Origin of the sequence: Nocardia sp. NPDC059229 (assembly GCF_042754165.1) — a bacterium.
In the GTDB taxonomy this organism is placed as follows: domain Bacteria; phylum Actinomycetota; class Actinomycetes; order Mycobacteriales; family Mycobacteriaceae; genus Nocardia.
Genome location: NZ_JBHZAK010000022.1, coordinates 1 through 57,671 on the forward strand (window position 1 = coordinate 1; position 57,671 = coordinate 57,671).

General features: G+C 65.7%; 47 protein-coding genes (1 of these 47 running past the window's edge). 9 read left to right on the forward strand and 38 right to left on the reverse strand.

The annotated features are described in order from the left end of the window. On the reverse strand, nucleotides 1–334 hold a 334-nt coding region (locus ACFXHE_RS35640; RefSeq protein WP_379389065.1), incomplete at its 3' end, for an alcohol dehydrogenase catalytic domain-containing protein. Between the two features lie 278 nt (nucleotides 335–612). On the opposite strand from ACFXHE_RS35640, the gene ACFXHE_RS35645 reads away from it, so the two are divergent. After that, complete coding sequence (locus ACFXHE_RS35645; RefSeq protein WP_379389066.1) at nucleotides 613–1,191, forward strand: recombinase family protein; 579 nt, start codon at nucleotides 613–615, stop codon at nucleotides 1,189–1,191. Between the two features lie 27 nt (nucleotides 1,192–1,218). On the opposite strand, the gene ACFXHE_RS35650 is transcribed toward ACFXHE_RS35645, so the two are convergent. Beyond that, nucleotides 1,219–1,836, reverse strand: a complete 618-nt coding sequence (locus tag ACFXHE_RS35650; RefSeq protein ID WP_379389067.1) for a hypothetical protein — start codon at nucleotides 1,834–1,836, stop codon at nucleotides 1,219–1,221. Nucleotides 1,837–1,844: 8 nt separating this feature from the next. Then, nucleotides 1,845–2,102 carry a hypothetical protein gene (locus ACFXHE_RS35655; RefSeq protein ID WP_379389068.1) on the reverse strand — a complete coding sequence of 86 codons (258 nt, stop codon included), beginning with the start codon at nucleotides 2,100–2,102 and terminating at the stop codon, nucleotides 1,845–1,847. Between the two features lie 487 nt (nucleotides 2,103–2,589). On the opposite strand from ACFXHE_RS35655, the gene ACFXHE_RS35660 reads away from it, so the two are divergent. Further along, a complete protein-coding gene (locus ACFXHE_RS35660) occupies nucleotides 2,590–2,805 on the forward strand; it encodes a hypothetical protein (protein WP_379389069.1) in 216 nt (71 codons plus the stop codon). Nucleotides 2,806–2,986: 181 nt separating this feature from the next. Here the strand turns inward: ACFXHE_RS35660 and ACFXHE_RS35665 are convergent, their stop codons facing one another. Then, on the reverse strand, nucleotides 2,987–4,294 hold the full coding sequence (locus tag ACFXHE_RS35665) for a hypothetical protein (protein ID WP_379389070.1): 1,308 nt from the start codon (nucleotides 4,292–4,294) through the stop codon (nucleotides 2,987–2,989). A 509-nt stretch (nucleotides 4,295–4,803) separates the two neighbouring features. Between ACFXHE_RS35665 and ACFXHE_RS35670 the strand changes: the two genes are divergently transcribed. Next, nucleotides 4,804–6,123, forward strand: coding sequence for an MFS transporter (locus ACFXHE_RS35670; protein WP_379389071.1), 1,320 nt, complete (start codon nucleotides 4,804–4,806; stop codon nucleotides 6,121–6,123). A 577-nt stretch (nucleotides 6,124–6,700) separates the two neighbouring features. Here ACFXHE_RS35670 and ACFXHE_RS35675 read toward each other — a convergent pair. From ACFXHE_RS35675 to ACFXHE_RS35685, 3 genes are all read right to left on the reverse strand, one after another. Continuing rightward, nucleotides 6,701–7,759: a hypothetical protein gene (locus ACFXHE_RS35675; RefSeq protein WP_379389072.1), complete on the reverse strand. Its 1,059-nt coding sequence runs from the start codon at nucleotides 7,757–7,759 to the stop codon at nucleotides 6,701–6,703. 116 nt (nucleotides 7,760–7,875) lie between these two features. Continuing rightward, a complete protein-coding gene (locus tag ACFXHE_RS35680) occupies nucleotides 7,876–8,028 on the reverse strand; it encodes a hypothetical protein (RefSeq protein WP_379389073.1) in 153 nt (50 codons plus the stop codon). A gap of 161 nt (nucleotides 8,029–8,189) precedes the next feature. Beyond that, nucleotides 8,190–8,528 (reverse strand): Lsr2 family protein, encoded by a 339-nt coding sequence (locus ACFXHE_RS35685; protein ID WP_379389074.1) that lies wholly within the window; start codon nucleotides 8,526–8,528, stop codon nucleotides 8,190–8,192. Between the two features lie 257 nt (nucleotides 8,529–8,785). Between ACFXHE_RS35685 and ACFXHE_RS35690 the strand changes: the two genes are divergently transcribed. Continuing rightward, nucleotides 8,786–11,728, forward strand: coding sequence for a Tn3 family transposase (locus ACFXHE_RS35690; RefSeq protein ID WP_379389075.1), 2,943 nt, complete (start codon nucleotides 8,786–8,788; stop codon nucleotides 11,726–11,728). A gap of 125 nt (nucleotides 11,729–11,853) precedes the next feature. Here the strand turns inward: ACFXHE_RS35690 and ACFXHE_RS35695 are convergent, their stop codons facing one another. The 6 genes from ACFXHE_RS35695 to ACFXHE_RS35720 form a co-directional block, all read right to left on the reverse strand. After that, on the reverse strand, nucleotides 11,854–12,336 hold the full coding sequence (locus ACFXHE_RS35695; protein WP_379389076.1) for a hypothetical protein: 483 nt from the start codon (nucleotides 12,334–12,336) through the stop codon (nucleotides 11,854–11,856). 125 nt (nucleotides 12,337–12,461) lie between these two features. After that, the gene (locus ACFXHE_RS35700) at nucleotides 12,462–13,241 is read right to left on the reverse strand and encodes an ATP-binding cassette domain-containing protein (RefSeq protein WP_379389077.1); all 780 of its coding nucleotides are present in this window, start codon (nucleotides 13,239–13,241) and stop codon (nucleotides 12,462–12,464) included. Further along, nucleotides 13,238–14,287 (reverse strand): ABC transporter permease, encoded by a 1,050-nt coding sequence (locus tag ACFXHE_RS35705; RefSeq protein WP_379389078.1) that lies wholly within the window; start codon nucleotides 14,285–14,287, stop codon nucleotides 13,238–13,240. The genes ACFXHE_RS35700 and ACFXHE_RS35705 overlap by 4 nt, the downstream gene beginning before the upstream one ends. A gap of 19 nt (nucleotides 14,288–14,306) precedes the next feature. Then, nucleotides 14,307–15,383 (reverse strand): substrate-binding domain-containing protein, encoded by a 1,077-nt coding sequence (locus ACFXHE_RS35710; protein WP_379389079.1) that lies wholly within the window; start codon nucleotides 15,381–15,383, stop codon nucleotides 14,307–14,309. Beyond that, complete coding sequence (locus tag ACFXHE_RS35715) at nucleotides 15,299–15,700, reverse strand: hypothetical protein (RefSeq protein ID WP_379389080.1); 402 nt, start codon at nucleotides 15,698–15,700, stop codon at nucleotides 15,299–15,301. Before ACFXHE_RS35715 ends, ACFXHE_RS35710 begins: the two co-directional genes overlap by 85 nt. Before the next feature lie 18 nt (nucleotides 15,701–15,718). Further along, nucleotides 15,719–16,705: a substrate-binding domain-containing protein gene (locus tag ACFXHE_RS35720; protein ID WP_379389081.1), complete on the reverse strand. Its 987-nt coding sequence runs from the start codon at nucleotides 16,703–16,705 to the stop codon at nucleotides 15,719–15,721. A 505-nt stretch (nucleotides 16,706–17,210) separates the two neighbouring features. Here ACFXHE_RS35720 and ACFXHE_RS35725 point away from each other — a divergent pair. Next, nucleotides 17,211–17,828: a recombinase family protein gene (locus ACFXHE_RS35725; protein ID WP_379389082.1), complete on the forward strand. Its 618-nt coding sequence runs from the start codon at nucleotides 17,211–17,213 to the stop codon at nucleotides 17,826–17,828. 137 nt (nucleotides 17,829–17,965) lie between these two features. Here the strand turns inward: ACFXHE_RS35725 and ACFXHE_RS35730 are convergent, their stop codons facing one another. Further along, nucleotides 17,966–18,517 (reverse strand): hypothetical protein, encoded by a 552-nt coding sequence (locus ACFXHE_RS35730; RefSeq protein WP_379389083.1) that lies wholly within the window; start codon nucleotides 18,515–18,517, stop codon nucleotides 17,966–17,968. A gap of 139 nt (nucleotides 18,518–18,656) precedes the next feature. Beyond that, the gene (locus tag ACFXHE_RS35735) at nucleotides 18,657–19,388 is read right to left on the reverse strand and encodes a MerR family transcriptional regulator (RefSeq protein ID WP_379389084.1); all 732 of its coding nucleotides are present in this window, start codon (nucleotides 19,386–19,388) and stop codon (nucleotides 18,657–18,659) included. Between the two features lie 204 nt (nucleotides 19,389–19,592). Here ACFXHE_RS35735 and ACFXHE_RS35740 point away from each other — a divergent pair, with 204 nt between their 5' ends. Then, nucleotides 19,593–19,952 carry a DUF1707 domain-containing protein gene (locus ACFXHE_RS35740; RefSeq protein WP_379389085.1) on the forward strand — a complete coding sequence of 120 codons (360 nt, stop codon included), beginning with the start codon at nucleotides 19,593–19,595 and terminating at the stop codon, nucleotides 19,950–19,952. Nucleotides 19,953–19,959: 7 nt separating this feature from the next. Here ACFXHE_RS35740 and ACFXHE_RS35745 read toward each other — a convergent pair whose 3' ends face one another. Further along, nucleotides 19,960–22,146, reverse strand: coding sequence for a tetratricopeptide repeat protein (locus ACFXHE_RS35745; RefSeq protein WP_379389086.1), 2,187 nt, complete (start codon nucleotides 22,144–22,146; stop codon nucleotides 19,960–19,962). A 364-nt stretch (nucleotides 22,147–22,510) separates the two neighbouring features. After that, the gene (locus ACFXHE_RS35750) at nucleotides 22,511–24,109 is read right to left on the reverse strand and encodes an amino acid permease (protein WP_379389087.1); all 1,599 of its coding nucleotides are present in this window, start codon (nucleotides 24,107–24,109) and stop codon (nucleotides 22,511–22,513) included. A gap of 197 nt (nucleotides 24,110–24,306) precedes the next feature. On the opposite strand from ACFXHE_RS35750, the gene ACFXHE_RS35755 reads away from it, so the two are divergent. Then, nucleotides 24,307–25,341, forward strand: coding sequence for an SPFH domain-containing protein (locus ACFXHE_RS35755; protein ID WP_379389088.1), 1,035 nt, complete (start codon nucleotides 24,307–24,309; stop codon nucleotides 25,339–25,341). A 97-nt stretch (nucleotides 25,342–25,438) separates the two neighbouring features. Here the strand turns inward: ACFXHE_RS35755 and ACFXHE_RS35760 are convergent, their stop codons facing one another. The 16 genes from ACFXHE_RS35760 to eccA all read right to left on the reverse strand — a co-directional run bounded on the left by ACFXHE_RS35760 (nucleotide 25,439) and on the right by eccA (nucleotide 49,888). Continuing rightward, nucleotides 25,439–30,265, reverse strand: a complete 4,827-nt coding sequence (locus tag ACFXHE_RS35760; protein ID WP_379389089.1) for an NAD-glutamate dehydrogenase — start codon at nucleotides 30,263–30,265, stop codon at nucleotides 25,439–25,441. A 151-nt stretch (nucleotides 30,266–30,416) separates the two neighbouring features. Beyond that, the gene (locus tag ACFXHE_RS35765; RefSeq protein WP_379389090.1) at nucleotides 30,417–31,007 is read right to left on the reverse strand and encodes a hypothetical protein; all 591 of its coding nucleotides are present in this window, start codon (nucleotides 31,005–31,007) and stop codon (nucleotides 30,417–30,419) included. 110 nt (nucleotides 31,008–31,117) lie between these two features. After that, entirely contained in the window at nucleotides 31,118–32,149 is a 1,032-nt protein-coding gene (locus ACFXHE_RS35770) for a hypothetical protein (RefSeq protein WP_379389091.1), read from the reverse strand. 79 nt (nucleotides 32,150–32,228) lie between these two features. Continuing rightward, on the reverse strand, nucleotides 32,229–32,579 hold the full coding sequence (locus ACFXHE_RS35775) for a helix-turn-helix domain-containing protein (protein ID WP_379389092.1): 351 nt from the start codon (nucleotides 32,577–32,579) through the stop codon (nucleotides 32,229–32,231). Between the two features lie 23 nt (nucleotides 32,580–32,602). Beyond that, entirely contained in the window at nucleotides 32,603–34,315 is a 1,713-nt protein-coding gene (gene eccE, locus ACFXHE_RS35780) for a type VII secretion protein EccE (RefSeq protein ID WP_379389093.1), read from the reverse strand. Beyond that, complete coding sequence (mycP, locus tag ACFXHE_RS35785; protein ID WP_379389094.1) at nucleotides 34,312–35,670, reverse strand: type VII secretion-associated serine protease mycosin; 1,359 nt, start codon at nucleotides 35,668–35,670, stop codon at nucleotides 34,312–34,314. The genes eccE and mycP overlap by 4 nt, the downstream gene beginning before the upstream one ends. Further along, complete coding sequence (gene eccD, locus ACFXHE_RS35790) at nucleotides 35,670–37,193, reverse strand: type VII secretion integral membrane protein EccD (RefSeq protein ID WP_379389095.1); 1,524 nt, start codon at nucleotides 37,191–37,193, stop codon at nucleotides 35,670–35,672. The genes mycP and eccD overlap by 1 nt, the downstream gene beginning before the upstream one ends. Then, nucleotides 37,190–39,004 (reverse strand): AAA family ATPase, encoded by a 1,815-nt coding sequence (locus ACFXHE_RS35795; protein ID WP_379389096.1) that lies wholly within the window; start codon nucleotides 39,002–39,004, stop codon nucleotides 37,190–37,192. The genes eccD and ACFXHE_RS35795 overlap by 4 nt, the downstream gene beginning before the upstream one ends. A 35-nt stretch (nucleotides 39,005–39,039) precedes the next feature. Further along, a complete protein-coding gene (locus ACFXHE_RS35800; protein WP_379389097.1) occupies nucleotides 39,040–39,867 on the reverse strand; it encodes an ESX secretion-associated protein EspG in 828 nt (275 codons plus the stop codon). Nucleotides 39,868–39,927: 60 nt separating this feature from the next. Further along, nucleotides 39,928–40,224, reverse strand: coding sequence for a WXG100 family type VII secretion target (locus ACFXHE_RS35805; RefSeq protein ID WP_379389098.1), 297 nt, complete (start codon nucleotides 40,222–40,224; stop codon nucleotides 39,928–39,930). Nucleotides 40,225–40,244: 20 nt separating this feature from the next. Then, nucleotides 40,245–40,583 carry a WXG100 family type VII secretion target gene (locus ACFXHE_RS35810; protein WP_379389099.1) on the reverse strand — a complete coding sequence of 113 codons (339 nt, stop codon included), beginning with the start codon at nucleotides 40,581–40,583 and terminating at the stop codon, nucleotides 40,245–40,247. 72 nt (nucleotides 40,584–40,655) lie between these two features. Next, complete coding sequence (locus tag ACFXHE_RS35815) at nucleotides 40,656–42,053, reverse strand: PPE domain-containing protein (RefSeq protein ID WP_379389100.1); 1,398 nt, start codon at nucleotides 42,051–42,053, stop codon at nucleotides 40,656–40,658. Between the two features lie 44 nt (nucleotides 42,054–42,097). Continuing rightward, nucleotides 42,098–42,391, reverse strand: a complete 294-nt coding sequence (locus ACFXHE_RS35820; RefSeq protein WP_379389101.1) for a hypothetical protein — start codon at nucleotides 42,389–42,391, stop codon at nucleotides 42,098–42,100. A gap of 161 nt (nucleotides 42,392–42,552) precedes the next feature. Then, complete coding sequence (eccCa, locus tag ACFXHE_RS35825; protein ID WP_379389102.1) at nucleotides 42,553–46,548, reverse strand: type VII secretion protein EccCa; 3,996 nt, start codon at nucleotides 46,546–46,548, stop codon at nucleotides 42,553–42,555. Next, nucleotides 46,545–48,101, reverse strand: coding sequence for a type VII secretion protein EccB (gene eccB / locus ACFXHE_RS35830; protein WP_379389103.1), 1,557 nt, complete (start codon nucleotides 48,099–48,101; stop codon nucleotides 46,545–46,547). Before eccB ends, eccCa begins: the two co-directional genes overlap by 4 nt. Nucleotides 48,102–48,127: 26 nt before the next feature. Beyond that, nucleotides 48,128–49,888 (reverse strand): type VII secretion AAA-ATPase EccA, encoded by a 1,761-nt coding sequence (gene eccA / locus ACFXHE_RS35835; protein ID WP_379389104.1) that lies wholly within the window; start codon nucleotides 49,886–49,888, stop codon nucleotides 48,128–48,130. A 152-nt stretch (nucleotides 49,889–50,040) separates the two neighbouring features. On the opposite strand from eccA, the gene ACFXHE_RS35840 reads away from it, so the two are divergent. Next, nucleotides 50,041–50,529 (forward strand): hypothetical protein, encoded by a 489-nt coding sequence (locus ACFXHE_RS35840; protein WP_379389105.1) that lies wholly within the window; start codon nucleotides 50,041–50,043, stop codon nucleotides 50,527–50,529. 220 nt (nucleotides 50,530–50,749) lie between these two features. On the opposite strand, the gene ACFXHE_RS35845 is transcribed toward ACFXHE_RS35840, so the two are convergent. From ACFXHE_RS35845 to ACFXHE_RS35855, 3 genes are all read right to left on the reverse strand, one after another. After that, entirely contained in the window at nucleotides 50,750–51,352 is a 603-nt protein-coding gene (locus ACFXHE_RS35845) for a hypothetical protein (RefSeq protein ID WP_379389106.1), read from the reverse strand. 360 nt (nucleotides 51,353–51,712) lie between these two features. Then, complete coding sequence (locus ACFXHE_RS35850) at nucleotides 51,713–52,129, reverse strand: hypothetical protein (protein WP_379389107.1); 417 nt, start codon at nucleotides 52,127–52,129, stop codon at nucleotides 51,713–51,715. 12 nt (nucleotides 52,130–52,141) lie between these two features. After that, on the reverse strand, nucleotides 52,142–53,065 hold the full coding sequence (locus ACFXHE_RS35855) for a C40 family peptidase (protein WP_379389108.1): 924 nt from the start codon (nucleotides 53,063–53,065) through the stop codon (nucleotides 52,142–52,144). 200 nt (nucleotides 53,066–53,265) lie between these two features. Between ACFXHE_RS35855 and ACFXHE_RS35860 the strand changes: the two genes are divergently transcribed. Then, on the forward strand, nucleotides 53,266–54,180 hold the full coding sequence (locus tag ACFXHE_RS35860; protein WP_379389109.1) for a hypothetical protein: 915 nt from the start codon (nucleotides 53,266–53,268) through the stop codon (nucleotides 54,178–54,180). A gap of 219 nt (nucleotides 54,181–54,399) precedes the next feature. On the opposite strand, the gene ACFXHE_RS35865 is transcribed toward ACFXHE_RS35860, so the two are convergent. Next, complete coding sequence (locus ACFXHE_RS35865; protein ID WP_379389110.1) at nucleotides 54,400–56,286, reverse strand: type VII secretion target; 1,887 nt, start codon at nucleotides 56,284–56,286, stop codon at nucleotides 54,400–54,402. Between the two features lie 134 nt (nucleotides 56,287–56,420). After that, on the reverse strand, nucleotides 56,421–57,671 hold the end of the coding sequence (locus tag ACFXHE_RS35870) for a hypothetical protein (protein ID WP_379389111.1). It continues 1,335 nt past the right edge of the window; only the last 1,251 of its 2,586 coding nucleotides appear in the window; its start codon lies off the right edge, out of view; it ends in the stop codon at nucleotides 56,421–56,423.

Genomic DNA, 57,671 nt, shown 5'->3' on the forward strand with positions numbered 1-57,671 from the left:
ATCCGGCCACCCCGGTGATCGGCTTGTTGCGCCGACAGTACTCACACCGGCCGCACGTCTGCAGAATCCAGGTCGTCGCGACCCGGTCACCGACCACTCGCGAGTGCACGCCCTCGCCCACCGCGACGATCTCGCCGACCGTCTCGTGCCCGACCACCCCGGGCACGCCCGTCGGGATCACTCCGGTGGTGGACCAGATATCGGTGTAGCAGATACCGCTGGCCCGCACCCGGATCAGTACCTCGCCGGGACCCGGTTCCGGCCTGGGCAGTTCACGCACTTCCCACATCGCATCGACCGCCGGTACGTAGGCGGCCCGCATCGTCGCTGTCATTTCCGTCATGGTCGTGAATGCTGTCCGACGGTGCTGGCACTGCACTGTCAACCACTGCCAGCGGGCCACTCGCGGTGACCCAGCGCCGTTCAATCGCTGGCTATCCCGACACAATACTCACTATTGGCACCCGTGCGGCATCGTGGATCGGAAACGATCGTTCACGAGACGCCTTGGCCTTCAGGGGATTCCCACAGGTCGAATGCCACCGAATCTGTAACGGTTGCCGTGTACGCGCCAACGTCAACCTGTCGGGGGTTCGCAATACACTCCGCGCCATGCGAATCGGCTACGGGCGGGTCTCCACCCGCGACCAGCACCCCGAAGCCCAGCACGACGCGCTCACCGCTGCCGGCTGTGAGGAGATCTTCATCGACAAGGCCTCCGGCAAGCTCGCCTCCCGCCCCGAGCTAAGCAAGGCGCTACTGGTCGCCAACCGACCCAAAGACCAACTGGTGGTGACCAAACTCGACCGGCTCGGCCGCTCCCTCGAGCACCTGATCGAACTGTCCAAGACGTTGCAGGGCTGCGGCGTGGACCTGGTCGTCCTCGATCAGGGCATCGACACCTCCACTGCCGTGGGTCGAATGTTCTTCCAAATCCTCGGCGCAATAGCCGAATTCGAGCACGCTCTGATGTCCGAACGCACCCGCGACGGGCTGGCCGCAGCCCGCGCCCGCGGACGTACCGGTGGCCAGAAGCCCAAGCTCGGACCGCGGCAGGTGGCGCTGGCACGGCAGATGTACGACGAACTCGACGAACACGGCAAGCGCCGCTACACCGTCGCCCAAATCGCCGCCGAGTTCGGCGTCACCCGACCCACTATCTACCGGCACCTCGACAAGCTAACCTCATAACCTCGCCGCACCGCAGCTGACCGGGCACTACGAGAACTTCGTTGGATTTTCGGCGATTACTACCGGAACCCCGTATCGAACCAGCTCCTCCACCGCGGCAGGCACCACTTCCGGGTTCTCGACGAGCTCGCGGTAGGCGTCATAGGCCAGCAGAACGAACAAGGAGTTGGCCATCTGGTCCGCCGTCGTCTCGAACCCCGCAGCCAACAAAGTGATTCCGAAAGTGACCAGTTCGTCGTCGGTGAGCCGACCGTGCTCGTCGTGTGCTTGTACCAGGACGCCGAAGAGATCATCGACAGGTCGGCGCCGACGCTCCGCGATCAAGCCACGCACATACTCGGCGAGATTTGCCATCGCGGCAAGGCCTTCTTCCGGTGTCACCGAAGTGATCCCGAGCAGCTGGCTGGCCCAGCCTTGGAACTCCATGCGATCGGATTCGGAGACACCGAGCAACTCACCGACGACAGCGGCCGGGAACCTGGAGGTCAGCTCGGCGACCAGATCGGCCGACCGATCACCCGATTCGAGGTGATCCAGTAAGTCGGCCAACGCTTCTCGGGCACCAGCCCGTAATCGCTCGATCCGCCGGACCGTGAACTCTCGGGTGACGATCCCGCGTATGCGTGTGTGGTCGGGAGGATCCATGCTGACGATCATCGAGTTCGGCGGCGGCACGGCGGTGATGCGAGGAGCGCCGGCTGACACGCCGCGGCCCGGCTGAATCGGTTGTCCGACATGATCGCTCGAACGTCCACATAACGGGTCACCAGCCATGCCGTTCCGTGCGGCAGGCGCACACGTGCGACAGGTGATTCCGCGCGCAGCCACGCGCATTCCGGCTCCAGGTCCAAGCCGGCGCGCAGCGCGAAAGGAAACGACAGCACGGCATTGCCCTCGTCGATCGCGGTCATCGGAAATCACCGCCCGGGAACACGATTCGGCCGGTAGCCCACTCGACAATCGTGATGGCCTCCGACGGACAACTCGCAGCAACCATTGCCAAGAATTCGTTCGCCGGCTGCGGTTCATCAACCGCCTGCGCACGGTGCTCGATAAGAGCGAATGCGCGGGGGCGCGCTGCCGACGCACAGACCTGACCCCAGACGCGAACCTCGATCGACTCGAACTTGCCAGTCTGCAATCTCGGACGATAGCCCTTCCAGGATTTGAAACTTTGGCATTCGAATCCGGCAGGTGTGAATCCGAAGAACCAGCGGCACATCGCCGCCCGAGCGTACGCGCAGCGGTGAAGGCTTCCCACCAGTGGTAACCATGTGATCCGCGCGGCCTGGACCGCCACATGATGAAAATTGCAGCCCATCAGCTGCTTTGACGGTTGCGTCTTCTATTGGTTTCGGGGCGAGAGAACGTGGTGATCGCTCATGATCTTCGGGTCGTGTGCGGTCGGTTCTGCGGTGGCGCCGCGACTTCGAGGCCGGTGGTGTGGCCTCGTTGCGGTCCAAGGGCCCGCCGTCGCTGCCGCTGCCGTCGAATGACCAGTTCGCGGTGCTGGAACAGGAATTGGCCGAAGGCGCCCTCGCGCAGGGCTGGCCCGATCAACGCTGGACCCTGTCGTGGATCGCGACGGTGATCGGGCGACGCCCCGGGGAGTGAGGAGGTTAAATTTCAAGCTGAGTCAACCGGGCAGGACGGCGATCACGAACAGCGGCATCCGAGGGTGTGCTCAGTCATCGCTGGACCACCGATGTGGACCAGCCACCCGAAAATCCCTTGCGACCGAACAAGAACACTGTACTGACAGACCATGAGCAATCGGACCTCGCGCCTTTTGCCGTCAATATTTCTCTTTTCTTCCGACCACGACTGCCATGCCTTTGTATCCCTTACGCGCCTGGACCTGATCTCCGCGCCCAACCAAACGATACATGCATGAACCATACTCGTCGTACTTCTGCCGTATCTGTTCCATATTAAAATTGATCGCAGGAAAAAATGTATCTTCGCCCGCAAAATATCCGCGAGAGCCGATCATATGAGCAACAATGAAGAGCCCGTTCGGTCTAACCGAGCTCATCAGCGATGCCGTGGCCTTGTCGAACTGGCCCTCTTCGTCGGTAATAGAATCGGCGCCGAAGAATGAAAGTACTGCGTCATAGCTGTTTGATTCGAGCTCGTATATGCTTCCACTTTTTACCAACGAAGTATTCAGAATCTTTTGTAAATCCGCAGATTGCCCCAAGCTGCGGATATAATCCTCGAACCTTCTCCAGGTGGACAGCAGTTCACTGTCGTGTCCAGTCAGAACCTGTCGCAGATAGTTCAGATTCCCGGGCGCAATATCGATCAACTCCAGAGTTCCTTTGCTGGAGATGAAAGGGCTCAGCATCAGCGCGGGATACAGGTTCGGGCCGGCGCAGACATCCGCCACGGAATGCTTGCTACCAGGCTCGATATCCAGTTCTTTCAGAGCCGACATGACGAATTCTATTATCTGGCGATCCTCCGATAGGATCTCGCGACCGTAATTGCGTTCGACGTACTCCTTGGCGTCGAAATCGTCCCAGTGGCTATATCCATCCCGTTGATATTCGAAGAAGATGTGCTCGATATTCTGAATCATTGAAAGGTTCCCGGTCTCACGAATGATCTCGAGGGCATCTGTCTCCGGCGTCATAAAGCAATCCGGCAGGATTGTCAGTATTCTGTCCGTATACAGTTTCTCCGCAGTGCCGTACACGCAAGGCACGTCGGGATTGCCGAAGAATCCGAGCCTCAGTAAATACCATGTTGCGACTAGCAATGAACAAGGATACCTTCCCCGTGTCCTATGGTATCCGATTATCTTGCGCTTCAGCTTGGAGTCGCCTATTAGATCGACTACGAGCGGGCAGAAAGGTGAGAGGGTCGATTCTAGAACCACAACATCAGGTAACGCATTATGCCGGGAGAGACGACTCAGAAACTCTTCCATGTCGAATCGTCCGACCGGTAATCCGGTACTATAGTCGTCGACGAGTACGATTCTCACTGAATCGGTATCGGCTGGTAGCTTATGCAATTCTTCAATGCTCTGCTTGTGCTGTGCGGAGAATTGCTGATCGGTGTATATATGAGCATATTCGATGCCCAGCCCGCCATCCATCGAGACTCTTCGCCTGTTCTGCACAGTACTCCTTCTGGAGATCTTCAATTAGTGGCATTGCAGGAGGGTGCCGATCCGAACAGTTCGGAGTATGCATTGGCAAGCTTTGCATTCAGGAAATCCTGTCGAGAACCAATACACGGGGTCGGGGCAAACACGAGCCGTCGAATTGTCTCTCCATGGACCGCAGGTGCGCCTCCCGTCAACGAGCCTCCGGACACATTAAGCGCAAGGGAATCGAATTGCAATTATCGGTATTCCCAATGCTGAGGAGAATGCTTATACGAAGGTCAGCGGATTAGTCTCGAAACATTTAACCGCCGCGTGGATTTCAACCGTCGGCGCTGCAGGGCGGGCAGCTCGCTCAGGAATTCAGCTGCCGAGTTCTATGGACGTGACCGATCTTTGTTCCCAACCATGAAAAGTGGCTCTGGAGAGCCTATATTGCCCCTAATGAAGAGGTCATACAGCGAGGTCGAGCCGGCGGCACGGCCCGACGGAGTACCCCAATGAGTGTGCTCGCCTGGGACAACTATCGACATGTCTTCGCTCCGGCAGGAGCGCGAGCCTTGGCTGCGGCCGGAATGATGTCGCGAGCCAGCGTTTCCACCGTCGGATTGGGCATACTGCAGTTGATTTCGGCCACACACGGCGGATATGGGCTCGCAGGCGTCGTCTGCGGGACGTACATGGTCTGCGCAGCCCTAGGCGGGTTGTTCTGGGCCAGAGCTACCGACTTCCGAGGGCAACGCTGGGTGCTCCATCGGACCGCAGTGTTTCTTGCAGTCGGAGCGTTCGGCGACCTGCTGTTCGCGGCTTCAGACGCCTCCTGGCTGAATCTGTTGACAGCGGCGGCAATAACCGGGGCTGGTATTCCTCCCGCGGGCGCAATGATTCGAGCGCGATGGACCGTGGTACACGCGGATACACCGACTATGGGAGTCGCCTATTCAATGGAGTCCTCACTGGAAGAAGTCCTGTTCATGGTCGGACCCCCGGTCATGGGATTCCTCGATATGGTGAATTCTTATATCGGGCTGCCTCTCGTGGTGTCGATAACCCTGACCGGCATGCTGTGGTTGGCCGCTCAACCCGGTACCGAGCCCCCCATCGATATCTTTGCTCCTCGGCAGCAAGATTTGTTGATCAGAGTTCGTGGAATGCCGGTACTTTTCGCGGCATCCTTCAGCTTCGGTGGGATGCTGGGCGCCCTCGACATCGCGGTTATCGCATTCGCAGCCAATGAAGGGCACGAGCAAGTCGGTTTGATCGGATTGGCGCTTTGGGCCGCAACAAGCGCAATCGGTGGCATGATCTTCGGGGCAATGCGGCAAACTGTAGCCACCGACAGACGGTTCGTCATCGTCGTCACGATTGTATGGGTGGCAGTCCTTCCGCTGGCAGTTGTCCGAAATTTGGGACAGCTGACTGTTCTGCTAGCTATAGGCGGGACCTTCATGGCACCCGCGATGGCTGTCGTGACCGGACTGGCTGAACAGATCAGCCCCAGGAAGTCGCTGACGTTGGCCTTGGCGTGGATCTCCACCGGTACCGGTCTGGGTGCTGCGGCGGGAACGATGATTCAAGGCTGGGTGGGTGGTAGAGGTTTCCTTGTGCCGGTCGGGTTTGCCTCCGTCGCCGCAGCGGTCGCTTGGAGAGGGGCATCGTCATTGCGCTACTCCCGGCCACCAGAACTGCCTTCTACGCCGTGGTCCGGGAAGGCCGCTGGACCCCGAAGTCTGCCGGGCTCGTCGGCAATGAACCGATACCCGACTAGCGCGCGAAACGGAGCGCCCAAGCGCGGACGGCATCGGCTTGATCGCTTGTAAGGGTGCACGGGTTCTGGCCTGCTGGCGACGTACTCTTCGGCGGGAGCTTCTCCTGAAGGGTTGTCCGGCGAGAACTCGCCCCACCTACGAATAGTGCCGTCTGGATAGTAGCGCTCGCGCTCATCACCGATCAGATAGGCGTCCAAACTCTCAGCGAGGCAAGAAACGATCGTCGCCCCACCGAAGGCTCGAACGACAATTCTGCCCTCCCTCCAGTATAGAGAGCCAGGAGACTCGGCGGCCGGGTACGCCAGGGCGTAACATTCGTCGTCGTGCCTGGTCATATTCGGCCAAGCATCGGCGACGCCGCGCCATTCCTCTTCAGTGATCGGACGTTCCGCGCTCCGCCACCAGTCGGTAGTGCGAGTGATGTGCATGTCATAACCCATGGAACGATCTCATTCCTGGACTTCCAGAGACAGCTGTCAGCTGTTTTCCCATCGGTGGGATGGGCACCCGGCCGGGCATTTCATATCGCAGCCCCAGAAAAGTCCTCCGCCGGCAGCAATCCCTCCACCGACTGCATCCAAGGCCAGAATGAGCCCACCATTTCGTCAAGTGACAAGGTGGTGGGTTGTCAGTAGCCTGCCGGCAGTCGGTTTGGATCCGCTTGCTGAACCCTTTCGGCCAGGTTGGACCCATCCATTTTGACGTAGTACGCGTGGGTGGGGTCGTGCATTACATAGTTCATGCTCGCGACTATGTTAGCCACCGGATCGTTGATATCGGCGATCGATGCCCCCTTCGGCAGGTTCGCCAAGAAAACACTCGGAATCGTTTGGGTAAGTCCTTGCGAAGGATGCCCGGCCCTAGCGTTGCTGTCGTAGGTGTTCACGCTGTCGGGGTCGCCACCAGATTCTCTGGTTATGAGTGTTATATAACCGTTTGTCCAATTCTGGCGGGCGATGGGATCCGTAATGCCCAGATAGTCGAGCGCCTTGCCGATCTCTATCGCCAGTTCAGCTTTACTCAGCGTGATGTGTCTCCCCTTGCGCCCCGACCTATCATATTCCTCATCCTTATATGTGCCCGATCCTCCCGGATTGACGGGTGCATACGCTACGGACTGGTTGTCAGCATCGCCGGAATAGGACGGAGAATTGTAGCCGCTCGGGATGAAGGGCGAAGGGCCGTCCATGGCGGGTGTTTTATTCTTAACGGCATCAGAATTCGCGTTGAGCTGCCCATAGGCTTGATCGAAATCATTTTGAGCCTTATTCACGATACCTTCGAGAGCCGCGTGCGCACGGACTTGATGGGATACCGACGGGTTTTCATCGGGCACTGCGGCCAGAGTATCCTTGACATCTTTGATATATCCCGAAGTCTGCATTGTGAAGTTGTTCGCGACAGTGGCCGACTTCGCCGTGACATCGGCGACGCTCGCGTCGAGCGAACTCAGGTCGGTTTCGAGCTTGTCAGCCTGTGCCGCACTCAGCGAGTAGTTGGTTTGAAGTTCACCGGAACCTGGCATGACGGCGGCGGGTGGCGCATTCAAACTCGTGGCTGCCGGGGCTACGGCATTACCGCCGCCGACTACCGCAAGCACCGTCCGGAAGAATTCCTGAGTGCGGGAGATGGCAGGATTCAGAATCGGTGCGTTTTTCTTCTGATCAAGGGTGAATGGTGTTGTCATTGCTCACGTTCCGTCGCACTCTAGCCCGGTCAATAGAGGCCCGGATAATGGGTGAGCGCGAAACGTAGCAACCGGCTAGGTTTCGCGCTCACCGTACATCCGACTAGTAAGTACTTCTACGCATCGACGAACGAATTGAATGCATAGATACCGTTGTCACCGTCGAGTTCGCGCCGCAGGGCGGATCGCAATGCCGGCGTGGCCGAGTCGAGTACATCCGCGAGTTCCATCGTCGACAGCTCGGACAACGAGAGGGTACTACGGCTCATGGGGCCTCCTCCTTGATCTCGGGTCAGCTTCGGTGTGCGCTGACTCTGATATATCCCAGTATGGGCGACACCGCGAACGGAGCCCTCCCGTTCATGGGAAGGTAGGGGATCCCACCGTGCTATGAGCGCTCGGATCTCGGGCGGATACCGCACACAGCTCGTCAGATTTGCTCGTGCTGCGTATAGTAGGCGGTGATTATCTCCGAGAGGATTCGGCCGCGGTTCTGCACGTCGTAGCCGTTCTCGCGAGCCCATTGGCGGATGACCGCATTCTGGCGAGTATCCGCTGGTTTGGATTTGGTGCTCTTGCGGCGCGGGGAATGTCCAACCTTGCGGGCGCATGTCGTCCATCGAGAAAGCGCAACGCGCAGATCGTTGGCGTTCGGGGCGGAAAGATCGAGTTCGTAGGACACTCCGTCGAGCCCGAATGATATGGTCTCTGCCGCTTCGGACTCGCCGTCGAGATCATCGACGAAGTTGACGACCACCTTGCGTACCATGTGTGGGATTTCCTTTCGGTTCCGGCGGAGGTGATCAAGCAGTCTGCCAAGACATTCGACCGGCGAATGAACCGTATTCCCAATCATGGGAGTCAAGGGATGACCGCGGCATCCGATGCGGGCTATACGGGGTGCCGGTAAGGATCGTGTCACCAGCCGCAAGGTCGACTCCTTCACCTCCGACGCCCTGGTAAGGATCGTGTTACGTGCCGCAAACCGCCCGTGGCGGTGGTGTTCTCGGTGTAGCTTGCGCGTCTGTGGCGCGTGAGCTGGACCAAGACGAGCTGATCGATCATTGGACGCTTGTCGGGGATGAGCCCGAGCTGATCGGCGGCAAGCGCGGCGCGACTCGGCTGGGGTTTGCGATTCTGCTGCGGTTCTATACCGAGCGGGGACGGTTCCCGCGCGGGCGGGCCGAGATTCCTGACGAGGCAATCGGTTACGTGGCACGCCAGGTCGGTGTTGAGCGGACCGAGATCGCGTTCTACGACTGGTCGGGTCGCACGATCGAGTATCACCGCGCGCAGATCCGCAAGGCAATCGGGTTCCGGGAGTGCACCGTCGCCGACGCCGACGAGCTCACCTGGTGGCTGGTCGATCACGTGACACAGATCGAGCGCGGCGGCGAACGGGTCCGCGAGCACCTACTCGCCGAGTGCCGCCGCCGGAAGGTAGAACCCCCGACCGCCGGCCGGATCGAGCGTATCGTCCGCTCGGCGTTGAGCCGCGGCGAGGATGTCTTGTTCGACCGGGTGTTGTCCCGGTTGTCGACCGGGGTCATGGCGAAGCTGGCAGCGCTACTCGCTCCGGTTGATGAGGAGTTCGGGGAGCTGGAGGACGGCTCGGCGGTGTTGGCGTCGATCCGCTCGGATCCGGGCAATGTCAGCCTGAACACGAGGCTCACCGAGATCGCAAAGTTGGAAGCAGTCCGCGCGATCGGAGTGCCGACCGAGGTGTTCACCGACATCGCGCCGAAGATCGTGACCGGGTGGCGTGCACGGGCGGCGGTGGAATCGCCCTCGCACCTTCGGGACCACCCGCTACGGGTGCAGCTGACCCTGCTGGCGGCGTTGTTGCACTGCCGGTGCCGGGAGATCACCGACACCTTGGTGGAGTTGCTGAACTCGACGGTGCACCGGATCAGCGCCCGGGCGGAGGTACGGGTCACCAACGAGCTGATCAAGGAGTTCAAACGAGTCACCGGCAAGGAGAACCTGCTGTTCCGCGTCGCGGAGGCCACGGTCGACGCCGGAGACCAGCTGGTACGCGACACCGTCTACCCGGTGGCATCGCAATCCACGCTGCGGGACCTGGTGGCCGAGTTCAAATCGTCGGGGCCGACCTATCAACGCACCGTGAAGGCCACCCTGCGGTCCTCCTACACCAACCACTACCGGGCCGGGCTGATCAAACTGCTGTCGGTGCTGCAATTTCGCTCGAACAACACGACACACCGCCCGGTACTCGACGCCCTCGCGCTGATCTCGGAGTATGCGGGTGCGAACCTGCGTTACTACCCCTCCGAAGAGACGATCCCTGTGCATCGCGGGTTGGTTGGAGACTGGGGCGAGCTGGTGCACCAGAACGATCAGCGCGGGCAGCGGCGGGTGGTGCGGATGGTGTACGAGATCTGCACCTTCCAGGCACTACGGGATCAGCTGCGCTGCAAGGAAATCTGGGTCGTCGGCGCGGATCGCTGGCGCAACCCGGCAGAAGACCTGCCGGGGGACTTCGAGGAACGCCGCGCCGAGCATTACGGAGCCCTGCGCAAACCCCTGGACCCGACCGAGTTCATCGAGACAATGCGGGAGGAGATGCGCACCGAGCTCGACGCCCTGCACGCCGCTCTGCAGGATTGTCCCTGGTTGGAGATCAAGGAACGGCGACAGGGTGCGATCAAACTGTCACCGCTGCCGCCGGTCGCCGAACCCCGCAACCTGCGCAAGCTCAAAGCCCAGGTCCAGACCCGATGGGGCGTAGTGCCTCTGATCGACATCCTGAAGGAAGCGATCCTGCGCACCGGGTGTCTGCGTCCGGTAACCTCTGTCGCCGACCGCGGCAATCTGCCCGAAAACGTTCTGGCCGAACGACTTCTGTTGTCGATCTACGCCTACGGCACTAACACCGGGATCAAGGCGGTGGCCGGCGGCACCGACCGCCACAGCGAGGACGATATCCGCTACGCCCGACGCCGCTACTTGAATGCCGAGGCGGCGCGGCGGATTGCGATCGAGATCGCCAACGCCACCTTCACTGCGCGCCGCACCTCAATCTGGGGCGAATCCTCCACCGCCATCGCAAGCGATTCCACGCACTTCGGGGCGTTCGATCAGAACATCTTCACCGAATATCACTCCCGCTACGGCCGCCGCGGCGTGCTTATCTACTGGAGCGTGGAGAAGGGCTCGGTGGTCATCCATTCCCAGCTGCTCAACTGCTCGGCTTCCGAGGTGCACGCCATGGTCGACGGCGCCGTCCATCACGGCACCGAGATGGCAGTGGAAGCCAATTACGTTGACTCACACGGCCAATCGGAGATCGGGTTCGGGATCACGAAATTGCTCGGGTTCGATCTGCTGCCACGGATCAAGCGCATCAACAAAGTGAAGCTCTACCGGCCGGCGACCGGAGAGTCGGACCTGTGGCCGGGGCTGAAACCGGCCATGACCAGGCCCATCAACTGGACGAAGATCGCCGAGCAGTACGACCAGATGCTCAAGTACGCCACCGCGATCCGCACCGGCACCGCCTCCACAGAGGCAATCCTGCGCCGGTTCATGAAGGCCAACGCTACCCATCCCACTTACCAGGCGATGATCGAGTTGGGACGCGCACAGAAGACGGTGTTTCTAGCACGCTACTTGCGGTCGAGAGGGCTTCAGCGGGAGATCAACGACGGACTGAATGTGATCGAGTCCTGGAATCGCGCGAACTCGATCATCTTCTACGGCAAGAACTCCGAACTCGCCTCCAATCGGCGCGACGAACAGGAATTGTCAGTGTTGTGCTTGCGGATCTGCCAAGCCGCCATGGTCTACGTCAACACGCTGATGATCCAGGATGTCCTCGCCGACCCGGAGTGGGATGGGGTACTCACCGCTGAGGACGAGCGTGGCTTGACCCCACTGTTCTGGTCGCACGTGTTGCCTTACGGTGAGGTCAAACTCAACATGAACTCCCGGCTCGCCCTGGGAAGTTGAGCCGCCAGGCCATGCCTACTACGGGCCACTGATCACAATTGCATGGATAGTCGGTCACGGAGCCCCGGCCGACGACTACTGCGTCCGGATTGCCCGGTGACCGCGTTGAGACGTCGTAGTAGCGGCTATAAAGGAGAATTCGCATCGGCACTGTCTCGACGGTCAGCCTGTCGATGCCTGGTGAGGCTGTAACCGTACGCCAACGCGGCGACAGCGCCCAGGATCACGACGACCCCTCCGATCTCGAGCACAGACGTCGGAGTTGGTGGTGCGACTTGGACGGGAGCGATCGGGCCGCTCAGAGACCGGCAGCTCACCGAGTAGTAGTCCGACTCCGAGACGGAGAACCCTCCGATGGTCGTCATCTCGGTGCGCGCCCCGAACTTCCGGGCTGGAGCCGTGAACATGCGATCCATTCCGATGCTTCCGGACATCGGTGCGATCGCGCAGGCGATATGTTCACCCTCCGCAGCATTTGCGCTGATCGAGTATGGTGTGCCGCCTTTCAGCATGAGCGCCTGGCCGTTCCCTCCGGTCAGATGCTGATCAGGCCATCCCGCACCGACGAGCATGACTACGACCCAGAGGCTTGCACCCAGCAAGGCCATGGGGATCAGCGCACTCCACGTCCTTCGGGTTACGTGGGAACGCAATATTGTTGCGCGAACGATCGCAAGCTCCTCGTGGATCGATGTCGTGTGGGGTTCGGTCGCGCCAACTAGATGGAGGGCGGTCAGGTCGTCACCCGCTGCAATTCGTGCTGTAGCGCGTTCAGTTCCGCGCCGCCGGCCATCTGCTGGACGAGCTCGGGCAGCTGAATGTCGTGCTTCGTGTACGAGCTGAGCACGCTGCCGCGTTCGAGCAGGAGGAACCGGTCGCCGACCAGGTAGGCGTGGTGTGGGTTGTGGGTGATGAGAACGACGCCGAGTCCGCGGTCGCGGGCTTGCGCGATGTACCGCAGTACCGCACCGGCCTGTTTCACGCCCAGCGCGGCGGTCGGTTCGTCGAGGATCAGCACCTGGGCGCCGTAGTGCATCGCGCGCGCGATGGCCAAGCATTGCCGCTGCCCGCCGGACAAGATGCCGACGGGCCGGTCCAGATCCGGGATGTCGATCTCCATGTCGGACAAAGCTTCCCGGGTGGCCTGCCGTGCTCTGCGCCGGTCCAACAGTCGTATCGGCCCGAGTCCAGTCGTGGGTTCGCGGCCGAGAACAAAATTGCGCCACACGCTCAACAGCGGGATCAAGCCAAGGTCCTGGTGCACGGTGGCCATGCCGCGTTCCAGTGCTTCCCGTGGCGAGGTGAGCCGGGTGGTCGCGCCGTCGATCCGCAGCTCACCTGTGTCGTGCTGGTGGACACCGGAAAGGATTTTGATGAGGGTGGATTTGCCAGCGCCATTGTCGCCCAGCACGCAGGTGACCTCGCCGGCGTTGACGACCATCGACACGCCCCGCAGCGCCGCTACGCTGCCGTAGCTCTTTCCGACAGCGAGTGTTTCGATCAACGCGGTCATCGGCGAGTCTTTTCGGCGTGCTCGGAGAATCGGGTGTTCACCAGGACCGCTGACAGCAGCAGAATGCCGAGGAACAGCATGTACCAGTCGCTGTTCCAGCGCGCGAAGACGATTCCCTGCTGTGCCATGCCGAAGGTGAGCGCTCCGATCGCGGCGCCGACCACGGACCCGAAGCCGCCGCTGAGCAGACAGCTGCCGACCACGGCGGCGACGATGAATTGAAACTCCGAGCCGACGCCCTGGCTGGCCTGAACACTGTCGAATCGCAGGATGTCGCACGTGCCGACTATCCAAGCGGCAGCCGAGGTAGTCATGAACAGCATGATCTTGGTGCGTACGACCGGCACGCCGACCGTCCGGGCACTCACTAGCGAGCCCCCGACAGCGAAGACCCAGTTGCCGAACCGAGTATGCGCCGAGACGATTGCGGCGAGCGCGGTGAGCACGATCCACCACAGGGTCGATGCCTGGATGCGAGCATCGCCGATGCTGATCGTCGAGGCGAACACCGCGCCTGCCGAGGAGTAGCCGCGCGCGTTGTGGATGCCAGCCACCTGCACGGTGCCGGTGATCAGGCGTGTCACTCCGAGGTTGATGCCCTGCAGCGCAAGGAATGCGCCGAGGGTGACGATGAAACTCGGCAATCTGGTCCGCATCACGAGCCAGCCGTTCAGCGCACCGATACCGACTGCGACCATCAGCGAGATCAGCAGCGCCAGCCATATGTTCCACCCGGCGTGCACCGCCAGCAGGGCGGTGACCAGCGATGTGGACCCGGTCATCACGCCGGCCGACAGGTCGAACTCACCGCCGATCATCAACAGAGCCACGGCGACAGCCATGATGCCGATCGACGACGCGTCGTCCAGCCACGTCGAGACGCCCAGCGGGCTCAGGAACTGGTCGGTGTCGATAGAGAAGAAGAGAAAGACTGCTGTCGCGCCCAGCACAGCACCGATTTCGGGACGCGCGATCAACCGCAGTGGTAACGGTGCGCGCCGCGTGGGCGGGCAGGCCGGGACGGATCCAGTGGCGACAACAGTCACTTCATTCTCTCCGGCGGTCTCAGCGCGTGCCCTGCGCTACCAGCTTGGCGATCTCATCGACGTTGGACTTGTCGACGAAGCCGGGCCCCGTACGTATCGGCAGGCCACCGCCGACGGTGTCCAGGTTCGACTTGTAGAGCTGCAGCATCACGATCGGCAGATACCCTTGCTCGTACTGCTGTGGGTCGGCGGCGAACAACATCGTGCCCGCCCGGATGGCGTCGATCACCTCGGTGTTGAGGGTGGTGGAGGCGATCGCCGCGGTGGAATGGGCTTCCTGCGCAGCGGCTACCGAGCGCGCGGCGATCTGCGCGTTGAACGACAGCACCGCATCGATCGACCGATCGGCCTCGAGCGCGGCCTTGATCCGGGATTGCACGTCGGTCGGATTGTTGATATCGACCATCACCGTGGTGGTGGGATTGGCGAAGCCCTCAGTGGCGCCGCCGATCTGATTGTCGGCGCTGACCTGGCCGGCCATGTGGTTCACGATCAGCAGTTTGGTCTTTCCGGCGTCGTGCAGTCGCTTGCCGATAGCGGCCGCGGCGGGCCGTTCGCTTTGGCCGACGTGGCCGATGGCGCCGAGGGCGGCGCTTTCGGCTTCGCCGGAGTTGGTCGTCACCACCGGGATACCGGCGGCGACGGCGCGTTTGATCGACGCCCGCAGTGGCTCGGGGTAGGCCATCGAGACGACCAGGCCGTCGACTCGCTGCGCGACAGCGTTGTCGATGAGCTTGGCCTGCTCGTGGGGATCCTCATTGGTGTAGTAGTCGACGCGGATGCCGAGTTGTTTGCCCGCCGCCAAAGCGCCGTTCTTCAGCACACTCCAGAACGCGTCGCTCGGGCTGCTCTGAGTAACCACGGCAACCGAGCGCAGCGCGCCCGCGGCTACCGGCGCGCGGTCCTGTGCCCGGCCGCCGGTACCCGGCGCGCTGCACGCGGCCAGCACCAGGCCCAAAGCGAGCAACGGCAGGACCCGCCGCCGAGCCACCTTCCGCGAAACCGTCGTCGTCACTTGCCGACTCCAATCTTCCTGTGGACCGAAATGCCCAGCGCGAGCACCAGTGAGGCAAGCAGCGCCGACCACATGTTCCACCCGGCAAACATCGCGAGCAGCTCGGTGACCAGAGCGGTGGACCCGGTCATCACCCCGGCCGACAGATCGAACTCACCGCCTATCGTCAGCAGCGCCACCGCGACGGCCATGATGCCGATCGAGGACACGTCGTCGGGCCACGTCGAGATGCCCATCGGGCTCAGGAACTGGTCTGTAGCGACCGAGGAGAACACGAACACCGCTGCCGCGCCCAGTGCCGCACCGGTCTCCGGACGCACGATCAACCGATGGACCAACAGTGCGCGCACCTTCGCCGGACGCGCCAACGACGCGGATACTCCAGCGGCAACAGTCATTTCACGCATCGGCCGATCTCAGCGCGTTCCTTGCGCCACGAGTTTGGCGATCGCGTCGACGTTGGACTTGTCGATGAAGCTGGGGCCGGTTTGGATCGGCAGGCCGCCACCGACAATGTCGAGATTTGACTTGTAGAGCTGCAGCAGCACGATGGGCAGATACCCCTGCTGATACTGTTGCGGGTCGGCGGCGAACAGCAGTTCGCCGGCTCGGATGGCGTCCAGCACTTCGGTATTGAGGGTGAAGGTGGCAATCGCCGCGGTGGAATTGGCTTCCTGTGCCCCGGCCACCGCCCGGGCAGCGATCTGCGCGTTGTAGGCCAGCACCGCGTCGATCGACCGATCGGCCTGAAGCGCGGCCTTGATCCGAGACTGCACATCGGTCGGGTTGTTGAGGTCGACCACTACCGTTGTGGTGGCATTGGCGAAGCCCTCAGCGGCACCGCTGGCGAGATTGTCCGCGCTGACCTGGCCAGCCATATGGTTCACCAACAGCAGCTTGGTCTTTCCGGCGTCGTGCAGGCGTTTACCCACGGCCACCGCGGCGGGCCGCTCGCTCTGACCGACATGTCCGATCGCACCCAGGGCGACGCTTTCGGCTTCGCCGGAATTGGTCGTCACCACCGGGATACCGGCCGTGACGGCGCGACGGATCGCCGGGCGCAGCGGCTCGGGATAAGCCATCGACACGACCAGGCCGTCGACCCGCTGCGCGACAGCATTGTCGATGAGCTTGGCCTGCTCGTGGGGATCCTCATTGGTGTAATAGTCGACACGGATGCCGAGCTGCCTGCCCGCCGCCAGGGCACCGTTCTTCACCACATTCCAGAAGGCGTCACTCGGGCTGCTCTGGGTGACCACCGCGACCGAGCGCAACGCGCCCGCGGCCTCCGGGCTGCGGGTCTGTGCGGAGCCGCCGATGCCCGGTCCACTGCAGGCGGCAAGCATAGGGCCCATGGCAAGCCACGGCAGGACGCCCCGCCGATGTATCCGTTGCGCAACCATTGTCGTCACTTCCCGAGCTCCAATCTGCCTGTCGGGCTGCAATTCACACCCGCTGCCCCCGATACGTAAGACGACCGATGTCAGATTGGCAATTGGGCTACCGCATGCGGCGGGAAGCGGCGTCACAGACGATGGGAAGCATTGCTACCAACGGTGGGAAGCGCCACCGTGACCAGCAAGCTTCCGCCTTTCAGATAACCATCGCGCGCGAGGTATCGACATAGGCGCGCACAGCCTTGGTCATGGACATCGGGACGAACACGGATAACCCGCTGCCCCGATGTGTCGCATCCGGTGTCTCGAAACCATGGTTCCGAGACGGAACCTTCTCTCGCGCAACGCAACCGAGAACCGGCAGGTCGACTCCCTCCAGGGTGTCTCAAAAGTCATGCTCGAAAACCAGTCTTGAAACCACGTAACAGGGTAAATTATCGAGATAGTCACCTACCGGCGATTCCACACCGGATCGGTTGTGGCAGTCCACCCATGACGAACCCTCGCCGCCGTGGTCACGGCACTTGACGAGAGGATCAGTGTGCAGCTCGGCTACGCCCGCGTATCCACGACGCACCAGGACCTCGAACGCCAGCTGGTGGCCCTGGCCGAACACGGTATCGAAGCCGACAAGATCTACCAGGACCGCAAGACCGGAGCCACCCTCGACCGCCCCGGCTTCGCCGAGCTGCTGCGCTACGCGCGCCCCGGCGACACCATCGTCGCCGTCACCCTCGACCGGCTGGGCCGCAACCTGCGCGAATGCCTCAACATCGTGCACGACCTGCGCGAACAGGGGATTGGCATCAAGACCCTGAAGGACCCGATCCCGGTCAACACCGGCGACGATTCGGCCATGGCCGAGATCGCAGTGGCCATGCTCGCGCTGTTCGCGCAAATGGAACGCGTATTCATGCGCGAACGCGCCGCCCACGCCCGAGAAGTCGCCTCCGCCAAAGGGAAGCGCCCCGGCCGCCCCCGCAAACTCACCACCAACCAGCTCGCCGCCGCGCGAGCCGCGCTGGACGCCGACCAATCCGTCGACCAAGTTGCTGGCGCGTTCGGAGTCTCCCGGGCCACCCTCTACCGCTACCTCGCCGACCGATACGACCAGCAGCACGCCGAATAGGGCCCCGCCTCGTCATGTACCTGGTGACACGGTCCTGACCTGCGTACCTCCGGTGGCCGCCTCTCCCTTGCGGCTGGTGACACGATTCTTACCGCCACCCCTATACGAGCGCACGGAGTCCGGGCCGGATCCTCGAGTCAGCTGAGAACGCCATCGATGCACAGACTCGACGAGCGCCAGGTGGGCGCGGGACGAGTGGATTCAGCGTCGAATGCCCACTGCGAGACCGGGCCAACCGAACGCCACATGAGGTAGCCGCCGCCGGTGGAAACGACCTCGAAGAGGTCTTCGGAGCCGTCGATGAGCTGATTGCCCGAACAGTAGTCGTTGTAGTCGGTGCCCGGTTGGCGGGCGCCGGGGCTGAACTGCCCCGCCGGATTTCGAATGGACCCGGGACTCACAACGGTGCTCGCATGCCCGTGCGCCGATCGCCTGATCCAAGTCGGTGCGCCGAAAGTGTCTGTCTGACAGGTGAATGCGAGGCCACCCGCATAGACGGATGCCCCCTGGCCGTAGCTGGCACCGGCCCATAGGCAGTGTGCCCCCGGCATGTCCGCGGAGGCCGGGGTGGTGGCTGCGGCGATCCCGAAGGCGCCGAGGAGGATGGCGGTCGCGGCGGCGAGCCGGGCTCGTAGCCGGGAGACCGGGTTGGGGTGGTGGCTCTGATTGCGTTTCGCGTTCGTGAACATCGACGTCTCCGTTTCGTCAGGTGTGTTCCGCGCTGGTGTTGGCTGGAATGTTGGCGCGTTCACTGACGCAGTCAATGTACCGATAAACAACGGCACATTACGGGCGCGCGTATCCACCGGTGGGAAGAACCCGGGGGGATCAAGCCTTGTGCAATACCTCGGAAATTTCGCTGTCCTGGTCGATCTGGGCCTCGATGAGGCGGTCCACCAGATCGCCCGTCACCTTGCCCGCTACCCGCCGAATCGCTGCCACCTGCGCGGCGAATTGCGCCAACTCGTCCGAGCCGCGATTCGACGCTGCGTAGGACTCCCACGCATGGCGGTGCAGCAGATCAACCAGACGGCGGGAGATCCGGTCGCAGTCGGCCTTCAATCGTTCCAGTTCGCGAAGTCCCTCCGCGCAGGGCACACCGAGGGCGGCGGAACAATCCAACAGCATGGCCAGCGCCGGATCGGCCACACGATAGGTCGTGGCGTTGACCGGCTCGAACACGCCGATGGCAACGACACGCGCGAGCCCGTTCGGCACGTCGCCGAACCGCGCCTGCAGTTCGGTCGCGGAGATGGTGGAGTCTTCGCGCTCGTCGACCGCCGCGGGCTCGGGCTCGACCACACCGAGCACGGCCCCCAGATCGTCGCCGCGATCCCAGGCAGCGATCAGTTCTTTGATCCCGTTGAGCTTGATGCCGCGGTCGAGGAGCCGGCTGATCGTGCGGACCCGGTTGAGGTGTTCCTCGCCGTAGTAGCCGGTTCGTCCGCGCAGCTGGGGCGGGGGCAGCACACCTCGCTCGTGATAGACGCGCACACTGCGCACGGTCGTCCCGGCGGCCTGCGCAAGTTCGTCGATGGTGTATTCGGCCGCTGCTGCCATACGACAAGGAAACCACATCATTCGCGCGAGGTCCCACGTACCGTTGTGACGTCGACTATCGTGCCGATGGATCTTGATCTCGATTCGAGCGACACCCGGCGGGCCGCGCGGACGCCGTCATTGCTGGTCGCCGACCCGGAAATTCTTCCCTCCCTTGGCAATTCGACAGAATTTTCTCCTCGTGCCCTGACCTATTCTTGGCCGATGAACGACTCATCGCACACCCGGGTGAGTTCCTCCGAACGTGACCGTGCACTCGACGAGCTGGCACAACACTTCGCTGTGGGCCGGCTGTCGGTCGAAGAGCTGGAGGAACGCAGCTCTCGGGTGTGGCGGGCGATCACCGTCCGGCAACTGGCCGAGACATTCGCGGATCTTCCGGCGGCACCCGCCTCCGCCGAGGGTTCGCACCTGACCGATGGCGCACTGCCCCGGACGGTGGTCCTGGTCGGTGCGATCGTGGTGTCGGCCGTCGTGTGCCAATTCGTCTTCGGTAACCCGTGGTGTTTGTTGCTCCTGTTGGCCGTACCCGTGGTCATGACACTCGGCCTGCGCAACCGGTGAACCGGGCCTACCACAGCGTTCTGGGCCTGACCAGGTTGGCCAGATCGATCAATCGGTAGCGATGTAAGCGTTCGGGGGCCAATCGCGCCACGGCGCGCAGGCAGGCCTCGAGTCCCTGCCGCAGCGGCTTCTCGAGGAACGGATAGCCGAGGATCTCGAGGTCGGCCCGCTGCTGGTGGTATCCCTTGCGCAAGCACTCCAAGGCGGCGCCGACCACCAGCACTCGCAATTGCGGGGCGCGGGGTTCCTCGATGAGTTCGTCCAGTCGCGCCGCGGCCATGACGAGTTCGTCCTGGGTGATATGGCCGGGTGGCCGTGAGACGAGCAGCAGGCTCCCGGTGAGCCTGGTCAGTGCGAAGTGACGCGATGAGGTAGGTACCTGGTCGAGAATCTCGACCGCGGTGAGCACGTCATCCGCGGCGACCAAACCCCGGGCCAGGCCGACCGCGGCGCTGATGGCGCCGTGATTGACCTGCCACACAGCGTGGAAGTTCTCGAGCGCGACAGTTTGCCAGCGGTCCCGATCGCCGCCGGGTTCCTTCGAAGCCAGCTCCGCCGAGGCTGCCAGCGCCAGCGCGGGGGCGATCTCACCCGGGAGCATCGCATGGACCGCGTCGAAGTGGCGATGCGCCCGGTCCGGATAGTGGTCAAGCAGAGCCGCAATTCCTATGTACCACTCGATCCGCCAGTCCTGGCAATATCGAGGCCGTAGTTCGGCCAAGAGCTCACACGCCGGCACCGTCTGGCCGAGGTCGAGGTGCGCGCGGACGGCGGTGAGGGCGCCTTCGAGCTCATACGACGCCGGCGCCGGGATCGTCCCCGCGAGGATGCGACTGTGTGTGCGATACAGGGCGTCGAGTGCGTGGCGGGCTTCGCTGTGCAGCAGGCTCGACAGCAGGGGCGCAGCGGGATCGTCGGTGTCGATGAGCGGAATGGGCAGCGCGGCGACGATGGCCTGCGGGTCGAGCTCGGCGGTGTGGTGGAGACCGGTGACCATGCCATCGGTCTTGGCCACGAAGGTGTCGATGCCGAAATCGCCACGCATGGAGCTGAATTCGACCGAGGCCTGGGGATGCTCGGTTCCGGTGTCGGTGGCCAGCACCATGCGGAGCACGCCGGCGAGCTGGCAGTACATGGCGTAGGCGGAGGGAAATCGGCGTTCGGGGTCGGGGTCGGTGGCCCGCTGGAGCAGCCGCCGCAACGCGGGATAGCGGCGCAGCACCGGCTGTTCGGCCGGATCGGGGATGCCGGGCGGGAATCCGTCCGTGTCGTCTCGGCGTAGATCGAGCACGAGCGCGGCCAGGGTGCGGCCGACCGAGTGGATATCAGCAGCGATCGTGGGTCCGGTTTCGGTGAACTCGGGCGCCATGTACCCCGGCGTGCCGTAGATGCTGCCGTAGGAGTCCATGGCCGCGACCGCGCCGAGGTCGATGAGTTTGACCTCCTCGCCGGTGACCATGATGTTGTCGGGTTTGAGGTCGTTGTAGGCAAGACCGAATGAATGCAGGTAGTCCAGCGCCGGAAGGACTTCCATGACATAGGCGATGGCCTCGGCGACCGGCAACACGGCGGGTTCGTGTTGCTCGACCATCGTCTTCAGGGAACGGCCGCCGACGTACTCCATCACGATGTAGCCGTGGGGCGATTCATCGGTGTTCGCGTGCTTGACGAAGTTGTAGATCTTGACGATGCCCGGATGCGCCATCTCGGAAAGAAATTGGCGTTCGGCGACCTCGACGATGTGCGCCTCGAAGTCGAGCGGGTTCTGCAAGCCCTTCAAAACCACCCAGCGGTCGCTGACGTTGCGGTCGACGGCCAGGTATATCCAGCCGAGCCCGCCGTGCGCCAGACAGCCCTGAACCTCGTATTGGTCGGCAACGATATCCCCGGTGTGCAGGTGGGGGCGGAAGTTGAACGGCGATCGGCAGTGGGGGCACACTCCCATGACGGCGCCGGGCCGTCCTTCTTCACGACGGCCGACCGGACGCGCGCAGTTCCAGCAGAAGCGTTTGGCCTCGGGAACTTCGGGATCGGTGAGCACCACCTCGCGCGGATCGACGGGCACGGCCCTGGGCAGTTGCACCAGGCCGCCGCCCAGACGGCGAACGCTGGGACGCGATCGAGAGCTGCGCCCGGACAGCGGATCGGAGTCGAGGTCCTCGTCATCCGGGTCTTCGATATCGACGAGGTCCACGGGCGGGGTGGGTCCGGCCGGCGAGAGTCGCCGTGTGACTTCGGTTTCCGCCGGTGCCGCGCGCAGCGATGTGGTGAATCGCTGCCCCGATTCGACTGCGACCGATCGCCGGGTCGACCAGGGATGCGGCTCCGGCCGGGGTATCTCAGTTCCGCGCATTCGCCGGTTGGCCCAGGGATGTGGCCGCGGACCGCCGACTGCGCTGGGTTGGTCCGGCATGCAAACCTCTCGCGGCCACCGTGCAATCGAGGTCTCATTCTCGGGGTCGCCGCCAGGTCGCGCGTGGTCGTTGTTCCCGGGATTGGGAAGGTCTGTGACGCAGGGTCCGTCCCGGCGTGAAAAGCCGAAACGGACCCTTCCGCCACTACTCCCCTGTCGACTGCTCCTGCGTCGCACCGACCGGGGCCGCGTCTTCGCGAGCGGGTCCGGGCCGCGTGACGACCGGATACTCGAAGGGCTCGTCGCCGGAGTCCACGACGTCCCGCAGCCGGGACGGCACCTCGACCACGACGGGGTACTGACCGGTGAATCCCTGGCGCTCGGCAGCGATGCGGAGGACTCTGGCACGGACCGCGAACCAGCCCGCCACCAGCGCCGGAATCATGACGAACAGCATGGCCAGCACCGCGTTTCGCTGGGTGTGGTCATCGCTGACGGCCATCAGGGCGACCACGACGGCCAGGAACACCAGGGTCGCGTAGCCGGTGTAGGGCGCGCCCATCAGCCGGAAGGACGGTCGATCGGCTCGGCCCTGCCGCCACTGGTAGTACAACCGCAACTGGCACAGCACGATGGCCGACCACGCGGTGATCGTTCCCATCGCCGCCATGTTCAGCACGATCTCGAAGGCCTGATCGGGTACCACCGCGTTGAGAGCGACACCGAGGAGGGCGACGGAGCCGGTGGCCAGGATTCCGACGTACGGCACACCGGTCCGCGACATCCGCGAAGCGACCGCCGGAGCGCTGCCGTTCATCGACATCGATCGCAGGATCCGGCCGGTGGAGTACAGGCCGGCGTTGAGACTCGAGAAGGCCGCGGTGAGGACGATCAGATTCATCACCGAACCCGCCGCGGGCACACCGAGTTTGGCGAAGAAGGTGACGAACGGGCTCACGCCCGCCTTGTACGCGGTGTAGGGCAGCAGCATGGCCAGCAGTACGAGCGAACCCACATAGAACAGGGCGATGCGCGCGATGACCGAGTTGATGGCCCTCGGCATGATCTTCTCCGGGTTCTCGGTCTCCCCCGCCGCAGTACCGACCAATTCGACTGCGGCGTAGGCGAAGACCACTCCGGTGGTGACGAAGACCAGCGGCGTCGCTCCCATCGGGAACAGCCCGCCGTGGGTGGAGAGCACACCGGGGCCGGTGGTTTGGCCGCCGACGCTGAAGCGCCCGACCAGGATGACGCTGCCCACGATCAGGAACAGAATCAGCGCCACGACCTTGATGAGCGCAGCCCAGAACTCCAGTTCACCGAACCATTTCACCGAGACGAGGTTGATGCCGACGACGACGGTGAGGGCGATCAGCGAGATCAGCCACTGCGGTACCGCCTGGAAGCTGTGCCAGTAGTGGACGTAGGTGGCGACGGCGGTGATGTCGACGATGCCGGTCATGCACCACTGGAAGAAGTACATCCAGCCCACCGCGAAGGCCAGCTTCTCACCGTAGAACTCGCGGGCGTAGGAGACGAACGAGCCGGAGGACGGGCGGTGCAGGACGAGCTCGCCCAATGCCCGCAGCACGAAGAAGACGAACACCCCGCAGATCGCGTAGACCAGGAACAACCCCGGTCCGGCGCCGGCCAGGCGCCCGCCCGCGCCGAGGAACAATCCCGTTCCGATCGCTCCGCCGATGGCGATCATCTGCAACTGACGCGGGCGCAGGGCCTTGTGGTAGCCGGCGTCCTCGGTGGCGAGTGCCGCAGCGGGCGCATCGGGAGGTCGAACGGTTGTCATGACGGAGACCTTTCACGTGACGCGGGTCATACCAGATCAATGTACCGTTGTTTAACGGCACGATCAATAGGTTCCGATACGATCCGGATCGAGCAAACATGCGGTCGACCTGGGCTCTCTCGCCGTAATCGAATCGGATTGAGTGAGCCGCTGATTATCGATACGCTCAGTGGGTCAGATACCGATGGAGTAGCCGGATGGCATGGTTCGAGCGCGAGTTCATCGCGGTACCCGAACAAAATAAGAACCAGTTGGTCTTCAAGTGGCCGGATGTCAATATCCGCCGCTTCTCGCGCGTCATCATCAATGCCGACGAGGTCGCCGTGTTCGTCCGAACCGGCCGTGTTCTCGCCACCCTCGGTCCCGGACGGCACCGCATCGACGCCGAGGAACTGCCCGTTCTCGGCGCACTGATCGACACCTTGACCGGAGGCAATTACTACCGGGCGGAGCTGTACTTCGTTTCCACCAAGGAGTTTTCCCGGGTCAAGTTCGGGGGGCGGCTGTCGGATGTCCTGGATCCGGTCAGCGCGCAGGTGGTGACGCTGCGCTCGTTCGGCGAATTCGCGCTGTCGGTGCGGGATCCCGCTCAGTTGATCACTGCTGTGACCGGCACCGCGACTCCGACCGACCCGGCGGCCACCCCCGCCTGGTGTGCCGAACAGCTGCTCAAAGTCATGAAAATCGCAGTGACGCAAGGGGTATCGCGAGGCGATTGGCCCATCCTCGGCCTGTCCGCGCATCTGGGCGACATCGAGGAGGCGGTGCTGCGACCGGCGAATCTGCAGCTCTACGAGTTCGGGCTGCGGGTTCCACGGCTGGGCAACTTCGACATTACCGTCGCTCCCGAGGACGCGGAACGGCTCAAGCGCCTGGCGAAGGACACCACCTACGTGCGGCTGGCCGGGGACTTCCAGCGGTATGCCGCCGGCGAGCTCGCACTGGGGGCCGGCCAGGGATTGGCTCGCGGCGTCGGGGACACGGGGTTTCTGGGTGCGGCACTGGGCATGAACGCGCTGCACCACCACACCGCGCCACCGGCCGCACCGGCGCCGATTGCCGCAGCCGCCGAATCGGTCTGCGCGGCCTGCGGTGCATCCCATTCCCCGGCCGCCCGGTTCTGTACGCACTGCGGCCTCGACCTTCAGCAGGTTCGGCGGTGCGGCCGGTGTGCGGCGGAACTCCCCCAACACGCGAACTTCTGTGGTCTCTGCGGGGCCCCCGCCACCTGAACGGCGGCAACGGTTTCCGTGGTGTCCGGGGTTTCCGTGGTGGCCGGTCGAACACACACCGCACGGTGGGGCCGGGCTCGAAGCCCGGCCCCATCGCTCAGACCAGAGCGGTCGGTTCGACGCCACCGGCCAGGCTGCGCACCTGTCGTGCCGCGACCGAGAGAGTAGCCAGATCCATTGTCCCGGCGGCGAATATCTCGTCCAGGGCCACTCGGGCGCGGGCCAGTCGTGAGCTGTTGAGCGATTCCCAGAACAGAATCTTCTCCGCGACCGTGTCAGCGGGCGCGGTCACTCGCAGCACGTCGAGTGTGAGCGATTTCAGCGAATCGTAGAGATCGTCCCGGACCGCGAGCCGTGCGAGTGTGTGCCAGCGGTCGCTGCGCTCGAGGCGGACGACCGCATCGAGCAGGCGTTGAAAATCGAATCGCCGCTCGAGGTGGTAGTACAGGGCGACAACTTCACGCTGTTCGCGTTCGGCCACCTCGGCGATATCGACGATATCGAGCAGTGGGAATCGGTGGATCAGCAGATAGACCTGCTCGACCAGATCGCGCGGGCCGCCACGGTCGATGGCAGCACCGGCCCGGGCGAGCAGCTCGTCGCTGATGACTCCGCGCCGCCACTCGGGTGCCACTGTGTTCATGACTCGGACGCCGTGCCGGTAGCGGGCGATATCGGTGCCGATCGCGATGGGCTGTGGACGATTCGTCAGCAGCCATCGGCACGCGCGGTCGAGGGTTCGTTTGGTCTCCAGTTCGAGTTCGTCGCGGACCGCGGTGGGCATCGGAGTGGTCCGGATGCGCAGCCACAGTTCGTGGAGATCGAAGATCCCGGTCACCGCCGTGAACGCGCGCACGGCGTCGTCCACGGTCACGCCCATCTCCTCGACGAGGCGGAACACGAATGTGGTGCCACCGTAGTCGACGACGCGGTTGACGACCGTCGTGGCGACGATCTCGCGACGCAGCGGGTGGTGGCGCATCGCGCTGCCGAATCGTTCGCGCAGTGGCGCGGGGAAGTAGTGCGGCAACACCGACGCGAATGCGGGGTTGTCGGGCAACTGCCCGGCCAGCAGTTCTTGCTTGAGTGACAGCTTCACGTGCGCAAGGAGATTCGCCAGTTCAGCGGAGGTCAGCCCGGTTCCCGCGGCGATCCTCCGGTCCAGTTCCGCCTCGGTGGGAAGCGCCTCGAGGCCGCGGTCGAGGCCGTGCCGGTCCTCGAGATCGGCGATCAGGCGACGGTGGACGGCCGCCATCGCCGGGGCGTGTGCGCGGGAAAGACCGAGGCGGAAGTTCTGGGAGACGTTGTCGCGCAGGACATGTTCGGCGACCTCGTCGGTCATCGAGGCGAGGAACGCATTGCGCTCCGCGATCGACAGGTTTCCTTCGGCGACCACCCTGTCGAGCAGCACCTTGATGTTGACTTCGTGATCGGAGCACTCCACACCCGCGGAGTTGTCGAGGGCATCGGTGTTGCACTTGCCGCCGTGGCGCGAGAACTCGGTACGGGCCAGCGGTGTCAGGCCGAGGTTGCCGCCCTCTCCGATCACCTTCAGCCGCAACTCGTTCGCGTTCACGCGCACCGTGTCGTTGGATTTGTCGCCGGCATCGGCATTGGTCTCGGTGGAAGCCTTGATGTAGGTGCCGATGCCGCCGTTCCACAACAACTGCACCGGGGATTTCAGGATGGCGCGGATCATCTCCGGTGGGGACAGCGCGGTGATGTCGGCTGCCAGGCCCAGCACCTCGCGCACCTGGTCGCTGACCGGGATCGACTTGACTGTGCGGTCATAGACGCCACCGCCCGCGCTGATCAGAGACCGGTCGTAGTCCACCCACGACGAACGCGGCAGGGCGAACATGCGCTCGCGCTCGGCGAAAGACGTTGCCGCGTCCGGATTCGGGTCCAGGAAGATATGGCGGTGGTCGAACGCCGCGACCAGACGGATATGCCGGGACAGCAGCATGCCGTTGCCGAACACGTCACCGGACATGTCACCGATACCGACCACCGTGAAGTCCTGGGACTGGGTGTCGATGTCCATCTCGGCGAAATGCCGCTTCACCGACTCCCACGCACCCTTGGCGGTGATACCCATCGCCTTGTGGTCATAGCCCACCGAACCACCCGAGGCGAAGGCGTCCCCGAGCCAGAAACCATAGGACTGGGCAACATCATTGGCGATATCGGAGAACGTCGCGGTCCCCTTGTCGGCGGCCACCACCAGATAGGTGTCATCGCCATCGCGGCGGTGGACGTGCGGCGGCGGGATGACCTCACCGGTGATCCGATCGATGTTGTCGGTGATGTCGAGCAGGCCGGAGATGAAGGTGCGGTAGCAGGCGATTCCTTCGGCCTGCAAGGCCTGGCGGTCGGCGACCGGGTCGGCGGTGGCGGCGGGTGGGTTCTTGACCACGAAACCGCCCTTCGCGCCGACCGGCACGATGACCGCGTTCTTCACCGCCTGTGCCTTCGCCAGGCCCAGGATTTCGGTGCGGAAGTCCTCCAGCCGGTCCGACCAGCGCAGGCCACCGCGTGCGACCGGACCGAAGCGCAGGTGCACGCCCTCCACCCGCGGGGAGTAGACCCAGATCTCGAATTGCGGTCGGGGCTTGGGCAATTCGGCGATCGCGCGAGGGTCGAACTTGAACGACAGGAATTCACGCGGACCGCCGGTCTCGTCGACTCGGAAGTAGTTGGTGCGCAGGGTCGCACGGATCAGCCCATGGATCGCGCGCAGGATGCGGTCGGTATCGAGACCGACCACCGATTCGATGTCGGCGAGGAGCCGCTCGTCGAGCGTGCGGGCGTCCTCGATGGCGGTGTCGGTGGGCTCGCAACGGGTGGTGAAGAACTCCACGAACGCCGAGGCGGTGGCCGGTTGGCTCAGGAGAACCTTGCTGATACTTGCGAAGGAGTACGAGAATCCCGCTTGCTGTAGGTATTTCGCATAGGCGCGCAGGACCGAGATCTCGCGCCAGTTCAGTCCGGCGCTCAGGACGAGTTCGTTGAGTGAGTCGACTTCCGCGCGGCCGAACCACATTGCCTCGACGGCGTGCGCGAAGAGTGTCCGCGCCTGGGTCTCCTCCGACCGCGATGCCGTCGCCGGTGCGGAGGGGATGCGCAATCCGAAGTCGTAGATCCATCGGCGGGTGCCGTCGGGCAGCGTCAGCGGGTAGGGGCGTTCGTCGACGACCTCCGCACCGACGCTGTGCAGTATCGGCAGAATCCGGCTCAGCGAAATCCCCTCGCCATGGACATAGAGAGTGAATCGCCACTCGCCGTCCGGGGCGTCGGCCTCCCGGTGCAGGTCGGTGTCGATCGTGCCGTCGTCGAGGCGATCCAGCCGCCACAGATCGGCCAGTGCCCGCGCGGGCGTGAATTCCTGCTGATAGGTGGCAGGGAACGCGGCCGCGTAGTCCCTGGCCAGTTCGCCCGGAACGGCGCGGGTGACAGCGGCCTGGGTGATCAGCAGGTCGGCCCAGGTCCGGGTCGTGGCGAACAGCAGGTCCTGGACCCGCTCGAGATTGGCCGCGGAAGTGTCGACCGGCGCGGCGTCCGCGCGGCGGTGAACCGTGAAGTAGACGACAGCGAGTTCGGATTCGCTGGCGCGCGCGGAGTAATCGATCTGTTCGGCGTCGAACTCGTCCCGGAGGATGTCGCGCATGCGGAGTCGGACATCGGTGGAATAGCGATCGCGCGGAAGGTAGACCAGGCAGTAGAGTGCCGTGCTGCGCGCGTCCTGCCGCAGGAACAGCCGTACCTGTCGGCGCGGACCGAGATCCATGATCGCGGAGACGGTTTCGAACAGTCGGCGGGTGTCGGCACAGAACAGTTCGGCCCGCGGCAGCGTCTGCAGCGTTTGGAGCATGGCCTGGCCGGAGAAGGAGTTCGCTCCGAATCCGGCCCACTCGATCACCTGGCGAATGCGGCGCGAGATGACGGGGATGTCAAGGATGTTCTCGTGCTGGCCCGTGACGGTGAAGGACCCGATGAAGATGTGCTCGCCCCGCAGGGTATCTCCGAAATCGGACACCGTGACGACGTACCCATCTGCCGCGCCCGGCAGCATCGGATCCAGCGAGATGTTGGACAGGCGCAACACCGGCCGGCGGGGACCGGACAGCGGAATGTCGATCTCGGCGTCGAGGCGTTGGTGCAGGATTCCCAGGCCCGCGGTCGGCCGCAGCTCCGTCGTCGCGACCGGGTCGGAGCTCCCGGCTTCGAGTTCATGATCGGGATCGATGGCGTGATAGCCGTATCCGAGCAGCGTGAAACGACCGTCGGCGAGCCAGTTGAGCAGATTGGCATTGTCCGCGGATTCGGAGTCCGGTCCGGCGCGGCGTCCGAGGGCGGCGGCAACGGCGAGCAGTGTGGTCGTCATCGCCGGGGTATCGCCGGCGATGCTGCGCAGCGTGGCCAGCAACTGCGGGAGCGCCTGCTCGATGTGGCGGAGTTGCTCGGCGCCAACGGATTCCGCCAGTTGTATGTGGATCCATGATTCCGCGACGGTATGGTCACCGGGGCTCGGCTGGGCGCTGCGCGAGGGAGCGATGGCGCGCAACACTCCTCGGTTGTCTCGAAGCGCGTCGATGATCGGGTGGACGATACCGGTCACCGCGACACCGGCCCGCCGCAGCATGGACGACACCGATTCGACCAGGTGTGGCATATCGTCGTTGACGATCTGGATGGCCGGTCCCAGCCCGGTGGGGTCGTCCGGCCGGTAGACCCGCAGCGTCGCCGCGCCCGGTCGGCGCAGGGTCGCCAGCTCCAGGTGGCACTCGAAGATCCGGCTCGCTCGCGTACTGACCGCCGGCGTCATCGCCCCGGGCTGGGTCCAGCGGTAGTAGACGGCCTCGAAGGCCTTGGGATCCTCGCGGAGTCGTTGCAATGTGATCGTCTGCAGCGTGGTTGTCGCCATCGCCCGCACCTTCCCGAGATCTGAGCCGTATCCAACAGTCAGAGAACCTATTTAACGTACCGTTAAATAGCGGCACATTATTCAATGTAGCAAACCGGCGCGTTCTGGGCGACCACGCCGGATCAGGAGCAGCTTGTGATGTCGACCCGCGTCATCCGGACAGCCCCGCCCGTTGCAGGAAGGTCCGAGCGGCCGACTGATCGTTGAAAGCCGCCGTCTCGATACGCAAACCACTGCGCACGTCGGCGTACCAGACGACGAAGCGTGGACCGATCGCGGCGAACACCGCGCTGTCGGAACGGATCGACGGCCCGGCGGCACGCCACCGGCGAATGTCGTCACCGAGTTTGTCCTGCTCGACCACTCGAATGCTCAGGGTCAGGTCACGACCGCCGCTGAGTCCGCCCGCCAGCAACGAGGCGCGAGCGGGAATCACGCACTGATCGGCGTTGATCGAGGCACTGCCCGGGCACGAGACCGCCGCCCGCAGCGTCGCGGGCAGCGAGTCGACCGGATCGGCCGTGCCCAGTGACGGCAGGCCTGGCAATCCGGGTAACCATCGCAGCACCACGAACGCGAGCACGGCCAGCACGATCAGTCCGCCGAGAGCAGTGCTGAACCGCGCGAGCAGCGGCCGAGCCGCGTGCTCGGTGCCGGTAACGGCCACCTTGCCCACCTTGGCGACGGCCTTTCCCACGGCGACCGCCGTCTTCTCGGCTCCGGCGAGCACTTCACCCGGCAATGATGATCCCGGATGCGCGGCAGGCTCCAGTGGGGCGCCGCAGTGCGAACATGTCGATCCCGCATCGGAATTGCGGTGCTGGCAGTACGCGCACAGAGAATGAAGAGCGCTCAATGTCCGGTGATCACAATCGATGAGAGGGCCGTGATGTTCTGCGCCGGATCACCTTTGGACTGCAAGACGGTGAGGACGATCTTCGCCGCGTTCACCGGTGGATTCATCCTGGTGACCACCGAACCACGCTGATCGAGGGTCTGCTGGGTGTAGGTGGTGGCACCGGCATCGTCGAACCGATACGAAACTCGGCTGGCGGTACGGTATTTCGTCCACTGATCGGTACCGTCCGCGCCGATGGCGTCCCATCCGGGTACCACTCCGATCGACTCGACCGCGTAGGAACCGCCCAGGTCGATGCTGAGGACCTGCCCGTCGACCCGGTGGGCCCGGGAACAGGACCAGGCTTTGCCGGGACCGGCGAAGGCGTCCATACCCGGGGTCCCGCCGGGCGGGCAGTGCGATACCGCGGACTTGACCTGGATCGTGGCGCCCGGCGGAGCGGTCGGCGTGACACTGGTTTGCGTGGTAGCCGGAACGGGGCTCGGCGTCACCGGGGCCTCTGCGGATTTCTGCTCCGAGCCCTGGTCACCGGTCGTCATCACCATGGCAAGGATGACCACCATGATGACCGCGGCGCCGATGACCAACGCCGCCTTGGGGTTTCGCACGACGGCGAGCAGGTCTCGCGCGCGCTCGGCCAGTGGCGTGACCGGTGGTCGCGATGTCTCGGGTTCGGCCGGGGTGTCGGGCTCCGGAGCGGATTCCTTCGAGGCGCGCGAGGACAGTCTGCCCGAGAGATCGAGACCGCCGGATTCCGCACCGGCCCCGCCATTGAGCAGTGCCAGGATGCGCTCGCTGGCCTTCGGGCCGCTCGAACCCGCCCCGGCGGGCGGTGGCGCGGCGGACGCGGAGTTCGGGGTGACGAACTCGAGGCCGACGTCCGGTTCGAGGCCGAAATCCGTTCCAATGAACGATTGTTCGGCTTCGGGTGGGGCCGATCGCCCCAGCGCCGGATCGGCGAGCAGCGCGTCCAGGACCGCTGCTCTGTTACGGAGAAAGCCATCCCCCGGATCCTCGTCGGGCACGATCGGAATCGTATCCGGGTGTCCACGAATATCGATGCTTCGTATTCCCCACGATGGGAACCGGAGGTCGCGGTACTCGCTACTTTCTTTCGCCGGTTACGAAATAGTCCGGGGGAACATCGAATACCCGGGCCAGTGCGATGATCAGATCCAATCGGGGAATCGCGTCTCCATGGATGAGCCGATAGAGACCTGATTGCGAAACGGGAACATCCGGATAGGCCAGCTCGAGATGCTGGGCCAGGGAGTAGAGGGTCAGCGAGCGAGTCGCTCCGTCTTCGGTCGAGACCATCGACTCCGAGATCAAGGCCGACAAGCGCCGGGAGAATATGGCGGCCGCCGCCTGGCGTGGCGTGAGTTCGTCTCCGCCGCCGAGCGATTGGACCTGATCGCTGTACGGCTCGGAATCGGCTACCACATTCGCAGACATTACCGTCCCCTCTCTAGCTGAGCTCAAAACCCTACCGTCGGAACCGAAGGCGGCGCGGGTAACGATGGCGGCCGGTGTCTTTCGCCATTGACGGCCGCGGTGTTGATCGGTTCAAAGTAGCGGGTTTCGCCGCGAGGCTCGATGAGATCGACTCGGACGGTCCGCATCGGGATACCGATGTCGACGGTGTGCGCGTCGACCTGTTCGATCGCGAGGTCGACGCCCCGGCTTCGAGGCTCGCCGGGCTCGTTGATCGTCAACGTGGTCGGGGCGTCGGAACGCCCGGGCGGCAACTGGTCGTACACCGCGATGGTCGCGGTCGGCGCGACGGCGACGTCTTCACTCGCCTCGCCGGGGCCCGGCACCAACCGCAGCGAGTCCGGGTCACCGACCGCCGCGACCAGTTGCCGCCACCGCTCCGGGCGGGCGGAGTGGACCACCACATCCGCGCCCACGACCACGGCCCGCAGGATGATCTGCTGGGCGACAGGCAATTCCGCGCGGATATCGACGCTGCGGCGTTGCGGGTTGTAGCGGGTCGGATCGAACAGCGGTAGCGCGAAGGTATGCATGGGCTGTCCGCTGATGACCCCCAGGATCTGCCCGTTGGGGCCGATGGGTACGGCCAACTGGGACAACACATCCGCAGGGGCGGTATCCAGACCGGGCGCGGTCGGCAGGTCTCGGGCCGACGCCGTGCTGGGCAGGGTGGCCAGCAGCGCGGCCGACTGGCGGCCGACCAGCGGACGCAGGAAGACGGGTGGGGCCTCGTCGACCGCGGGACCGATGAACCGCACGAGACCGCGCGGGCCGGCGGTCCGGCCCGACAAGGAGATCACCACGGTCGTCCGGCCTCGATCCCAACTCCAGCAGTCGTCGAGTCCGCCGGCGCCCAGTCGGCTCCAATCGACGGCGAAACTACTGACACCGCGACCGGGATTGCTCGATTCGAGTCGAGTCCAGGTTTCCCGCAGATCCGACAATTCGACTCCGGCGTGCAGCATCCGCAGGGCGTCGCGCATCGCGGCGGCGGGCAGCACGTGGGCGGCGACACCGTATACCCGCAGCCGGGTGGCGATCCGGTACGCCGCGGCGGCCAGGGCGCGGGGGGCCGCCGCCGCACAGCTCCCGCGCCGGGTCAGCCGAGCCAGGTTGCGTTCCTGGTCCATTCGCACGACGAGCCAGGTCAACCGGTCCCCCACGACCGGCTGGGAACCGATGAGCTGGTCGTAGAGCATGCTGTAGCCGCTGGACGCGCGGGCCCGGCGGCCGGTGGTGACGATGTCGATGTCGAATTCGATACCGTACTGCTCGAGCATCGGCAGCAGCGCGTTCACCGCGACCTTGTCTTCGGTGTACACCGTCTGATCGGCGATGACGGTGGGCAGGTCCAGATCGGGGGCGAGCTGGATCATCGCGACCAGGATCGCATCGCCGAATTGGATGCCACAGATTCCGTTGGTGGTTTCGAAGTCACGGATGTCGGTGGGCGCGTTGAGTTCCCGGGCTCGGGACGCCCTGCCCACGCGGAATCGGCCCCAGTCGAGGCACCATCGCACCGGCGTTCGCTCACCGACCCGCACGACCACCATCGCGACCGAGAACGACGCGGTCAACGCGAGACCCCACCAGGGAACCCGCCCGAGCAGCACAGCCGCGAGCGGAGCACCGCCCACCACCAGAACCGCGAACGGTCCACGGTCGATGCCGCCGAGCCGGATCTGCGGCCCGCTCACCGCTTCCTCCGCATCACGTTGTGCCCGAAAATAATTCCCGATCCGAGCAGCGTGGATATCAGCAGGACAACCGCCGCGACGGCACCCGGCTTCCCATCCGCGGGGCGCGGCGGTGCGGGCAGCACCAGGGGTATCGCACCGTAGGGGCCGGTCGGTGACTGTGGGGGTATACGAAAGCTCAAGGCCGCCAGCGGATCCACCAGGCCGGCGCCGACGATATTGTTCACACCGCGTGCGGGCGCGTGAGCGGCGGCCTGCAAGCGTGCGGAGATCTGCCCCGGTGACTCGTTGGGGTATCGGGAACGCAGCAGCGCGGCGGTCCCGCTGACATACGCGGCCGCGAACGACGCGCCGCCGACGGGGACCAGTTTGTCGGACGCGCCGACCCCGTTGATGAGACCTCCACCGCCCGGGCCCACCGATTCGATGCCCGTGCCCGGCGCGGCGATCGACACCCACGGCCCGGCCAGGGATTCACCCATCGGATCCCCGGCGACGCTGGTGAAGCCGACCGTCAGCACATCGTTGGCGAAGCAGCCCGGCGCGGCGAGCGTCTTGACCCCGTCCCAGTTGCGCGGGTCGTTGGGCCGCCCGGGGTCGATGTCGGGGTTCTGCTCACATCCCCCTGCCGAGGTGGCGCCGGCACCCGCGACGATGAGCGCGCCCTTGAGGTGAACGGCATAGCCGATCGCCGCCGCCAACGGCGACTGATCGACACCGAGACCGACCGGCAGGCACAGGGGCAGCGCCACCGTGATCACGTCGGCACCGAGGTCGGCGGCGTGCGTGATGGCGCGCGCGAGTCTTCTGAGGTCGACGCCGGCCTGCGCCGCGGCATCGAGGTTCAACACGCCGTCGGCGCTGAAAGCCCCGGATCGGTAACGGATGGAGATGATCCGCGCGTCGGGCGCGACGCCGAGGAATCCGTCGCCGGTAGCGGCGGTCGCACCGATGATTCCCGCGATCAACGTCCCGTGCGCATCACAATCGGACAAGCCGTCACCACCCGATTGCAGATAGTCACCGCCACCGACCACATTCGGCAGCCGCGAATTGGGGCTGACACCGGTATCGAGCACCGCGACCGTGACGCCCGCGCCGCGGGTGAGCGCGCGCGCTCTCGGCAGGTCCAGGGCGTGGTCCGCCGGCGGGCTCTGGGAGACGTCGGTGTCGGGCAGGACACCGACGCCGAGGCAGCCCTTGTCCTGCTTCATCGGAAACTCGGGCCCGGGTGCGTCGTCCGGCGGCGGCGCACCGACCACCGCGACCGGGGGCTGCACGGCCGCGGCCGGACCCCCCGCCAGCACGGCCGCGAGGATGGCCGCCAGCATTGCCACACCGTGGCGGGCACCCATCAGATCCCCCGGACCGCGGTGTAGATGCCCATGATCCAGCAGGCGAGAACCGGCACCGCGAGGATGAGCGCGTATTCGATCAGGTCGATGATCCTGCGCACCACCGGAGACAGCCGCACCCCGGGCAGCCGGGTGCCGGCGAAACATCCGGCCACCGCGACCGCGGTGGCGACCAGCACGACGACCGCTCGCGCCGGGGCGGTGGTGTAGGCGGCGGTCAGCACGAACCCGACGCCGATCTGGACGACGACCGCGCCGACGACCAGCATGATCGCCTGAACTCGATCGGGGTACCAGCGCGGCCGCATCAGCAGCAGGCCGGAAACCGCTGCGGCCAGCACGATTTCGCGTACCCCGCCGGGGCTCGCGGAGACGGCGGCGATGATCGAGCAGGCCAGGACGACCACGGTCGCGATGATCAGCCCGCGCAAGGTGGTCACCGCCAGACGGGCGCGCGCTTCGACGCCGGTGCGGTAGCGGCGGCGTTGGGCCTCCTCGTCCTCGGATTCGTCGTTGCCGGCCGATTCGGCGTCGAAGATGTCGGTCAGGGTGGCCTGTTCGACCTCGCGCCCGGGATCGGGCAGGTCCGGCGGGCGGATACGGGCGGCCACGACCGCCAGCCGTGGCGCCGCGGACAGCAGGATCAGCCCGATGAGAGCGCCGCCACCCGCCGCCTGACGTACGGAAAGGTCGAAATAGGTCATCGCGCCGGTGATGACCGCGCAGACCAGGCTCGAGACCGCCGCCGCGGCCAGGACGGTCGTCCCGCCCCGGATCGAGCGCAACAGCGAGCCGGCCGCGACGGCGGTGAGCGCGGAGCCGGCGGCGATGTTCGCGGACGTGAAGAATCCGGGTTCGCCGTACGGTCGCGGAACGATCATCGCGGCCGCTGCGAATATCAGGGGCAGCGCGGACAGGGCCAGCCCGATACAGGTTGGGGCCGAACAGTTTCGGCGCGGCGCGAGGATGGCCGCGAGCCAGCTGCTCGCCGCGAGGACGAGCGCGGGCGCGGTGCACCACACCGGCGACGCGGTGCGGGTCCACGACCACACCAGCATCGCCGCGACGGCCGTGGCGGCGCCGCCGAACGCGGCCAGACTCGTCAATGTCGCGGTCCGCGTATCGAATTCCGCGAATTCCCGCTCGTTGGTCAGCGCGAGCGCGTCGGTGATGTCCTCGACGACCGGCTCGAACAGCTCCGAGGATTCGACGGTGGCGAGCATGAGCAGCGCGCCGTCGGTGATCTCGTGGTCGGCGAGGGTACGCCAGCGCGGGATCGGCGTCTGCCCCGGGCGCGCCAGCGTCCACTGCCCGGTCTGCGGCGTGAAATCGACCGTCTCGTCGTCGATCACGCCGGCCAGGACGGCGAGCAGATCCTCGATGAAGGTCTCGATACTGAATTTCGTCGGCACCACGACATCCACCTGGTAGGTGGCGACCATGATCGCGACCCGGGCCAGCGCGACCTCGGCTGGGGCCCCGGCCCCGGCGGCGCTCGGCGCCGGGGCGAATGCGGTGCTCACGGCCGACCACCTCGATCGGCGTGGACGATGCCACCGGTCATGTGACTCGGAAAGCCATCGGCGAGCGTGGCCGCGAGTTCCTCGAAGGCCAAGAGGGTCTCCTTCTGGAGCAGGCGAAGATCGATCTCGCCGCCCTCGGCGAGATGGTCGTCGTACGGGATCACCACGGAAGGACGGTGCGCGGCGGCGAAGAGTTCCTCGATCCGCTCGATCGCGACCGTCGGTTTCATCGGATACTGGTGGGTGATGGCGATGATCGACTCGGCCGCCAGGCGGTGCATACCGTGCGAATCGAGCCACTCGAGGGTGGCCACGGCACCGGTGACGCCCCGGACCGTGGCCGGAGTAGCCAGCACGATCGCGTGGCTGGTTTGCAGGACGCCCGCGGTGGCGGTGTCGAGAAGGCCGGTGCCGCAGTCGATCAGCATCAGGTTGAAGTGCCGCCGCAGCACATCCGCGGCGGCGAGATACTCACGCCCCGACAGCGACTCGATGGCAGTCGAGGACCACGGCGAGGCCACCACCGACAGGTCCGCATTATTGATCGTGGTGAAGGATTGGACCGCGGCGAACGAATCGAGACCGCGGGACTGGACCAGATCGCGCAACGTCAGACCGTACTGATGCCGTCCGGTACGACCGGACAGGTCACCGAAATCCGGGTTCGCGTCCACCGCGACGACCCGATCCGGGCGGAAGGCCGCGAAGATCGAACCCAGCCCGGCGACGGTGGTCGTGCGGCCCACGCCGCCCTTCACATTGACCACCGCGATCTGATAGGCGCTCGTGAGCTGACGGCGGATCCGGGCACGCCGTTCCTCGGTCCGCACTTCGCCCGGCGACAGACCGAGATTGAACCCCACCTTGTTCAGGGCTCCGCGCATGCCGGTGGTCGACCGCAGATGCGCCGAACGATCCGCGGTGAGCTGTTCGAGCAGTTCGGCCGGGGTCAGCGCGATCGACAGGCCCGCCGCGCGCTCCGGGCCGGTCGGAGCCAGCTCGCCGAACGTGGGGGCGGCCGGGCCGGATTGCTGATTCGGTTGCCGGACAACGAGATCGGTGCGGGCCCCCGGAACGGGCGGCGGCCCGTACTGCGGCCGCGGGCGCGGCGGGAGGTAGACATTGGCCGGTCCTGCCGGATCGGCCCCGGGATAGGCGGCCACCGGCCGACCCTGGTGTCCGAGCGCTGCGGGGCCGGGCTGAGCGGGCATGACCGGCGGTGCGATCGGGTTCTCCTGCCGCCCACCGGGTGCTGTGAACGACACATCGGGCGACGGAGCGGGATTGTCCTGCCGCACAGGTGGAGACATGAACGGTGAGGCGGGCTGCGGTAGCGGGTTCTCCGGCCGCCCGACCCGACCCGCGGACGGCGCGACGGGACCTTCCGGCGAACCGAACGGACCCGCGAACAGCGGGGCGGAGGCAGCGGGGCGAGGCTGCGGGGCAGGCGACGGGTCCGGGCTCTGGGCGCGGCCGGGCGGCACTCGGTCCGTGAGAGGGCCTGGTGCAGGCGGGGTTTCGGGTTCCGGCGGCGACACCGGCTCCGACGGAGCGGGAGGTTGCGGCGACGGAGGCACGGACTCCGGGGACTCCGACGGCGGCGCGGACTCCGGCGGCTCCGGCGGCGCGGCGGGCTCTTCGACCGGCGCCGGCTCCGGCGGCGGCCGGTGGGCGCGACCGGTCACGGTATCGCGCCAGCTCCTGGCGGAGGCGTCGCTCTCGGCCGAGGGTTCGACGAAGAACACGTCGTAGCCACCTCGTGGCCGCACCGACCCGGCCGTATCACCGTTGGTGCTCGGTGCTCGGTTCATCTCCCTCATCCTCCTCGAAAATCCTTGAGGGGCACTCACTCCCGGCTGTGGTCGAACCAGCTGCCGCCGGGCAGCAGATCGAGCAGTGCGCGGACCGCCGCGGTGAGGTTGGCCGTGTCACCGGGCAGCACGCTCAACCGGACCTGTCCGTCGAGCGCCCGCTGTGGCACCACGACGACGCGCCCGGACTGGGTGTCCAGCACCTGCACGCACAGCTCCGGTAGCGGGACATCCCCGTAGTGGTGTTCGAGCATGTACACCTCGGCGCGCCGCACCACGGTGCCGAACGCCGCGCCGAGCACGCCCGCGCTGCGCGGCGACGCGCCCAATTCGATCAGGGCCGAACGTCTTTCGACCGGATCGACCGGGACTGTGTCGAACCGATCCGCGGCCACCCGCAACGGGTCGAAACGCGCCTCGGGCAGCGGTCCCAGGACGGTGAGCAGTGCGCCCGTCACGGCATCCAGCCGGTTGTCCTGGGGAAAGATCGGCTGGATGACGACGTGGTCGTCGTAGCGCAGCGCGAGCACGTGGGTCTCGCCGCTGCGCACGAGGGAGAAGCGCAGCATGCCCCGGGGGCCGCTGTGCAACTCCGTCTCCGCAACGCGTGCCACCAGTTCCACGTCCGGCCGGTACAGGCACCGCAACCAGTGCTCGACCGCCGGGTGGACCAGGCCGTCCTCGATGATGCCCGCCCGGGTGAGCTGGTCGAAGACCACCGCGCGGACGCGGTCGAGGTCCTCGATACGGAACACGTTGGGCATCAGCGCGAGTACATCGGGATAGGAGTCGATGCCGGCCATATCCTGCAGGAGCAGCGCGGCATCGACGTTCAGGTCGATCGCGGTGGGATCGTTGTTCAATATTTCACCGAATAGTTGCCGCTGCAGCCTCGTCAAATTTCGACCGAAAACGACTGCGTATTACGCGAAGGCAGCACCCGACGCGGCGTCCTGCTGGAGTAGGGCTTGTGCCGCATTGTCGATGGTCTGGTTCAATGTGGCCAGTTCACCCTGAAGCTCGGTCGAGTCGGAATCGAATTTATTCATTCGGGTGGTGTATCCCGACGAACTATCGCCCTCGAATCCGGAGCCCAAGAGGTTCGTCTTGAGATCTCGCAGCGCAGCGGAGGTGTTCTGCATACGGTTGACAACCGAATGGACCTCGGCGACTGCTGCCGCTAGTTTGGCTTTATCTACAAAGATATGCTTGCCGGACATTTCCATATTCCTTTCTGAATTCAGATCGCGGAGAGGTCTACCTTGGAAGGCGCCAGATTGTCGACGCCGCCGTGGCGCTTGAGTTCGTCCAGGCCCGTCTGATCGACCGCACCGATCTTGTAACCGGCCTGGTCCAGGTGTTCGATGATCTGCTCGAGATCCTTGGCTGTGCTTTTCGCGGTTTCGATGGTCTGGGCCAGCGCCTGGACGGCAGCGTCACCCGCTTCTCCCTGGAAACTTGACATGAAGTCGCTCTGAGCCGTTTCGAGCTGGCTGATCTCGGAAATCAGCGCCGTGTGATCCTCACCCGAACTCTTGGCGATAGCCCTCATTTGTTCGGGTGTAGCCAACAAAGCCATTTGCGAATCCTTTCCTATCGAGTCGACAGTTTCGTCCCGGCCGATTCTCCGGGTACGTATTCATCAGACCTGTCATTCGGTCGTCGAATGTAGGTCCTGGTCCAGCAGGCCGAGCGCGAGCACTTTCTCCGATTCGGATATGGGTTCGGTGTCGGCGGTCTCGTATTCGATGAGATACGGGAGGTCGGCCGCGGGCGCCTCGATACCGTCGCCGGCCACAAAGGTCGTCGAGCGCTTCCGCTCGTCCTTACGGTCGCGCCGGCGCTGCGCTTCGGGCGCGCTCGCCCCTCGCGGCGGCTGCCGCGGCGAGATCGGCTGCGGGGCAGGGCTTCCCGTCCCGGCGCCGAAAGTCTGTGTGGTGGCGGGTCGCCACGCGGTGGGCACCCGGAGCTGGGGCGAAACCACGGATCCGGCGGTCATGGCGGGAGTCACGGTGCTGCCGGGACCGACGCCCAGCAGACCGGCCAGGGTCGGCGAGTACGGGGAGACGCCGTAGAGGCCCTGATCATCGAGCCCGGCGGTGCCGTCGCCGAAGTTCGGGAGCGAGTCGGAACGCGTATCCGGGGCCTGCCACTCCGAACTCGGCTGCTGAGGATCGGGCAGCCCGGATCCCGGCTCACCGCCGCTCGGTTGGCCACCTATAGGTTGGCCACCGCTGGGCTGACCATCTACGGGTTGGCCACCGCCAGGCTGACCACCCACGGGCTGGCCACCGCCAGGCTGACCACCTACGGGCTGACCGCCACTCGGCTGTCCGGAGACCGGAGAGGATCCGCCGGGACCGGACACCGGACCGCCACCGGTACCGACGGGGCTGGTGCCGCCACGGTGGACGCGTCCGCCAGCGGTGCCCGGCAACCCGAGCGGATCACCGGATCCGATCGGCGAAACCCCGCCCTCCATAATGGCGGTAGGTGACTTGGCGATGAGCGGCGGCGCGGTGGAGACCGGAAGCGTGTTCAACGCCAAGCCCGCGGCCGTCGCGTAAGCGTTCATCACCGCTGCCGCTTCGGCCTGCAGAAGAAGGTAGTTTTTCTCATCATCGGCCACTAGCGGCAAGCCCGCGGCGGGGTGGGCTATCGAGAGCCCCACGTCCACGGCCGTCTTCGCCGCAAGCGGAACGTATATCGCCATCACTTCCACCATGGCCGCCTTCGCGGCCGTGGCCGCGGCCTGCACCTCAGCGATCACCTTCGCGCTGCGCGTGGCGTTTTCAGCCTGACCGTGCAGCCAGCCCGAAAATTGACTTAACGCCTGGTACGCGACGTCTCCGGCGGGTCCGGTCCAGTGCACCCTCGTCGCATCGGTGTCGGCATAGGACGCCGAGGCTGCCGCGTAGAGCGCGGTCGCGAGCACGGTGTATGCGTCGGAGGAGAATCCCAGAAACTCCGGGCCCGGTGCCGAGAGCACCCGCCGGGCATTCTCCTCCGGCGGCAGATGGGCGAAGGAGGCGTAGAAAAGAGGCCACATGGGCGTAACTCCGACCGCTCGGACGGCGAAACCGAATCAGGGGATCAGACGTTGACGCCCGCCGCCTGGACCGCGGCCGCACCGACGGAATCGGTCATTTCGTAACTGCAACTCGCGACGATCATCGCTTCCGACCCCTGACCCCAGTTCGTGTTGGCCGTCTCGGTGTCATCGAAGATGGTGTCGCGCTGAATTCTCAGCATCTGCCATATGGTCTGTGTGACGAGGTCGCCGCCCACGGCAGACACCGCGGCGGGAGACACCGCGGCGGCGGGCGCCTTCGCCGCGGCGACGATCTGCGACAGTGCGGTCTGTTGGGTTGCCTGCTGGGCGCTCACGGACCTGAGCTGGTCGGGAAGGACTCGGAAAGACATGAATCGTCTCCTCACGACGGATTTGTCGGCTCGATTCGAGCGACGTTGCGCGTAACGCTATTTCATTCCCAATGACGGGAAGGCTCTAGTGGTTTCGACTCCCCTCGGACCGGGTAGGGCGGACGTCATTGCTGGTCCGGGCCCACCGATGCCTGCACGAGATCACGCCTGGAATGCAGTGGCTCGACCAGATATCCGCGTCCCACCGGCTGTTTCGTGGCCTTCATGTCGCCGATGAGGGTGCCGTCCAATTTGGAGCCGTCCATGATGAACCCGGGTGAATTCACGTTCTTGATCTGGCCCAGCACACTGTCGTAGAGCGCCATGTCGGCTTGCGCGATATTGCGGGCGGCGATGATGTGCAGGCCGGTATCGCGAGCATCGATGATGAGGCTCTTGAGCGGATCCAAGGGATTGCCCTGCCCGCGTTGCGCGACCATGTGGTAGTCGTCGATGACCACGAAGATCTCCGGGCCGTTCCACCAGGAGCGCTCCCGCAACTGCTGGGTTGTCACCTGGTCGGGCGCGCGCCGGGTGCCCATGGTCTGCGCGAATCCGGGCAGTTCTGCGAGCAGGTCCCGCTCACTGGTCAGGTATCCCAGCAGCATTTCCGCGGGCAGCGCGTCCATGTGCTGGCGGCGGTAATCGACGAGCAGCACGCGGGCCTGGGCGGGTGTGAAGCGCCGCCGGATGGATTCCAGCAGGCCCCCGATGACCGTGGACTTTCCGCATCCGGAGGAGCCCAGCACGATCAGATGGTTCGAGACGCCGAAATCGACGGTGGCGGGAGCCAGATCGGACTCGCGGATACCGAACGGCAGCACCAGGCGTTCGGCGAAGGTGGCCGGCGGCCGCCCCAGCGCGGCCACCTCGTCGTGGGTGATCCGGGCGGGCAGCAGCCGCACCGCGGGCGCCTGCCGGCCCGCGTATCGACCACGCAACGCCTCGATCGCGGCATTCGTCCCGGCCGCGACCGATTCGGCGTCGCCCACGCCGTCGATGCGCGGCAGCGCGGTCAGCATGTGCAGGGCTTCGGCCGACATACAGCGGCCGGGTCGGTTGGGTGGGATGGCGGCGACCATCTGCCGGTGTGCGGAGAACACCGTGTCGGTGAGGTCGCCGAGACGCATCTCGAGGCGGGTCTGGATCTGGTCCTTGATCGCGGGCCGCACGGCCATCCAGCGCGAACTGCTGATGATCAGGTGGATGCCATAGCCGAGGCCCTGCAGCGCAAGCGCTTCCACGCTCGGATGGTAGTCGTCGTAGTAGGGGCCGCTCGTGGCGAATCCGATGTCCCAACCGTCGACCACCAGGAAGACGTCGCCGTGGTGGTCTCCGTGCGCGTCGAGCTGGGCGGATTCATGGGGAACCGAACGGCGGCGGCGGAATTCCCGCATCGAGTCGATCCCCAGTTCGGCGAACATCGCCTGACGCCGGGCCAGCAGGGCGTTGAGCAGAGCGAAGGTGCGTCGGACCCGATCGCCGTCGCGGGCGGCCGCGACCGAGCCGACGTGCGGCAGATTTCTCAATCCGGACAGACCGCCGGAGAAGTCGAGGCAATAGAACTGCGCCTGCTCCGGCGTATGGGTCAGCGCCGTCGCCATGACCAGGGTCTGCAGCGCCGTCGACTTGCCCGACTGCGGGCCGCCGACGATGGCCATGTGCCCGCCCGCACCCGCCAGATCCACCGACCACACGTCCTGGCGTTGCAGGCGCGGCTGGTCGATGACCGCCATGGGGACGCGCAGGCTGCCCGGTTGTACCGAGCGCACCAGCACGTCGAGGGTCTGCGGAACGTTCAAGGGCGGCAACCACATTCGATGGGCCTGCCGACCGTGACCGGCCAGCTGCTGCAGCACGGTCTCCATGATCGTCACCGGTTCGGTCTCGGGCGCGACGGGCGCGACGATCTCCGGTTCGGGTGCGGGGCGTCGCTGATCCTGGATGGCGGCCGCGGTGAACGCCCGCGGCGGTCGATAGCCGCCGCCGCGCCGGGCGCGTTGCGCGCCGACGGCGCCGGCCTGGGCCGGTGCGGTGTAGTTCGCGCCGACGTAGGCGGCCTGGAAGCGTTGCAGGTCTCCCGCGCCGACCCGCAGGTAGCCCGCACCGGGCTTCTTGGGCAGGTGGTAGGCGTCGGCGGTGCCGATGGCATCGCGGGAATCGCTGGTCTGGTTGGTGCGCAGGGCGATTCGATACGACAGGTGCGCTTCGAGCTCGCCCATGCGGCTGGCGGGCACCTTCTGCGAGGCCAGCAACAGGTGGATGCGCAGCGAGCGGCCCAGGCGGCCGATGGCGGCGAACAGTTTCGCGAAATTGGGATGCTGTTCGAGCAGTTCGGCGAATTCGTCGAGGATGATCAGCAGGGTGGGCAGCGGTTCGAGCTGGGCGCCCTGCTCCCGGGCTCGCTCGTAATCGGCGACGCTGGCGAAGTTTCCCGCGTCACGCAGAACCCGCTGCCGGCGTGTCATTTCGCCGTTGATCACGTCCTCCATACGGGTGACGAGATCGGCTTCCTCCTCCATATTGGTGACGACGGCGGTGACGTGGGAGAGGCGGTCGAAGCCGAGGAAGGTCGCGCCGCCCTTGAAATCGACGAGCAGCAGGTTCAGCACGTCGGGTGAATGCGTTGTCACCGCCGAAAGGACCAGGGTGCGAAGGAATTCCGACTTGCCCGAACCGGTGGCGCCGATGCACATGCCGTGCGGGCCCATACCGTCCTCGGCGGATTCCTTGATGTCGAGGTGCACGACCGCACCGACCGGGTCGTAGCCGAAGGGAATATTGAGCCGGGAGCGGTCGGCGTCACGCCGGGCGACCCAGGTGCGGGCGGTGCGGATGTCGCCGGGATCGGTGATACCGACCAGGTCCTCCCACGAGGTGCCACCCGCCTGCTCAGCGGCGACCACCTCGACGACGGTCGAGAGCCGGTAGGGCGAGATCGCGCGCGCCAGGGCGGTCATGCTGGGCACGGGCAGGGCATCGGCGTCGCCCACCTGGCGCTTGCCGCGCGCGGTCAGTTCGTACAGCGAGCGGTCGGCGTCGACCGTGAAACGCAGGGCGCGTGCCAGCGGCGCTTCGGTGGCACTGAGCCGCAGCCAGGTGCAGCCGTCGATGCCGGAGATGTCACGGTCGTTGGCGGGACCACCGACGGCGACGATCAGCAGGAAATGCTTACGGTCCATAGAGGGTTGGCTGTTGGCCGAGAACGGGCCCCGGTTCAGTCCCGCCAGGACCTTCATCCGGAGCTCGGCGACACTGCGATACACCATTCGGCTCGAGCCGATCGCGTCGGTCTCGGAGGGGTGCTGCGCGTGGGGCAGCCATTTCAGCCACCCCCACTCGGGAGCATCGGGATCGGGCAGGACCGCGGCCACGCCGACCTGGTCCGGGCCGTGCAGCACAACGACTTCCGCGACCATCGCCCGTGCCAAGGCGGCGACGGCGGCGGTGTCGCCGTCCAATCCGACCTCGGGGGTGGAGAGCAGATTGATCGCGACGGGCATGCCGCCGACCGTCGAGTAGGCCTTGGCGAAGCGGGTCACCTCGACCACGCCGACCGGGTCGAGGTCGGCCAGCGGCGCCGCCTCCGGGACGATCACCCGCACCTGGTTGGCGATCCGGCCCAGACCCACCCGCACCCGCAGGAACTGCTGGCTGGCGACCTGTACCTCCCACATGCGCGGCCCGCCGACCAATCGCGCGATCCCGGCCGGTCCGGGATGGGTGTACTGCAGGTAGCCGTGCAGCTCCGCCTCGGAGGTGAGGACCGCTCTGCGATGCTCGGCGATGCTGCGCAGGTAGTCCTTGCGTTCCTCGTTGAGTGCGGCGGCACCGCCCTGCCCGCCGCCGAATGTGCCACCGGCCATGCCGAACACCGAGACGAGCATCATCAGGGGAAAGAACAGCGAGGTCGGTGAGAGGTTGCCGCCACCGCGGAAGGTCATGACCATCATGCCGACCATCCCGGCCACCATGACGACCGGCATGATCATCCGGATCCGGGACGGCGGAACAGGTTTGGGCAGCTCGCTCGGCGGCTGCAGCCGCAGCTCGGTGACCGCCGGCGCCTTCGGGCCCCGAATCGCTCTGGCGGGCCGCACGAACCGGCGGGTACTGGTCACGGTTGTCCTCCCGGCAGCGCCGAGGCCGCCTTGTCCGAGGCGATGCCGTCGTGCTGGATTCGCGCGTCCTTCTGCGACAGGGTGGGTCCGACCGCGAAGAGCGAGACGATGCTCCACGGCGCGGTGATCGGATCGTGCAGCGCCAGCGCGGTCAAGGTGGGGTCCGTCCTGTTGCCGTTGAGTTGTGCGTCGACGCCGTAGCGGATACCACTGTCGGATATCCAGAACAGGGCCTCGCGCAGGGGCGAGGTCGGTTCGGATCCGGTTACCCGGATGAAACGGCCGGTGTCCCGCGGCATATACGCGGCATCGGCGGTGGTTCCGCGCGATCCGGCGGCCGTGACCAGTGGAACGGAGCGGTTGAGTTCCTCGGTGGTGAGCGGCAATTGGCGTCCGATGAGTAGTTCGGTGGCCGCGGTCGAGTCGGTCTCGGCGCGGGACCAGTGATAGCAGGTGACCGAATCCCGTTGTGGGTCGATGAGACGCACTTGCGCGGTCGGATAGTCCGCGGTACCGGGCCAGCCGCCGGCCCGCAGATTGGCCGCGATGACATCGGGTCCGACCGAGGTCGTCGAGATCGCGCCGTGCGAGTTCGCGTTGCGGAACATCGCCGCCAGGACCGGGGTGATCTGCACGAAGCCGGACTGCGACACCAGGTAGTACAGCGTGCCGCGGTCGACGGCCGTTGTGGTGAGGACCGAGCCGACCGGAACGGTCGAACCCGAAGCGAGAGTGACTGTTTGGTCGGATCCCGGTACGTCGGGTACGCGCAGCGGCGGCGCTTCGGGGATCGCGCCGAGCAGCCCCTTGGACGCGGGTGCCACCGGAGCGGTCGCATCGATGCCGAGGGCGAGAGTGACGGCCGAGTCGGCGAGATCGATGGCCGACCGCACGGCGGTGTGGTCGTGGCCGGTGTACACGAGCCAGGTGGTGATTCCCTCACGGAACAGCCGCGCCTCACCGACGGCCAGCAGCCGCGTGGTGTCGCCGTCGGAACTCAGCGGGCTCCCGAGGACGAACGTCCGCACCGGTGACCGGCTGATCGTCGGCAGTCCGGTGGCCGGGTCGACCGTGGCACCCGCGCCCACGCTGGTGCTGTCGCAGACCGCCCAGTTCGAGGAGCGATTTCCGGTTTCGGCGATGCTCCCGGGCGCGCCCGGGATGCCGACGATCGGGCCCCGCGGGTACTTGGCGAGCTCGCTCCCGGACACTTGCACCGGGTTCTCGGGCGCACCGACGATCAAGCGGGCCGAGGTCAGGTTCAAGGCCGGATACAGCCGCTCACCTACATGCACGAAGAGCGCGCCGCTATCGCGATCGGCGATGACATGGGCATTGCCGACCGGTCGCGCCGGCTTGAAGAAGGCCAGTACAGCCGACCCCGCGACGACCACGCAAGCGAGCGCGATGCCGACCGACAACGCCGTGACCCGGCCGCGCTGGGGGTCGTCGATCATCGACACGTCGCGCCGGACCAACGCGTGTTCGATGCGGCGAAACAGAAAGCGCCAGCCCGAGATCTGGTACTTGGTCACCACGCGGAAGCGCGCCACCGTGTTCGTTCCTTCCGTGGCGGGCGTCAGACCGTCGCGGTCGGCGCCAATCCTTCGAGGGCCGCGGTGATGTCGTCCACGGAGATGGTCATCAGTTCTTCATCGGACATACGCGCGACATCGACGTGCTCGCGGGTGAACCGGTAGTCGCGTTCGGATTCCGCGGATTCGACCACATTGCGCACGAAACGGCCGTTACCCGCCAGGTCGATGAGGCTGCGACCGTTGCGCGTCGCCTCGGACAGGTGCTCGCATCGGCGCCGCAGGGCCTCCCGCGCTTCCGGCGCGAGGATCGAATCCTTGTTGTGCGCAATATGATCGGCGATCTGCACCAGTTCGTCGGGGTCATAGCTCGAGAACCGGATGCGTTTGGTGAATCGCGAGGCGAGACCGTCATTGGAGGCCAGGAAGCGGTCGATCTGGTCCTCGTATCCGGCGATGACGACGACGAGCTTGTCGCGGTCGTTCTCCATGCGGGCGAGCAGGGTGTCGACGGCCTCCTTGCCGAAGGCATCGCCGCCGGACAGGCCCTCCTGGATGAGGGTGTACGCCTCATCGATGAACAGCACACCACCGAGCGCGGAATCGATCAGCGCGTTCGTCTTGGGTGCGGTGTGGCCCAGATGTGTGCCGACCATGTCGTTGCGGGACGCCTCGATCACCTCGGCGTTCTCGACAACGCCCAGACCGGCGAAGATTTTCGCGATGACCCGCGCGATGGTGGTCTTACCGGTGCCGGGCGGGCCGGAGAAGATCAGGTGGTGGGAGCGGGAGTCGACGGTGAGCCCGCGCTTGACGCGGACCTGGTCCATGAGCACACCGGATTTGAGCCGGTCGATCTGCTCCTTGACCGAGTCCATCCCGATCTGCGCCCGCAGCAGATCCGAGGCCTCGGTCACCAGCGTCTCGCGTTCGGAACGGGCCGCGGTCGCCGCCAGCTCGGCCGGGTCGTCGCCGGACCGGGGATCCCAGCGATCGGTGCGGGTTTCGATCATCGCGGCACTGGTGATCTGGAGGCGGTAGGACTTGTCCGCGACGGCTCGCTGCCACTGCGGGCGCTGCGACCACAGTGAGGAACCCGGAAGTCCCTTCAGGATTCGATCGGCCGCGTCGTGATCACCGTTGTGGCGCAACACCATCCCGAGCAGAAAATGTGCGTCGGCCCAGATGAACGACAGGCTCCCGGAGGCGCTGTCCTCCACGATGCGCTGGGCGCGCGGCAGCGCCTCACCGAACCGGCCGAGCTGCGCCAGCGCCTGCGCGGTCATGAGTTCGGCCGCGATGTCGAGCAGTCCGTCCTCGATCAGCGGGTTCGCCGCGCGGGCCGCGATGACGTCGAGCCACCGCTGGGTTCTGAAGTATATGGACAGCCTGGTGAACTGCGCGACGCTGTCATGCGGGAGCTGGTCGAGGATGATCATGGCCTCGTCCCATTCGCCACCGTCGGCGTACTGACACGCCTGGGCGATGGCGATCTGATCGCGGTCGGCCATGGCGATCCGCAGGCCGTAGACACCGATCTCGATCTGGCACCACAGAGATCGGTCGGACAGACCCGCACGCTGCTGGTCCCGGTAGAGATTGTGAACGGATCGATATGCGCCGTAGATGACTTCACCGGTGACTTCACCGGCCATGGCCCGCCCCAGCCAAGCATCACACGCGTCGGGGTCGAGGTCGGTTGCCGCCCGGAACGCGGCCAGCGCGTGTACGTCATTGCGTACACCGCCTCCGACGATCCCGAGACTTTGAACTCCGGTGTAGAACGCGTCCTCGGCCGCTGACAACTCAGACTTTCCTTCCGCTGATCCTGTCTGCTCGAAGGTTAGACACCTCAGCGGCAATCAACCTTCCCACGAGCGGGAAGATTCTTCGCCACATACGCAGGTTGAATGCCTCAGGGTCACCACTCCATCACCGAATCCGGACGGCGAAAAGCATGGCGATTCCGCTGCAGATCGAGCGCTTTCACGCGACCACGACCGCGCTCTCCTCGATTGCCGGGCCACTGACCACCGAATCGATCGAGTTCGCGTGTTCGGTACGGCTGCGCGAGGTCGGCTGCTTCACTCCGGGCACGCGAGAGTTCCAGGGCTATCCGCAGGAGGGGCCGTTTTCCATTGTGTCGCTGCGGATTCCGCACGGGGAACTCGACAGGGCACCGTCGCTGATCCTGACTCCGCGCGCGAGTGTGCGCATTTATCAGTCGGATCTGGAGCAGGGCACCCGATTCTCCCGCGAGTTGATCGAGATCGATCCGCGGATGCCGCCCGAGGGCACCGTGTCGTTTCGCGAGCGACGCGGCGACTGGACGCTCGTCCATGAATTCACCGCGCAGTCGAGGCTTTTGCGGAAACTGATCATGCGAGGCGAAGGCCGGACCGGCGCGGTCACGCAGTCTCCCACGGTTGGGAACAGCTCGCGCTGAGCGCGACGGAATTATTTGCCATTATTCAATGAGCCGTTATTTAGCGGCCCAAGACGGTGGAAGGCACGGTTCCCCTCATCCCGTGCCTTCGATCGTGTGGTCGGATCCCTGAGCTCCGGATCCGGCCACATCCGGAGTTCGCCTCGACCACACTCATTACGGCGGCTTCGACAGCGGTCGGCGGCCAGGGACTCCCGCCGACCGCGCTCCGGATTGGCGATCACGCTCCGACGGGCGCCGCCGAGGTCGGGGATCCCTCCCAAAATCGCTGCGCCGCAGGTATATTCAGCACCGCGACGACCTGTCCCGCGACCATCGGATCACCACCTCCGAGTTGAATCGATCGCTGGCCGAACGCGCCGCTCAACACGTCGGCCCGGGCGCGGATATGCCATCCGAACGGCATCACGTGGACATCGTCGTTACCGCGCGAGAGCTGAGCATTGATATCGGTGAGTAGATCGAGTGCATCGGCGAGATCGGTGAGCAGGTCGGCGCCCTGGGATTCGCGTTCCCTCATGGAGGGAGGGCGCAGGTAGCCGTCGATGACGATCATCGCGGCGTCGCTATGGGTCGCGATGCGCCGAATCGCTCTCGCCACCGCGCTTCCCAGCACCCGATCACCGTGCTCCATCTCGATTGTCGCGACGAGACAGTCGGAGAAGCGATAGGTCGACCCGAGCTGGACGGCGCCCAGGCCGACGGCGCACGGACTCGGCCTCGTGACGGTGTAATCGAAGGTGCGGCAACGGCTGGTGGTGATCCGCATGAAAGTCGAACTTCCTTCCGAATATTGCCTCATCCCGAACTCGACGTGCGGCAATCCTGCCGGTTTGTCGTCGTGCTGTCAGGTGGGGCCGATTCTCCGAGCCGTCAATCCCGACCTCGTCATCCGACGATGCACACTCACGCGGGGCTCTGCCGCACTGAGCATTCCAGTGAGGGTAGGGGATGGCGCCGGCAAATTCTGCTGTCATTGGTGCCAACAAGAGGACAGTTGACGACACCCAGTGGATCCGCTCGGGCACACAAATGCCGGATGGCCCGGACTCTGGGTCGCTCGATGGCGCATTGCGCAACCCGTCACGATTTCGGATGGCCCCGCGTTCATGCGCGCACTGTTACGCCCCTACCGAATGAACTATTGCCGCCTGGTGGACGAGAGCGCCGCGGAGACACCTCATCACAGCGTGAACGCGTAGAGCGTGAGCACGACAGCGACGCTGCCGAGCGTCCCGCCGATGGCCTCGATCGCGAGGTAGCGGCCGGAGTACACCGCTTGCAGCCACAGTGCCCAGATCGGGGCGAAGGTCCGCAATACGGTGAACAGCAAGGCCAGCAAGAGCGCACCGAGCAGGCCGTCGAGTGGCAGGAGCGGATGAATCCACGCGAACCCGATGGTCATCGCATAGATCTCGATCAGGGTACCGAGGAGCTTCATCCCGAGACCTCGGCGACCACCGTCGGCCTGCTTCCCATCGCTCCCGCTCGGGGTTCCGCGATTCCTCGAGACCCACGGGATCCCGTACAGGATGGCCACCGCGACGGTGTGGACGATTCCCGCGGCAGCGCCCCCCACCACGATCCGTACGACGATCATGATCATGCTCGATCACAGCACCCGCACGACGATGGCGTTGCGCGGCATGCGCGACCATTTGACCGTCGAACCCGAGTTGGGTGCTTCGATGACCATGCCGTTGCCGGCGGCCAGCTGCACGTGTTCGGGACCGTGCCTGCCGAACGAGCTGGCCGGAAAGACCAGGTCGCCGGGGCGCACGTCCTGCACGGGAACCCGTGAGCCGCTGTAGATCTGCTCGTAGGTGGTGCGCGGCAGTACTACCCGGCCGTCGGAGGCCTGCGCGATCGCGTACTGGGTCAACCCCGAACAGTCGAATCCACCGCTGCTGGGCCCACCGATTCCGCCGCCGCCCCAGACGTAGGGTGTGCCGAGCCACCCGGTGGCGGCCCGCACGGCATTGCCACCCGATGTCGCGTCCGACGGCGCCGTGCGGCGGCGGCGTGACCGCAGGCGAGAGCGGGGGCGCCGCGGCGCGGTTCGTGAGTTCGTGATCATCTTCGGCAGCGACAGGGGGGCTATTCGTGCCGCGAGCGCGCGGGCGGCGACAGTGTCCGCGTCGACCTGCTTGGCGGCGTTCGTTATCGCGATCTGCGCCGCGTCGAGTAACGCCGGGCCGCCGAAACGGGTGTCGCCCACCACGGCGATCGCTTGAACCCGGGACTGCAGATCGGCGATCTGATTGGTCAGCCGGTTGCGGCCCTCGAGCGTATTGCCACCGGACTGGGCGACGGCCTGCTCGACGATTTCCTCGCGTCTGGCGTGGGCGTCGGCGATCAGCAACGGGATCGCGTGGGCGTCGGTGTATCCGACCGACGTAGCTCCCGTGAGTGCGCTCGAGTCGGCGATGGTTTTCGACGCGGGAGTCGACTGCGCGCCCTCCGGCCGGCCCGAGCCGTAGAGGCCGAGTAGCGCACCGAGCACGTCGTGTAGATCTCCGGTGAGAGCGGCCGTCATTCGCACCACCCGTTGTCGCACATCGTTGATCGCCTCCAAGAGCAGCGGTTGCTTTGTGGCTCAGCCAATGTGGAACCCCCTGCATCGCCGGCCGGCTGCGCCTGCGCTTCGACTATGCCCGAAGGTCCCCGGTGCGGCTTCCCAGCTGCGGGAACCTCGGACAATGAAGCTCTATCGAGTAGGAGGCGGTACCGGCAGACATGGCAGATCAGCAGAACCAACCTGTTCGGCCGCCCGGAAACCAGATTCCGGAATTGTTGTGCCCCAGTGGGGCATCGGTGGGGTTGAAGACATTTATCTCGACGGCGGCCGTCGAGATACAGACGGCGGTGGACCTACTCGGCATCGGTACGACCGAACCGCCGCCGTCCGTCGATTCACCCTCGGCCGACGTGATCATCGCCGATTTCGGTGAAGGTGAGACGAGCGCGGATTATCAACAGGTGCTCAAGTTGCTGAAAGATCGCCAGACGGCGCTGACTCAACTGGACGACACCGTGTTGCAGGTGTCGAATACCGTAGCGGCGGCGAATAAACAAACGTTTGCGACGATCATGCGGAGCGTTGACCGGCTGGCCGACGACCTGAAAACAGCGTGCGCCACATTGGGTTCACAAACGTTGAAGCCCACGCAGGAAAGCCCCCTCATCCTCGAGGTCTCCGATACCGTCGACGCCGTGTACGCGCAGGTCGCTCAGGCCGCCGAGCAGAACCGGCAGATGGCCGGTGGCGGGCAGGGCGGCGGATCGACCGGTACCGGCTCCGGCGGTGGCTCCGGAACCACGTCGGGGTCGGGGTCGGGGTCGAGCGGCAGCGGAATGATGAGCGGCCTGATGGAGATGCTGTCGATGCTGCCGATGATGGGCATCTCGATGCTGCCGTCGCTGCTCGAAATGCTGAGACAGAACCAGCAGAACACCGACAAGCAGAACGCGGACGCCAAGAATCAGAACGGCCAGCCAGCCGCACCGGCGCCCACGCCCCAGCCCGACCCGAACACCCCCGCGGCCACCGCACCCAATCCCGCCGGACCCGCACCCGCGACCACCGATCCGAACGCGCCCCAGCCGAACAGCCCCCAGCCAAACAACCCGCAGGCGAACGTCCCCGCTTGACGATCCCGCCCGGCAGCCGAAACATGCTGTGGCGCGCGGGGTCCGGTCCGTCATCGGGATCCCCGTCCCACGCCTTTATTGTCGGCCGCCGGGTGCGCATCGCCGGGCTCCGGCGCGGATTCCGCCGGAGTTGGCATTGGCGGTCAGCGACCTGTCGGTCCCCCCGATGGCGTGGGATCGTCCACGATCCCACGCCATTGTCTCTTTACCTCCGGTCGTTCACTGTCCATCCATCGGCGCGGGCGCTGCCGGTGCATCGGACGGGCCGACGATGGCACCGCGGGGCGGGCCGGTGGGGGTGGGCGGGGTCGTCGCGACGTCGGTGTGGACGACTGCCCGCTCGGCCGGGGTCCGGACGGAACTGGTCGGAATATCGAGGTAGCGGGGGTGGGACATGATCTGTTCATTGGCGTACAAGGCGTCTCGCAGCGTTTGCCGGGTCGGTTCGTCTGCCAGCAGCAGTGCGAGTTCGGTGCAGCGACGCTCGAACACCATGGTGCGCAGTACTTCCGCCTCGTCGTCGATGCGCAGCCTGCCGAGTTCGACCCGCCCGGCGTCGACGCGCCTGGACAGCATGGCGGCGGCCAGCAGGTCGTCGGCGTCGCGGAGGTCTTGCCACAGTTGCGCGGGCACGGGGTGCCCGGCCTCGATGGCGTCGAGCACCCGGCCGCGCAGGGTGCGGGCGCTCATGGCCTCGGGCGGCGTGGCGAGGGCCCGGCCGACACCGGCGTGTGCGGCGGTCGCCAGTTCGACGCGGCGCCGGCGGATCGCCGAATCGGGCACGGCGGCACTGTCTTCCAAGGCGGTGGCCGATCCGGAGAGGGTGAGCCGGTCGAGGGTGTCGGGCGTCGGGTTGCGCAGGTCGACGTCGTAGACGGGTGCCACCATGTCCTCGACGGCCACATCGGGGAACGCGCTGCGCAGGCTCGCGTCGATAGGTGCGGAGGAGACGAGCGCCGACAGCCCGGTGTCGGACTTCGCCCCCCACGCGAGCGCGAATTCGGCGAGGATCCGGGCGGGGTCGGCGACGCCCTCCCACGGGGATCCGCCCTCGGCGGCGAGCATGTCGTCCCAGGCCCACGGTGTCGACACCTCGCGCGGAAGGTAGATGCCCGCGGGCAGCCAGCCGCGGCCCTCGTTGGAGGTGATGAACACCCTGGTCCCGGCCGGTCCGCGCATTACCGCCACCGCCCAGGCCAGTCCGACGGCGGGCGAATCCGCGGCGGCCAGTACCGCCCCCAGCAGTGTGCGGGCCAGGACCAGGTCTTCGTTGGTCGTTTCGTTCACGACGAAGGCGGGCGCGGCGGCCTTGTCCTTGGCCGCGGCGACGGCCGCGGCGAACGGAGTGAGCAGCGGGGCGGACGCCGTGTCGCCGTCGGCCATCGGAGCGTCGGCGGACTGGTTCGAGGAGGGATCGCCTGCCGAAGGGAGGACCGGTCCCATCGTGGACGGGTCGGAGGACACGTCGACCGGGCCGGCGAACGGCGCGCCGGTCACAGTGCTGCCGCCGACGGGTGAGCCGGAGCCGGGCTCGGACCTCTGTTCCATCGACCCGGCCGAGAGGTCGGGCGTGACGGCCCACGTCGGGGATCCGGGTCCGTGGCCGTCGGCGGGTGCTCCGGAGTCGGAAGGCGCGCTGGGGTGTGAGCCCACCGGGTGCTGTGCGGTGGGGTGTGCGCCGACCGGGTGCTGTGCGGTGGGGTGTGCCTCGACCGGGGTGACGGGACCCGAGACAAGCCCGGTCGGGAGGGAGGGGCCGCCCATCGGGGTGGGGACGTGGGTCGGTGAGCCGTTGCCGGACCCGACCCCTCGGATCGCCGTCACACCGTCGTCGCTGACTCCTTGCATTTTTCTCGCGGCGGTGCGCAGGTCGTCGGCCAGCTTCTGATGGTGGTCCGCGAGCGCTTGCCCGGCCGTGTAGCGGGCGTCGTAGTAGTCGTGCAGGGATTTGTGGACCTCGTGGGCAATGTGGCCGTACGTGGCGAGGAACGTGTCGAGCCAGTCGCTCGGCTTCTGCGACCAGTCGGAGATCTCTTTCTTACGCCCTTCGTGGTGTAGCGCGAGCCGCTCTATCGCATTGAGGTCATAGCTGACGTTGTCTGCCATGCGGTCCTCGATCTCCTTCCATCACCAACTGGTCGATTGTCGCGGTATCGGGTGCCGGTAAGCTCAGCTGAATTCCCGCCGGTGGGAAGCATGGGCCCGCGACGACGGTCACAGTCGTTCCGCTGCCCCGAATATCAGGTCGCGGGCGGTGCGGTGGTCACCCGGCGCCGATCGGGCCCGTCTTCGCCCGCGGTGGGACCCGATCGGTCGAAGAAGGGGTGGTCGGCGAGGTGCGCATGGACGTAGACCGCGTCTCGCAGGCACGAACGATCGGGCTCCCGCGCGAGCAGGAGCACCAGCTCGTTGCCGAGCCGTTGAAAAGACAAGGCGCGCAGCGCGGTCAGCTCATCGATCCGATCGTTGCGCAGTCCGCCCAAGGGAATACGGGCGACGTCGACGCGCTGTGCCACGCCCGTGGCCGCGAGGAGGTCGTCGATATCGCGGAGTTGGGTCCACAGGTCGTCGGGCACCGCTCGGCGACTTCGTACGGCGGTCAGGATGCGGTCCCGAAGAGCGCTGGCCCCCATGGGATCACCGGCCGCGGCGGTCACACTCGCCAGGCGGCCCTGTAGGTCGTGGGCGAGGTCGAGACATCGATCGCCGATCTCGGCCGTGTCGACCCCGGCGACCCGCTCCAGCAGCCGCCGGGAGGCGGTCGTCTCCAGCCGATCGACCAAACCCGGCCCGGGCGCGGACAGGACCAGTTCGGGTGCGGGGCCGATCTCCCCCTCGCACGAAACGTCGCGCAGCGCGGCGCGCAACCGCGGGTCGATCGCGGAGGAGGAAGCGATCGCCGAGAGTCGCGTACCCGATGCCGATCCCCAGGCGAGCCCGAATTCGGCCAGGGTGCGCGCGGGGTCGGACAAACCCTCCCAGGGGGCTTCGCGCGAGACCTTCCAGGTCCACGGTGTGGAGAGCTCGCGGGGTAGAAACAGCCCGGACGGGAGCCAGCCGCGGCCCTCGTTCGAGGTGAGGAAGACACTGACCCCGGCGGGTTGCCGCATGACCGAGACCGCCCATGCGGGCGCGATCGGCGACAGATCGACCGCCGCCAGGATGCTGCGCAGCAAGGTCCGCGCGAGTACCAGATCGCCGTCCACCGGCTCCCCGAGAACGAAGCGCGGGCCGGCGGCGGCCGCGATCGCGGTTCCGACGGCATCGCGCGCCGATGCTGCCGCGCTGTCATCGGTTTCGTCGGGGGTAGCGGCCCGGGTGTGGGTGCCGCGCTGTTGATTTCGCTGCTCGGTGTGCGGGGCCGGCAGCGTCGAGCCGATACCGCCGCCGACCGAACCGGACTGACCGGTCTGCGCAGTCGATACGGTGACCCGGGGAATCGTCCCCGGGCCCCGCGCATCGGTCGAGGACGGCGACTGCGACTGCGCGGC

Coding starts and splice junctions, on each gene's coding strand:
- ACFXHE_RS35645 (WP_379389066.1), top strand. CDS start 613: ATGCGAATCGGCTACGGGCGGGTCTCCACCCGCGACCAGCACCCCGAA.
- ACFXHE_RS35740 (WP_379389085.1), top strand. CDS start 19,593: ATGAACGACTCATCGCACACCCGGGTGAGTTCCTCCGAACGTGACCGT.
- ACFXHE_RS35715 (WP_379389080.1), bottom strand. CDS start 15,700: ATGACTGTTGCCGCTGGAGTATCCGCGTCGTTGGCGCGTCCGGCGAAG.
- mycP (WP_379389094.1), bottom strand. CDS start 35,670: ATGGGTGCCCGCCACGGTGTGGCAATGCTGGCGGCCATCCTCGCGGCC.
- ACFXHE_RS35810 (WP_379389099.1), bottom strand. CDS start 40,583: ATGGCTTTGTTGGCTACACCCGAACAAATGAGGGCTATCGCCAAGAGT.
- ACFXHE_RS35805 (WP_379389098.1), bottom strand. CDS start 40,224: ATGTCCGGCAAGCATATCTTTGTAGATAAAGCCAAACTAGCGGCAGCA.
- ACFXHE_RS35700 (WP_379389077.1), bottom strand. CDS start 13,241: ATGACCGCGTTGATCGAAACACTCGCTGTCGGAAAGAGCTACGGCAGC.
- ACFXHE_RS35815 (WP_379389100.1), bottom strand. CDS start 42,053: ATGTGGCCTCTTTTCTACGCCTCCTTCGCCCATCTGCCGCCGGAGGAG.
- ACFXHE_RS35670 (WP_379389071.1), top strand. CDS start 4,804: ATGAGTGTGCTCGCCTGGGACAACTATCGACATGTCTTCGCTCCGGCA.
- ACFXHE_RS35675 (WP_379389072.1), bottom strand. CDS start 7,759: ATGACAACACCATTCACCCTTGATCAGAAGAAAAACGCACCGATTCTG.
- ACFXHE_RS35860 (WP_379389109.1), top strand. CDS start 53,266: ATGGCAGATCAGCAGAACCAACCTGTTCGGCCGCCCGGAAACCAGATT.
- ACFXHE_RS35650 (WP_379389067.1), bottom strand. CDS start 1,836: ATGGATCCTCCCGACCACACACGCATACGCGGGATCGTCACCCGAGAG.
- ACFXHE_RS35695 (WP_379389076.1), bottom strand. CDS start 12,336: ATGGCCTTGCTGGGTGCAAGCCTCTGGGTCGTAGTCATGCTCGTCGGT.
- ACFXHE_RS35720 (WP_379389081.1), bottom strand. CDS start 16,705: ATGGTTGCGCAACGGATACATCGGCGGGGCGTCCTGCCGTGGCTTGCC.
- ACFXHE_RS35750 (WP_379389087.1), bottom strand. CDS start 24,109: ATGACAACCGTTCGACCTCCCGATGCGCCCGCTGCGGCACTCGCCACC.
- ACFXHE_RS35665 (WP_379389070.1), bottom strand. CDS start 4,294: ATGGATGGCGGGCTGGGCATCGAATATGCTCATATATACACCGATCAG.
- ACFXHE_RS35755 (WP_379389088.1), top strand. CDS start 24,307: ATGGCATGGTTCGAGCGCGAGTTCATCGCGGTACCCGAACAAAATAAG.
- ACFXHE_RS35655 (WP_379389068.1), bottom strand. CDS start 2,102: ATGACCGCGATCGACGAGGGCAATGCCGTGCTGTCGTTTCCTTTCGCG.
- ACFXHE_RS35795 (WP_379389096.1), bottom strand. CDS start 39,004: ATGAACCGAGCACCGAGCACCAACGGTGATACGGCCGGGTCGGTGCGG.
- ACFXHE_RS35735 (WP_379389084.1), bottom strand. CDS start 19,388: ATGGCAGCAGCGGCCGAATACACCATCGACGAACTTGCGCAGGCCGCC.
- ACFXHE_RS35680 (WP_379389073.1), bottom strand. CDS start 8,028: ATGAGCCGTAGTACCCTCTCGTTGTCCGAGCTGTCGACGATGGAACTC.
- ACFXHE_RS35840 (WP_379389105.1), top strand. CDS start 50,041: ATGGCGATTCCGCTGCAGATCGAGCGCTTTCACGCGACCACGACCGCG.
- ACFXHE_RS35730 (WP_379389083.1), bottom strand. CDS start 18,517: ATGTTCACGAACGCGAAACGCAATCAGAGCCACCACCCCAACCCGGTC.
- ACFXHE_RS35865 (WP_379389110.1), bottom strand. CDS start 56,286: ATGGCAGACAACGTCAGCTATGACCTCAATGCGATAGAGCGGCTCGCG.
- ACFXHE_RS35760 (WP_379389089.1), bottom strand. CDS start 30,265: ATGGCGACAACCACGCTGCAGACGATCACATTGCAACGACTCCGCGAG.
- ACFXHE_RS35685 (WP_379389074.1), bottom strand. CDS start 8,528: ATGGTACGCAAGGTGGTCGTCAACTTCGTCGATGATCTCGACGGCGAG.
- ACFXHE_RS35855 (WP_379389108.1), bottom strand. CDS start 53,065: ATGACGGCCGCTCTCACCGGAGATCTACACGACGTGCTCGGTGCGCTA.
- ACFXHE_RS35775 (WP_379389092.1), bottom strand. CDS start 32,579: ATGTCTGCGAATGTGGTAGCCGATTCCGAGCCGTACAGCGATCAGGTC.
- ACFXHE_RS35850 (WP_379389107.1), bottom strand. CDS start 52,129: ATGATCGTCGTACGGATCGTGGTGGGGGGCGCTGCCGCGGGAATCGTC.